53 protein-coding genes (1 of these 53 running past the window's edge) are annotated in these 57,671 nt (G+C 39.5%); 7 read left to right on the top strand and 46 right to left on the bottom strand.

Annotated elements, in window-relative coordinates:
• The 4 genes from D3H64_RS07035 to D3H64_RS07020 all read right to left on the bottom strand — a co-directional run.
• On the bottom strand, positions 1-650 hold the 5' portion of the coding sequence (locus tag D3H64_RS07035; protein WP_121565545.1) for a folylpolyglutamate synthase/dihydrofolate synthase family protein. 631 nt of this gene lie to the left of the window's left edge; 650 of the gene's 1,281 nt are visible here — the first part of the coding sequence; it begins with the start codon at positions 648-650; the stop codon falls past the left edge of the window.
• Between the two features lies 1 nt (position 651).
• The gene (locus D3H64_RS07030) at positions 652-3,303 is read right to left on the bottom strand and encodes a valine--tRNA ligase (protein ID WP_370448460.1); all 2,652 of its coding nucleotides are present in this window, start codon (positions 3,301-3,303) and stop codon (positions 652-654) included.
• Between the two features lie 608 nt (positions 3,304-3,911).
• Positions 3,912-4,583, bottom strand: a complete 672-nt coding sequence (locus D3H64_RS07025; RefSeq protein WP_121565543.1) for an FtsK/SpoIIIE domain-containing protein — start codon at positions 4,581-4,583, stop codon at positions 3,912-3,914.
• 430 nt (positions 4,584-5,013) lie between these two features.
• On the bottom strand, positions 5,014-6,225 hold the full coding sequence (locus tag D3H64_RS07020) for a DUF819 domain-containing protein (protein WP_121565542.1): 1,212 nt from the start codon (positions 6,223-6,225) through the stop codon (positions 5,014-5,016).
• Positions 6,226-6,959: 734 nt separating this feature from the next.
• Between D3H64_RS07020 and D3H64_RS07015 the strand changes: the two genes are divergently transcribed.
• Positions 6,960-7,604 carry a L,D-transpeptidase gene (locus D3H64_RS07015; RefSeq protein ID WP_158589252.1) on the top strand — a complete coding sequence of 215 codons (645 nt, stop codon included), beginning with the start codon at positions 6,960-6,962 and terminating at the stop codon, positions 7,602-7,604.
• 154 nt (positions 7,605-7,758) lie between these two features.
• On the opposite strand, the gene D3H64_RS10250 is transcribed toward D3H64_RS07015, so the two are convergent.
• From D3H64_RS10250 to D3H64_RS06990, 5 genes are all read right to left on the bottom strand, one after another.
• Positions 7,759-11,577 carry an SHIRT domain-containing protein gene (locus tag D3H64_RS10250; RefSeq protein WP_158589251.1) on the bottom strand — a complete coding sequence of 1,273 codons (3,819 nt, stop codon included), beginning with the start codon at positions 11,575-11,577 and terminating at the stop codon, positions 7,759-7,761.
• Positions 11,531-11,755: a hypothetical protein gene (locus D3H64_RS07005; protein WP_121565540.1), complete on the bottom strand. Its 225-nt coding sequence runs from the start codon at positions 11,753-11,755 to the stop codon at positions 11,531-11,533. Before D3H64_RS07005 ends, D3H64_RS10250 begins: the two co-directional genes overlap by 47 nt.
• Before the next feature lie 274 nt (positions 11,756-12,029).
• A complete protein-coding gene (gene thiI, locus D3H64_RS07000) occupies positions 12,030-13,226 on the bottom strand; it encodes a tRNA uracil 4-sulfurtransferase ThiI (protein WP_121565539.1) in 1,197 nt (398 codons plus the stop codon).
• A 198-nt stretch (positions 13,227-13,424) separates the two neighbouring features.
• Entirely contained in the window at positions 13,425-14,552 is a 1,128-nt protein-coding gene (locus D3H64_RS06995) for a cysteine desulfurase family protein (RefSeq protein ID WP_121565538.1), read from the bottom strand.
• A 66-nt stretch (positions 14,553-14,618) separates the two neighbouring features.
• On the bottom strand, positions 14,619-16,349 hold the full coding sequence (locus D3H64_RS06990) for a septation ring formation regulator EzrA (RefSeq protein ID WP_121565537.1): 1,731 nt from the start codon (positions 16,347-16,349) through the stop codon (positions 14,619-14,621).
• A gap of 437 nt (positions 16,350-16,786) precedes the next feature.
• On the opposite strand from D3H64_RS06990, the gene rpsD reads away from it, so the two are divergent.
• Both rpsD and acpS read left to right on the top strand, forming a co-directional pair.
• Positions 16,787-17,398 (top strand): 30S ribosomal protein S4, encoded by a 612-nt coding sequence (rpsD, locus tag D3H64_RS06985; RefSeq protein ID WP_121565536.1) that lies wholly within the window; start codon positions 16,787-16,789, stop codon positions 17,396-17,398.
• 188 nt (positions 17,399-17,586) lie between these two features.
• Positions 17,587-17,934 (top strand): holo-ACP synthase, encoded by a 348-nt coding sequence (acpS, locus tag D3H64_RS06980; protein WP_121565535.1) that lies wholly within the window; start codon positions 17,587-17,589, stop codon positions 17,932-17,934.
• A gap of 298 nt (positions 17,935-18,232) precedes the next feature.
• On the opposite strand, the gene D3H64_RS06975 is transcribed toward acpS, so the two are convergent.
• From D3H64_RS06975 to D3H64_RS06965, 3 genes are all read right to left on the bottom strand, one after another.
• A complete protein-coding gene (locus tag D3H64_RS06975) occupies positions 18,233-18,832 on the bottom strand; it encodes a cysteine hydrolase family protein (RefSeq protein ID WP_121565534.1) in 600 nt (199 codons plus the stop codon).
• A gap of 164 nt (positions 18,833-18,996) precedes the next feature.
• Positions 18,997-19,365: a hypothetical protein gene (locus D3H64_RS06970; protein ID WP_121565533.1), complete on the bottom strand. Its 369-nt coding sequence runs from the start codon at positions 19,363-19,365 to the stop codon at positions 18,997-18,999.
• A gap of 66 nt (positions 19,366-19,431) precedes the next feature.
• The gene (locus D3H64_RS06965; protein ID WP_121565532.1) at positions 19,432-20,034 is read right to left on the bottom strand and encodes an NUDIX domain-containing protein; all 603 of its coding nucleotides are present in this window, start codon (positions 20,032-20,034) and stop codon (positions 19,432-19,434) included.
• Between the two features lie 186 nt (positions 20,035-20,220).
• On the opposite strand from D3H64_RS06965, the gene D3H64_RS06960 reads away from it, so the two are divergent.
• Positions 20,221-21,111 (top strand): 5-bromo-4-chloroindolyl phosphate hydrolysis family protein, encoded by an 891-nt coding sequence (locus tag D3H64_RS06960; protein ID WP_158589250.1) that lies wholly within the window; start codon positions 20,221-20,223, stop codon positions 21,109-21,111.
• A gap of 237 nt (positions 21,112-21,348) precedes the next feature.
• The gene (locus D3H64_RS06955; protein WP_121565530.1) at positions 21,349-22,617 is read left to right on the top strand and encodes a toxic anion resistance protein; all 1,269 of its coding nucleotides are present in this window, start codon (positions 21,349-21,351) and stop codon (positions 22,615-22,617) included.
• 192 nt (positions 22,618-22,809) lie between these two features.
• Here the strand turns inward: D3H64_RS06955 and argF are convergent, their stop codons facing one another.
• Positions 22,810-23,808 (bottom strand): ornithine carbamoyltransferase, encoded by a 999-nt coding sequence (gene argF / locus D3H64_RS06950; protein WP_121565529.1) that lies wholly within the window; start codon positions 23,806-23,808, stop codon positions 22,810-22,812.
• A 404-nt stretch (positions 23,809-24,212) separates the two neighbouring features.
• Here argF and D3H64_RS06945 point away from each other — a divergent pair, with 404 nt between their 5' ends.
• Positions 24,213-24,782 (top strand): NADPH-dependent FMN reductase, encoded by a 570-nt coding sequence (locus D3H64_RS06945; protein ID WP_121565528.1) that lies wholly within the window; start codon positions 24,213-24,215, stop codon positions 24,780-24,782.
• Positions 24,783-24,860: 78 nt separating this feature from the next.
• Here D3H64_RS06945 and D3H64_RS06940 read toward each other — a convergent pair whose 3' ends face one another.
• The 33 genes from D3H64_RS06940 to D3H64_RS06780 all read right to left on the bottom strand — a co-directional run bounded on the left by D3H64_RS06940 (position 24,861) and on the right by D3H64_RS06780 (position 56,650).
• Positions 24,861-26,099, bottom strand: a complete 1,239-nt coding sequence (locus tag D3H64_RS06940; RefSeq protein ID WP_121565527.1) for a DivIVA domain-containing protein — start codon at positions 26,097-26,099, stop codon at positions 24,861-24,863.
• A gap of 14 nt (positions 26,100-26,113) precedes the next feature.
• Positions 26,114-26,902 (bottom strand): RNA-binding protein, encoded by a 789-nt coding sequence (locus D3H64_RS06935; protein ID WP_121565526.1) that lies wholly within the window; start codon positions 26,900-26,902, stop codon positions 26,114-26,116.
• A 9-nt stretch (positions 26,903-26,911) separates the two neighbouring features.
• Entirely contained in the window at positions 26,912-27,172 is a 261-nt protein-coding gene (locus D3H64_RS06930; RefSeq protein ID WP_199700148.1) for a YggT family protein, read from the bottom strand.
• A gap of 23 nt (positions 27,173-27,195) precedes the next feature.
• Positions 27,196-27,762 (bottom strand): cell division protein SepF, encoded by a 567-nt coding sequence (locus tag D3H64_RS06925; RefSeq protein ID WP_121565525.1) that lies wholly within the window; start codon positions 27,760-27,762, stop codon positions 27,196-27,198.
• A 67-nt stretch (positions 27,763-27,829) separates the two neighbouring features.
• The gene (gene ftsZ, locus D3H64_RS06920) at positions 27,830-29,092 is read right to left on the bottom strand and encodes a cell division protein FtsZ (protein ID WP_121565524.1); all 1,263 of its coding nucleotides are present in this window, start codon (positions 29,090-29,092) and stop codon (positions 27,830-27,832) included.
• A 22-nt stretch (positions 29,093-29,114) separates the two neighbouring features.
• On the bottom strand, positions 29,115-30,506 hold the full coding sequence (gene ftsA, locus D3H64_RS06915) for a cell division protein FtsA (protein ID WP_121565523.1): 1,392 nt from the start codon (positions 30,504-30,506) through the stop codon (positions 29,115-29,117).
• 108 nt (positions 30,507-30,614) lie between these two features.
• Positions 30,615-31,349, bottom strand: a complete 735-nt coding sequence (locus D3H64_RS06910) for a cell division protein FtsQ/DivIB (RefSeq protein ID WP_121565522.1) — start codon at positions 31,347-31,349, stop codon at positions 30,615-30,617.
• 226 nt (positions 31,350-31,575) lie between these two features.
• Entirely contained in the window at positions 31,576-32,667 is a 1,092-nt protein-coding gene (gene murG / locus D3H64_RS06905) for an undecaprenyldiphospho-muramoylpentapeptide beta-N-acetylglucosaminyltransferase (RefSeq protein ID WP_121565521.1), read from the bottom strand.
• A 2-nt stretch (positions 32,668-32,669) separates the two neighbouring features.
• Complete coding sequence (gene murD, locus D3H64_RS06900) at positions 32,670-34,028, bottom strand: UDP-N-acetylmuramoyl-L-alanine--D-glutamate ligase (protein ID WP_158589249.1); 1,359 nt, start codon at positions 34,026-34,028, stop codon at positions 32,670-32,672.
• A 404-nt stretch (positions 34,029-34,432) separates the two neighbouring features.
• A complete protein-coding gene (gene mraY, locus D3H64_RS06895; protein WP_370448462.1) occupies positions 34,433-35,332 on the bottom strand; it encodes a phospho-N-acetylmuramoyl-pentapeptide-transferase in 900 nt (299 codons plus the stop codon).
• Positions 35,333-35,413: 81 nt separating this feature from the next.
• On the bottom strand, positions 35,414-37,564 hold the full coding sequence (locus D3H64_RS06890; protein ID WP_121565518.1) for a penicillin-binding protein: 2,151 nt from the start codon (positions 37,562-37,564) through the stop codon (positions 35,414-35,416).
• Positions 37,554-37,940: a cell division protein FtsL gene (gene ftsL, locus D3H64_RS06885; protein ID WP_121565517.1), complete on the bottom strand. Its 387-nt coding sequence runs from the start codon at positions 37,938-37,940 to the stop codon at positions 37,554-37,556. Before ftsL ends, D3H64_RS06890 begins: the two co-directional genes overlap by 11 nt.
• A gap of 57 nt (positions 37,941-37,997) precedes the next feature.
• Positions 37,998-38,954, bottom strand: coding sequence for a 16S rRNA (cytosine(1402)-N(4))-methyltransferase RsmH (gene rsmH, locus D3H64_RS06880; RefSeq protein WP_121565516.1), 957 nt, complete (start codon positions 38,952-38,954; stop codon positions 37,998-38,000).
• A 16-nt stretch (positions 38,955-38,970) separates the two neighbouring features.
• Positions 38,971-39,402 carry a division/cell wall cluster transcriptional repressor MraZ gene (gene mraZ, locus D3H64_RS06875; protein WP_121565515.1) on the bottom strand — a complete coding sequence of 144 codons (432 nt, stop codon included), beginning with the start codon at positions 39,400-39,402 and terminating at the stop codon, positions 38,971-38,973.
• A 545-nt stretch (positions 39,403-39,947) separates the two neighbouring features.
• On the bottom strand, positions 39,948-40,970 hold the full coding sequence (locus D3H64_RS06870) for a glycosyltransferase family 4 protein (RefSeq protein WP_121565514.1): 1,023 nt from the start codon (positions 40,968-40,970) through the stop codon (positions 39,948-39,950).
• A 334-nt stretch (positions 40,971-41,304) separates the two neighbouring features.
• Positions 41,305-41,676 (bottom strand): hypothetical protein, encoded by a 372-nt coding sequence (locus tag D3H64_RS06865; protein WP_121565513.1) that lies wholly within the window; start codon positions 41,674-41,676, stop codon positions 41,305-41,307.
• Between the two features lie 189 nt (positions 41,677-41,865).
• Positions 41,866-42,039 carry a 50S ribosomal protein L32 gene (gene rpmF, locus D3H64_RS06860; protein ID WP_121565512.1) on the bottom strand — a complete coding sequence of 58 codons (174 nt, stop codon included), beginning with the start codon at positions 42,037-42,039 and terminating at the stop codon, positions 41,866-41,868.
• Between the two features lie 39 nt (positions 42,040-42,078).
• Positions 42,079-42,630, bottom strand: a complete 552-nt coding sequence (locus tag D3H64_RS06855) for a DUF177 domain-containing protein (RefSeq protein WP_121565511.1) — start codon at positions 42,628-42,630, stop codon at positions 42,079-42,081.
• Positions 42,631-42,690: 60 nt separating this feature from the next.
• Positions 42,691-43,404, bottom strand: coding sequence for an aspartate/glutamate racemase family protein (locus tag D3H64_RS06850; RefSeq protein ID WP_121565510.1), 714 nt, complete (start codon positions 43,402-43,404; stop codon positions 42,691-42,693).
• Between the two features lie 110 nt (positions 43,405-43,514).
• Positions 43,515-44,729, bottom strand: a complete 1,215-nt coding sequence (locus tag D3H64_RS06845) for an ATP-grasp domain-containing protein (RefSeq protein ID WP_158589248.1) — start codon at positions 44,727-44,729, stop codon at positions 43,515-43,517.
• 10 nt (positions 44,730-44,739) lie between these two features.
• A complete protein-coding gene (asnB, locus tag D3H64_RS06840; RefSeq protein ID WP_121565508.1) occupies positions 44,740-46,653 on the bottom strand; it encodes an asparagine synthase (glutamine-hydrolyzing) in 1,914 nt (637 codons plus the stop codon).
• Positions 46,654-46,667: 14 nt separating this feature from the next.
• Positions 46,668-47,846, bottom strand: coding sequence for a nucleotidyltransferase family protein (locus D3H64_RS06835; RefSeq protein WP_121565507.1), 1,179 nt, complete (start codon positions 47,844-47,846; stop codon positions 46,668-46,670).
• Positions 47,843-48,577, bottom strand: coding sequence for a class I SAM-dependent methyltransferase (locus D3H64_RS06830; RefSeq protein WP_121565506.1), 735 nt, complete (start codon positions 48,575-48,577; stop codon positions 47,843-47,845). The genes D3H64_RS06835 and D3H64_RS06830 overlap by 4 nt, the downstream gene beginning before the upstream one ends.
• 6 nt (positions 48,578-48,583) lie before the next feature.
• A complete protein-coding gene (rsfS, locus tag D3H64_RS06825; protein WP_121565505.1) occupies positions 48,584-48,946 on the bottom strand; it encodes a ribosome silencing factor in 363 nt (120 codons plus the stop codon).
• Between the two features lie 18 nt (positions 48,947-48,964).
• Positions 48,965-49,564 carry a bis(5'-nucleosyl)-tetraphosphatase (symmetrical) YqeK gene (gene yqeK / locus D3H64_RS06820; RefSeq protein ID WP_121565504.1) on the bottom strand — a complete coding sequence of 200 codons (600 nt, stop codon included), beginning with the start codon at positions 49,562-49,564 and terminating at the stop codon, positions 48,965-48,967.
• Positions 49,561-50,133 carry a nicotinate-nucleotide adenylyltransferase gene (locus D3H64_RS06815; protein ID WP_121565503.1) on the bottom strand — a complete coding sequence of 191 codons (573 nt, stop codon included), beginning with the start codon at positions 50,131-50,133 and terminating at the stop codon, positions 49,561-49,563. Before D3H64_RS06815 ends, yqeK begins: the two co-directional genes overlap by 4 nt.
• A gap of 25 nt (positions 50,134-50,158) precedes the next feature.
• Positions 50,159-51,274: a ribosome biogenesis GTPase YqeH gene (gene yqeH / locus D3H64_RS06810; protein ID WP_121565502.1), complete on the bottom strand. Its 1,116-nt coding sequence runs from the start codon at positions 51,272-51,274 to the stop codon at positions 50,159-50,161.
• Complete coding sequence (locus D3H64_RS06805; protein WP_121565501.1) at positions 51,255-51,797, bottom strand: YqeG family HAD IIIA-type phosphatase; 543 nt, start codon at positions 51,795-51,797, stop codon at positions 51,255-51,257. Before D3H64_RS06805 ends, yqeH begins: the two co-directional genes overlap by 20 nt.
• Positions 51,798-51,862: 65 nt before the next feature.
• Positions 51,863-52,087, bottom strand: a complete 225-nt coding sequence (locus D3H64_RS06800; protein ID WP_121565500.1) for a DUF1797 family protein — start codon at positions 52,085-52,087, stop codon at positions 51,863-51,865.
• A 66-nt stretch (positions 52,088-52,153) separates the two neighbouring features.
• Positions 52,154-53,032, bottom strand: a complete 879-nt coding sequence (locus D3H64_RS06795) for an NAD(P)-dependent oxidoreductase (protein ID WP_121565574.1) — start codon at positions 53,030-53,032, stop codon at positions 52,154-52,156.
• A 228-nt stretch (positions 53,033-53,260) separates the two neighbouring features.
• Positions 53,261-54,418, bottom strand: a complete 1,158-nt coding sequence (locus tag D3H64_RS06790) for a glycosyltransferase family 4 protein (RefSeq protein ID WP_121565499.1) — start codon at positions 54,416-54,418, stop codon at positions 53,261-53,263.
• 244 nt (positions 54,419-54,662) lie between these two features.
• The gene (gene ptsP / locus D3H64_RS06785) at positions 54,663-56,384 is read right to left on the bottom strand and encodes a phosphoenolpyruvate--protein phosphotransferase (RefSeq protein WP_121565498.1); all 1,722 of its coding nucleotides are present in this window, start codon (positions 56,382-56,384) and stop codon (positions 54,663-54,665) included.
• Positions 56,384-56,650 carry a phosphocarrier protein HPr gene (locus D3H64_RS06780; RefSeq protein ID WP_121565497.1) on the bottom strand — a complete coding sequence of 89 codons (267 nt, stop codon included), beginning with the start codon at positions 56,648-56,650 and terminating at the stop codon, positions 56,384-56,386. Before D3H64_RS06780 ends, ptsP begins: the two co-directional genes overlap by 1 nt.
• A 257-nt stretch (positions 56,651-56,907) precedes the next feature.
• Here D3H64_RS06780 and D3H64_RS06775 point away from each other — a divergent pair, with 257 nt between their 5' ends.
• Positions 56,908-57,222, top strand: coding sequence for a DUF1827 family protein (locus D3H64_RS06775; RefSeq protein WP_121565496.1), 315 nt, complete (start codon positions 56,908-56,910; stop codon positions 57,220-57,222).
• The last annotated feature ends 449 nt before the right edge of the window (positions 57,223-57,671 follow it).

Raw genomic sequence — 57,671 nt, 5'->3', positions numbered from 1 at the left:
TCATAAGCCTTAATGGTATAATCAATGGCAATATTCGCCTCTTTTGTGAAATCACCGGTAAAAATAGGCTCATTTTCCTCTATAATCCCTGCTTTTTGCATAGCAATTTCTTCCAGGCTATTTCCCAATAAAGCTTGATGATCTAACCCAATGGATACAATAGCCCCGGCTGTCATATTCATGATAGAAGTCACATCGTTCAAGCCACCAATCCCTACTTCAACCAGAGCAATATCCGGCTGCTCACGAGATATGAGTTCCCAATAAAGAAGAAGGAACCACTCAAAATAAGACAAGTCCTCTATTGGAAAAGCCTGAATAGCGTCAATCTTATGTTTTACTTCTTGGAATATTTCCACAAATTGTTCCTGACTGATCGGTTGACCATTTATAAGTAAGCGTTCGGTCTCTATCAAGAGATGGGGGGAAACGAAGGCACAGACCTTCTTTCCATCCCCATGAAAAAGAGCCGTTAGATAAGCAACCACCGATCCTTTCCCATTGGTTCCAGCTATTTGATAAGCAGGAAAATGAGTAAAACTATCTTTATAGAGATCATACATGGTCTGCATCCGAAACATTCTGTCTCCAGACCCAAGGGTTTGATTTAAATAACTGATGATCTGATCAAAAGTGGTCAATTCCTTCATTTTAGGCCAGTCCTTTCAGAACTTCTATCCGTTCAAAGACAGCTCCTTGTTGTTTTTCATATTCTGCCAATTTCGCCCGTTCTTTATCCACAATAGCTTGTGGCGCTTTTTCGACAAAACTTGCTTGACCAAGTTTCTTGTTCAAACGGGCTATTTCTTTATCCAAGCGTTCGATCTCTTTATCTAAACGTTTTAATTCATCCTCGATATTGATGAGACCTTGAAGAGGAATATAGATATCTGCTCCCTCTAAGACTTGTGTCATAGCTTCGTTAGGCGCCTCAATTGAAAGAGCAACTTCTAATTCACTTGTGTGGCAGAAACGTTCAATATAGCTTCTCATAGCTTCCAAAGCTGTCAGCACTTTTTCATCCTTCGCCTTGATCAAAAGAGGAATTGGACGAGACAAAGGCGCATTTACTTCTAAACGACTAGCACGAACAGCCTTAATAACAGCAATTAATCGTTCGACTTTATCGACCGCTTCAAGATCTACCCACTCTGGATGCTCAACTGGGAATTGAGCTGTCACAATGGATGGCTCGAGTGAAGCTTGTGGAAGATGTGCCCAAATTTCTTCCGTCACAAATGGCATGATTGGGTGTAAGAGGCGTAAGATAGCAGAAAGGACTGTCACCAAGATTGACCGAGTCATTTTTTGGTCTGCCTTATCTCCCTTGGTCAAACGTTCCTTAGACATTTCAATATACCAGTCGCAGAAATCATCCCAAATGAAGTGGTAAAGGATACGACCAGCTTCCCCAAATTCAAATTTATCAAATAGACGATTCACAGCTTCTACCGTTTCATTTAAACGATGAAGAATCCAACGATCCTCCCAAGTCTTTTCACCAGAAAGATCGATATTTTCAAGCTTAAAGCCTTCAAGATTCATCAAAACATAACGGCTAGCATTCCAAATTTTATTGATAAAGTTCCAAGCAGCCTTCATTTTTTCTTCATTATAACGAATATCTTGACCAGGAGTAGAACCATTCGCCAAGAACCATCTCAAAGCATCTGCCCCATAGCTATCAATCACATCCATAGGGTCTACACCATTCCCTAAAGACTTACTCATCTTACGTCCTTGGGCATCACGAATTAAACCATGAATTAAAGTGTTTTGGAATGGACGTTGACCAGTAAATTCCAAACTTTGGAAGATCATCCGGCTGACCCAGAATGGAATAATATCATAACCCGTTACCAAGGTATTGGTTGGGAAGTAGCGCTTAAAGTCCGCACTTTCTGTATCAGGCCAACCCATGGTAGAAAATGGCCACAAGGCACTAGAGAACCAAGTATCCAATACATCTGGATCTTGTTCATAATCGCCTTCATTTTCTGGAGGAGTTGTCCCTACATAAATTTCACCAGTTTCTTTGTGGTACCAAGCAGGAATGCGATGCCCCCACCATAATTGTCGACTGATTACCCAGTCATGAATATTTTCCATCCACGTTAAGAAGGTATGTTCAAATCTTTCAGGATAGAATTCTACACGTTTGTCAGGATCCTTTTGAGCTGCAATGGCTTCCTTCGCTAAATCTTCCATTTTAACGAACCATTGGGTAGATAGACGAGGTTCTACCACTACATCTGTCCGTTCAGAATGCCCAACAGAATGCACCATTTCTTCAACCTTTAACAAGTAACCTTGTGCCTTCAAATCAGCTACAACAGCTTTTCGTGCTTCTTCTCGTGTCATGCCTTGATATTTCCCAGCATTTTCATTCATCGTTGCATCAGGATTCATCACATTGACACGTGGCAAATTATGGCGGTTCCCTACCGCAAAGTCATTCGGATCATGAGCCGGTGTAATCTTCACCACACCTGTTCCAAATTCTCTATCCACATAAGCATCTGCTACAACAGGGATCTTCTTATTCACTAATGGCAAGATCACTTCTTTACCCACAATAGCCTTATAACGATCGTCAGATGGATGAACCGCTATAGCCGTATCCCCTAAAAGGGTTTCTGGACGAGTCGTTGCAATTTCCACTTGACCTGACCCATCAGCTAAAGGATAGGCAATGTGATAGAAAGCCCCTTTTACTTCTTTATGAATTACCTCGATATCAGATAAGGCTGTTTGTGCTTGAGGATCCCAATTAATGATATACTCCCCGCGATATATCCAACCTTTTTTGTATAAGCGGACAAAAACTTCATTAACAGCTTCATTTAACCCCTTATCAAGGGTAAACCGCTCTCTAGAGTAGTCGACAGAAATACCCATCTTTTCCCATTGCGCTCGAATGGTTTTAGCATATTCATCTTTCCATTCCCAGGTTTTTTCAAGAAATTTCTCCCGACCTAAATCGTATCGTGAAAGGCCTTCTGACCGCAACTTGGCTTCGACTTTGGCTTGAGTAGCAATCCCAGCATGATCCATCCCCGGCAACCACAAGGTGTCATAACCTTGCATCCGTTTATGGCGAATTAAAATATCTTGTAAGGTGACATCCCAAGCATGACCTAGGTGAAGTTTACCCGTCACATTTGGAGGTGGAATAACAATGGAATAAGGTTCAACAGATTGATCGCCTGACGGAGCAAAAACCCCTTCATCTAGCCATGCTTTATAACGGCCATCTTCTACAGAATGCGCCTCATATTTGGTCGACATTTCTTTCATACTCATCTCTCCTTTTAAACATACCCTGACAGGATAACTTATTTTTGACACAAAAAAAGCCCGCACATACATGTCGGACGTCTACGCGCGGTACCACCACATTTGCAACAAAACGTTGCCACTTTGTTTGTTAACGGAGCTTACTCCGATCTTTCTCCAAAGCAACCTTCAATCGGTTCGTCCGAAGTCTCTCAGCAAACGACTCCTCTCTTATGAACTCCCCCATCTACTCCTCTTTTTCATCAAAAGATAACTTATCCAATTGAGTGCATAATAGCATATTTCTGTGCCCTTCTCAACTATTTTAAAAAAGTTTGTCGATAAAATCCCCCTTCCTGAATTGCCAATCTAAATGAGGCAGCTCCCTCTCCACTCTCTTTCCACTCGAACTCCTCGAATCTCCATCTCGGCAAGTCCATTAAAGCTGAATTTCTCGACCTATATGGTTATGAGTCAGGGATTTTAGGATTAAAGCATCTCTTGTCAGCAAGACTTCAAAAAAAGTTTAAAGTAAAAGCTAGAGCAATCGAGTCAATTAGACACGCTCTAGCTTTTAATCAACTAAGTCAAAAACATCCCTGACCTTTTGCATCTACCAGATGCTATTTGGGACATCACGAACCTCTCCACCATTGACTACCTTCTAATCTAGATAAGGCTAGTCCTATTTTTTCATCAATTTGACTGGCTGAAAGTTCTATATGGTTTAATCTCAGCTTCCTATAACTATCCCTTAAACAAATCTCGGAGCTCTCTTCCTTAAATAAAGCCTTATTTGCGTCTTTATCTAAAGCGACCTTCAAACTCGCTTCTTCCAATAAAATTGGCGGAATGTCTAGATCTTCGCTGGCAATAACGAAATGAATCCCTGTTTTCTTGGACAGGGCAAGAAGTCTAGCAAATTGCCCCTGCACTTTTTCATACTGGCTTTTATCTTGCTCTTTTAACTCCTTCAATCGTTTGGATAAATCGTCAACTAGAGCTATGATTAAAGGCAAATTCTCTTTATCTACAGCCTTTAATCTATCCTCTCCTTCTTTCTCCAGGCGATCCAAAAATTGAGCTAAATTTACAGATTGCTGGGCATAAGATAAAACATGAGGTAACTGAACGAACTTTCCCCATGTGTCACGGCCTAGAATATGAATATTCACTTCTGATGGTGAAGTTAAAAGGACTATAGAGGTCATTAATTCCTGTAAAAAAGAACTCCTCCCTACAAGAAGACTGACGGGCTCTTTTGCTATATCAAACACATAAGAGCCAATTTGGGCTAATACCTTCATCTTAACACCTCCTCTCACTAATCTTATTGAAGCATTAGAGCAACTGTAGCTAAAAAAGTCTTCAGACTTTGATGGATTAAGCTTTTCTCTACAACTAGTCTAGCCCATACTTTATCTTGAGACAAATCTTCTGCTTTTAGAAAGTTTGTCCCTGTCCATTTCTTGCTAAGCGGTCGATAGGCATCTAGATTTTTAGAAAGTTCGTCTTAGTCTATGTCTTGCTAAGCGGTCGATAGCCAGCTAGATTGCTTATTATTTCATGTCTTGGATCGCTTCTAGAAAGCAAGTAGACTTTTCAAGGCCATTCATCTCATTTTGCCATTCATCTCATTTTATAGAAGAAAAAAAGCTATCCGTATCAAACGAATAGCTTTTTCACCTGATCCCCTAAAATGAGAATTCTTATTTTAAAATTATCGCTGCTTCCTTTTTATTGAAGGGCTGTCCCCACAATAATACCAAGATAATTCCCAATAACATAACCAAATGTCCCCACTAATAGAGCTGGAACAATCAATTCATTCCACCCCTTAGATACGGCCATCGCTGCAGCAGTTGTCGGGCCACCTACATTAGCATTTGAAGCAATAAGGATTTCTTCAATAGAGAAGTTAAAGAGCTTCCCTAGTAAGAGTGAAACGATCAGGTTAGTTCCCACAATAATCGCAGCAAATACCAACAAGAGTGGTGATTCTTTTAAAATCAGGCTAATCGAAGCTGGTGCCCCAATAACAGCGAAGAACAGATAAATTAAAAATGTCCCGATCTCTTGACTCCCTCTAATGGAAGAAAGTTTAATAGGAGAGAAAGTCGCTGCTAACCAAGTAAAGGTCGTAATCATCAAGTATTTATTACCTAAAAGGTTAGCGATCAATTGGGATAGGGGATCTTTCCCCGTAAATGTTTTCTCAAAAATTCCACTCACAAAGCTGGAAATTGCCACAATAACAAAAGCAATAGAAACCGTTAATGCAATATCTTTTAGCGATATTTCTTTGGCAGACCAATATTTTGCTGCTTGAGTTTTGTGTGCATTCTTTTCTTCCTCTGTCATCTTTTCTAAAGTATCGATATAAGGATGAGAATAGTGACGACGAATAAATCCTAATGTCGGTAAAGCGATGATAGTTGAAAAAAATACAGCTCCCAGCAAATTATCGGCTACTAAAGCAGCAGATGTCGTTTGCCCAGACACATGGAAAACAGTGGATAGAGCGACAAAGTTCACTGATCCCCCAATATAAGTCCCGACAAACATTGGCACGATAGTATTTAATTGTGGAATGAAGTTCTTCAAAGCGTAGTAGGCCAAAAATCCTCCGATTAGTGTCCCAACACTCGACATCAAAAAGATGATCAACAAACGTCCCGCATCCCGTTTTAAATTTTTAAAGTCAGCAGATAGCAATAACATAGGAACAGCTAATGGCACTACATAAGACCAAACCGTATCATAAACAGGCGATTCAGTAGGGATAATTCGCAAATTAGCTAAAACTAACATAAATAATAGCGCTAGGATACATCCTGTAATTCGACTGGCCCATTCGTATTTTTGTTCCAAGATAATTGCCGCTGAAGCAGACACCGCAAGAATAGCCCAAAGTGTCCATGTATCAGTAGCCGCAATAAATGTTGGCATAAAATTCCTCCATTCTCTTTTGAAATTTCGGCAAATTTGCCTCATTCTTTTTATAAATATCTCAGTAAATGAACTCAGTCTAAAATAGAGTCTAGTTGCTTTAGTCAATAACTTTATGAGAGTAAACTTGGCGAATAGAAAAGATCTCTTCTTCCTTTACAAACACCATCAGAAAGAAATGTTTTAACAGGTAAAAGGGGGCGCCATTTAGAAGAAGCCAGTAAAAGTATCTCCCAAATCAGGATTCATTTGCCATTTCAACCCGCCTCATTCAACAATAACTGTCGTTGACATCCCATATAGATTTTTATTTTATACTTGCTAGTTCAAGTACCATCAACTATCTTATAATTAGAATGTAATTACCATGATAGTACTTCAGAACCCTCATGTAAATATATTTTTTTAGATAAAATATGGGTCTTTATTCTCCTTCGTCGTTTACAAAACCACTTTTTTGTGATAAGAACTTTATTATTAACCCCTTCCTCCTATCAAAATAGCGCTGTTCTTTTTCTGTACTTTTGCTAGCTTTGGACGATAAAAATGATAGCATAGGCATATGTCAGATAATTAGTTTCACTGGGAACCTATACTTTTTGCCTCCCTCTTTAGCTTCACAGATAACTACTTTTTAACATCATTCTGACATGCATAAGAAACATTTTTTCTGTATAATAAATAAAGTCTTACTTATTCCCTTTTCATATACCCATAGAAAGGAGGACTCCCATATGGCTTATGTCAATAAAAATCACTTTAACAATAAAAGCTATATTTCATTTGCTCTAGTGACTCTTTTCAGTTGTGCTATGCTGCTTGCTATTTATTTTCTCTTTCACTCGTCGGGACAAGTAGATAGCCTAGTAAAGCATTCATCTAGCACTATTGCCCAACCTCTATCTAGACTAGATAATATCCATCATAATAGACAAGCAGTTCAACTATGGAATCGTCCTTCTGAAACTAGCTACCCTGATATTCCTGATTGGAGCAAAGTTAAAATTGACGTTTCTATTAAAGATCAGCGTGTTTATATCAAAGAAAATAATAAGACTGTTTATTCCATTATTTGTTCTTCAGGAGATAGTGCAAATGGTTACAAGACACCTACCGGGCAATTCAAAATAGAAGATGAGCATGGAGATTTTTTTGTTGAACCAGACACACGCTATTCAGCCTATCACTGGGTTTCCTTTAAAGATCATGGTGTTTTCCTCTTCCATAGTATGGTCATGTGGAATAAACACCAGGTGGTTCTTAAAGAAGCTTTACGTCTGGGGCAAGAAGCTTCACACGGTTGTATCAGACTTCCAGAACCCGATGCTAAATGGCTATTTGACCATATAAAACCTGGAACATCTGTGACCGTCAAATAAAAAATTACTTCACTATCTCAAGACTTAACTTGACCCGAATAAACTATCCCTAATATTTTATATCTTTTCCAATTAATCTTTACTTATATAGGCAAGCAAAAAGGTAGCAGGTTTTCCCTGCTACCTCTTTATTTGATTACATCTAATTTGTCCTTTAGTTCTCTTTTTTCTTTTTGTCGAGCGGAAGAACTAAACCTAATGACATCAATATTGGTGCTAACCATGAAGCTACTGAGTGATTATCACCTGTTTGAGGCAATTTATCTCCTGTTTGACTAGCACTTGGCTTTTCAGATTTTGGTTTTAGTTCTGGGTTTGGTTTTGGTTCTGGCTTTGGCTCTGGTTTTGGCTCTGGTTTTGGTTCAGGCTTAGGCTCTGGCTTAGGTTCTGGCTTAGGTTCTGGCTTAGGCTCTGGCTTAGGCTCTGGTTTTGGCTCTGGCTTAGGTTCTGGGTTAGGTTCTGGTTTTGGTTCTGGCTTAGGTTCTGGTTTTGGTTCTGGCTTAGGCTCTGGTTTTGGTTCTGGTTTTGGTTCTGGCTTAGGTTCTGGCTTAGGCTCTGGTTTTGGCTCTGGTTTTGGTTCTGGCTTAGGTTCTGGTTTTGGTTCTGGCTTAGGTTCTGGCTTAGGTTCTGGCTTAGGTTCTGGCTTAGGTTCTGGTTTTGGTTCCGGCTTAGGTTCTGGTTTTGGTTCTGGCTTAGGTTCTGGCTTAGGTTCTGGCTTAGGTTCTGGTTTTGGTTCTGGTTTTGGTTTTGCTGTCGCTACAAAGACCCATTGACCAGTGAAAGTGAGATCCGTTTCGCCTACTGTTTGCTCGCCCGTTGGGTTCCAACCTTTAAATTGCCACTTGCCACCTTTATCAGCAACAGCGTCAAAGTTGTCTTTAGATGGGCTTACTTTATCGCCTTCTTTAGCTGTCCCATCAGTTGGTTTTTGATTGGTTACTTCTTTTGGCAATTCTTTGCCTGATGTGGCGGATTCAAAAACATATTTCACTTGGCGTTCATTTGCTACAAATTCCCATTTACCTGTGAAAGTCAGATCAGTTTCGCCTACTGTTTGCTCGCTAGATGGTGTCCAACCTTTAAATTGCCACTTGCCACCTTTATCAGCAACAGCGTCAAAGTTGTCTTTAGATGGTCTAACTTTATCGCCTTCTTTAACTTTACCATCTGCTGGTTTTTGATTGGTTACCCCTTCTGGCAATTCTTTACCTGATGTGGCGGATTCAAAGGCATATTTCACTTGGCGTTCATTCGCTACAAATTCCCATTTGCCGGTAAAAGTCAGATCAGTTTCGCCTACTGTTTGTTGGCCTTCTGGGTTCCAACCTTTAAATTGCCACTTGCCACCTTTATCAGCAACAGCGTCAAAGTTGTCTTTAGATGGTCTAACTTTATCGCCTTCTTTAACTTTACCATCTGCTGGTTTTTGATTGGTTACTTCTTTTGGCAATTCTTTACCTGATGTGGCGGATTCAAAGGCATATTTCACTTGGCGTTCATTCGCTACAAATTCCCATTTGCCGGTAAAAGTCAGATCAGTTTCGCCTACTGTTTGTTGGCCTTCTGGGTTCCAACCTTTAAATTGCCACTTACCGCCTTGAACAGTAACATCGTCAAAAGTAGCTGGTGATGGGCTAACTGTATCGCCTTCTTTAGCTGTCCCATCAGTTGGTTTTTGATTGGTCACTTCTTTTGGCAAGTTTTTACCTTCTGTAGCGGATTCAAAGACATATTTCACTTGGCGTTCATTCGCTACAAATTCCCATTTACCAGTGAAAGTGAGATCCTTATCAGCTACTGTTTGCTCGCTGGATGGTGTCCAACCCTTAAATTGCCACTTACCGCCTGTAACCTCAACATCGTTAAAACTTGCTGGAGATGGGCTTACTTTATCGCCTTCTTTGGCTTTGCCATCAGTTGGTTTTTGATTGGTTACTTCTTTTGGCAGTTCTTTGCCTGATGTGGCGGATTCAAAAACATATTTCACTTGGCGTTCATTCGCTACAAATTCCCATTGGCCAACAAAAGTCAATCCATTAGCGGTAACTTCTTGTTCTCCATCTGTTGTCCAGCCTTTGAAGTTCCAGCTACCGCCCTTCACTTGAACTGAATCGAATGATGAGCTTGATGGAATAACTTTTGAACCTGGTTTAGCAACACTTTCTGCTGGCTTTTGCTTGGTCACTTCTTCCGGCAAGTCTGGCTTATCAGTCGTTATAGACTTGAATTCGTATGTGACTTTAGGATAGGCTTCAAAGACCCAAGTCCCAACTAGTTCAACATCACCGTTAACATTCGTTAGACTGCCTGTTACCGTTTGTCCATCCTTTTGCCAGCCTTTTTCTTTATCGAACTTCCAAACGCCATCACTTGTTACGATATCTTGGTGATTGTCAGTAGATGCTACTTGGTAATCTTCTCCTGGCATGACCGTTCCTTCTTGTGGTAAAAGAAGCAAATCTGGTAAGTTCTTACCTTCTGTACCACTCACATACTTATAAGTAACCTTATAAGGCACTCCTACTGTGAGCTGAATAACACTTGCATCCTCTGACTTTTCGTCTACCCCTTCTGGATCTTGATTGGACATAAAGTCAAATTTAAAGGGTTGTTCCGTCCCCATCAATTCTGCTGTTGCAGAGAAAGTTCCTCCAACCGTTCCGACCATAGTGTAAAATTGCCCATGTTTAGCTGCACTATTTAATTTAAGAGATGACAAGCTTAAGGAAATGACATCATTTGTTCCTAAAACAGCTTGACGAACTTCCAGATAATTCGCATAGGCATCAGCTTGATCTTGGTCTTTCAATTGCATGACAACCGTCACTGTTTTGCCTTCAACTGTGACAGATTTCACTTCAAACTTGTCATTGCTATCCAATTTAGCTGTAACTTTATCCGTAAAATCCATTTCTTGTGGCAGAGTGAGTTTAGCGGTCATTTGGAAATTCAAGTTTTTCACAGTGATCAATTGTAATTGGTCATCGCTCATTCCATTTTCTACTTTTTGAAGAGCTTCTTTTATCGGGGTAACATTTAAAGTCGCTGTGACAGTAGTTTCTTCCCCTTCTTTTAGAGGCGTAACTTTCTTACTTTCCCCTCGAATAGACAAGTCGCCTTTTAGAGGAGCAATAGGGAAAGTAGGGTTGCCATTAGGGTCACCTTGTCCTGGATTGGCTATACTTGGATTAGCACTTCTCAGCCCAGCGGTCACTTCTAAATTCAGCTTATCGGTTTTATTCTTATTCAGTCCAATCCCCCACGATGCCATATAGCCAGCAGGATAGAAACTAAAGTCCCCGTTTCCTTCGATCTTCTTCCCCTTTAATTTCTCTAAATCCTCTTTTTTAAAGGCATAGGTCGCTGTGACCTTAACATTGGCGTTTCCCTTCTTCTTATCTGTTTGTAAGGCATCATAGACTCCTTGCCAGTTTTGGTCAGTTAACTTCATTTTCAAGTTCAGCTTTCTAGCCTCAACTGTTTTCTGGATGGAATTTTCTGGGATAACTGTCGCTCCACTTTTGACTTCAGCTTTTGTCCAGGAGAGCCCCTCTGGCAAATTTAAGCTATAGTCGATATAGGCAATTTTATTCTTCCCATCTTTCCCATGAGGGTAGCCATTGCTAAGTTGTTTCATCTTCCCTTCAAAAGGTTCCATCAACTTAGGGATTGGCACATCTAGAGTAAGCGTCCCTTGGTAAGATTCCGCATCCTGGCTATTCTTGTCGACCGCTTCCCCATTTTTATTTTTTGCTGTGATCTCTACTTTAGCATAGTCCGCAATTTTTAAAGGGGCATCGTCTTTCGCTTCCCTAACTGCTCCAAGAGAACGCAAGCTTGCTCTTTCCATGATCGGTTGAGGCAAACTAGCTTCCTCTTTTTTCTCCGGATCTTTAACTTTTTCGCCTAATTCACCTGAATTACCGTCAGAATTGTTGGTTAAGTTGTCGCATTTTTTTTTCAATTTCTTCATTGGCGTTCTTATTTTCTTCACTATTCCTTGCCTTATTTACCTTGTCGCTTTCGCTTGTTTGAACATTTGCCAAGCTTTGGCTTCCTTCTTCTGAAGCTTCTACCTTTTGGCTACAAGCAAAGGATACTACAAGTGCAGAAGACACTAATAGTATGCCTATTTTCTTTTTCTCCCTCATTATTCCCATCTCCAAACAAATTTTATTCAGTTTTTTTGTGTTTAACCGCTTACGTTTTACATATTATACATAGAGATTTTCCTTGTCAATTCACTTTCTTAACATTTTTCACTGTAAGATCGTATTTATTTTATATTTAATGGGTAGATTAGTATTTTTTTATTTATCAGCCTTCCATCCTACTTTTTATTTAGCCATCTCAAAATTACTTTAGGCCAAAGAAAAAAGGCAGTCAGATTTTCTCCAACTGCCGTTTTTATTGACTCTTATTTTTTTATAAAAGGTCATTAAATTCATTGATTTCATGAGCAGAAATATTTTCTACTTCCGTATGCTTCACAGCGTCCTCCACTAATCTTTTCACGTCAATCTTTGTTTCATAATGTTGGCAGGCTTCCAACTTAGGTTTCGTTTTAGGGCTTGGTGGGGCAAAAACGGTGCAGCAATCCTCGTATGGTTGAATAGATAATTCAAAGCTCCCAATTTCTTCCGCTAGAGCAATGATTTCCAACTTATCAAATCCGGCAAGTGGGCGTAATACCGGATACCCTGCCGCATCAGTGATGGCTAACATACTTTCTAAGGTCTGAGAAGCCACTTGGCCAATAGATTCCCCTGTAACAATCGCCAAAGCTTTCCTTTCCTCAGCCAATCGACTAGCAACACGCATCATCATCCGCCGAGTAATGGTCATCAAATAAGGACTAGGTAGATTTTGTTTAATGGCTTCTTGACTAGCAGTAAATGGCACGGTTAGAAATTGGATTTGTCGCCCATAACGCGCCAATATTTTAGCTAAATCTTTGGCCTTCTGTAAAGCTTGAGGACTGGTATAAGGTGGACTAGCGAAATGAACAGCCTCCACTTCAATCCCTCTTTTAAGAGCCATATAACCCGCCACTACGGAATCAATCCCACCAGACAGCAATAAAAGTGCTCGCCCTGATGTCCCAACAGGCAAGCCTCCAGCTCCCTTATAGACTTCCGTCGTCAGCAAGGCATATTTTTCACGGATTTCGACCTTTATCACCAAATCAGGACGCTTTAATTGCACCCTAAGCTCTTTATAACGCTCAGCTACCGCCTCGCCTAAATAGCGATTAATAGCATTAGTATCTAGGTAAAAATCATGGTCTGCTCTTTTCGTTGCAATGCGAAAACTCTTTCCCTTTAAATCTTTACCGTCTAATATAGCAAAAATTTGGTCACGAATGACTTCCATGTCCTTCTCTAACTCTATAACTGGAGAATAAGATTGTATCCCAAAGACATGAGATAAACGCTCTAAGGCAATATCCACAGATTCTGCTGGCGGATAGACGGTCAGATAATCATGGCCAGCAACTACTTTATTTGGTGTTAAGTCTGCCAATACTCCTTTGATATTTTGGGCTAATTGTTGGGTGAAACGTTTTTTGTTTCTCCCTTTTGTCGATAGTTCACCATAACGTACGAGAATATAACGTTTCATAGGTCCTCCTTTATCTTCTAACAGCATACTTTAGGGAAAAATTTTATCGGTTATTCTAGGCAAAGACTTGCGTCAACTATTCCTAGCTAAAGACTTTTACAAAATGCTCCGACAATTATTTCTAGACAAAGACTTTTACAAAATGCTCCGACAACTACCTCTAGCTAAAAACTTTCGCAAAATGATCCGCCAATTATTCTAGGCAAAAACTTTCGCAAAATGTTCTGCTAATTGAGTCAATACTTGGCAAAAGGCTTCAACTTCTTCAAGAGTTGTTTGATCCCCAAAAGAAGCTCGAACAGCTCCCCTTGTTATCTGATCTGGGTAAGCCATTTCTTTTAAAGTATGGGATCCTGAAAGTGCCTTACTGGAACAAGCGCTAGTGGTGGAAATATAAATTCCTTTTTCTTCCAAAGCGTGTAATAAGACTTCTCCCTTAACATTTTCTAGGGCAAAGCAATTAATATAAGGTACTCCATCTTCTGGGGATAACCAGTAGGCGTTATCTAAAGAGGCCACTGTCTTCTTCAATAAAGTTTGAAGTGGTTGACAGTCCCCGTGATTAGGGTGACGTCTTAAAGCCTTAGCCATGGCACAAATACCAGCTAAATTTTCTGTCGTGGATCGTAGACCATTTTCCTGACCACCACCAGTTAATTGAGGACTAATGACCCGACCATGTTTTTTATAGAGGAAGCCCACTCCACGAGGTCCATGAAATTTATGTGCTGAAAATGACATCAGATCTATTCTCTCATGCGGTATAATCTCGGAAAAAGCGCCAAGAGATTGCACCCCATCTACATGCCAATGAATGGTTGGATAGGCTTTTAAAAGTTCAGCAATATCATTTAAGGGTTGGATGGCTCCAACTTCATTATTCACTGCCATAGTGGTCACAAGAATCGTGTCTTCTCGTATAGCTGCTGATAAATCCTTTATAGAAATTTTTCCTTCTGAACTAACCGGTAAAACAGTGAGATCTATTATCCCTTCTTCTTTAAGTTGACCCAAACTTTCTAAAACAGAAGGATGCTCAATTGAAGAAGTAATCACGTGTCGGCCAAATTCCCTTTTTGCCTCTACGGTTCCTCGAATGGCAAGATTATTGCTTTCCGTTCCTCCAGATGTGAATATAATTTCATCTTTCTTTCTGTTCAACAAATCAGCAATTTGCAAACGAGCTGCTTCTAAGAGATGGTAGCTCTTTTCCCCTAAAGCATGTAAACTAGACGGATTTCCCACATATTCTCTAGCTACCTTAGTATAGGTCACGAGAGCTTCTTCATCAGGAAAAGTAGTGGCTGAATTATCCAAATAAATCATCATATCCTCCTAAACATGAAGGAACCGATGCCCCCTTAGACGCACCGGTTCTCTTGTCTTCTCATTCTAAATCAAGCGCTTGTCCTTTTCAGAGAAATAAGTTTGTTGAACCTTTCTAGAAGAACCTGGTTCCACTCTCTCCAACTCTGCTTGAATAATATGAAGAGCTTTTTCATAGTCATAAGTGCTGTCAAAGACTTGTAAACTAGACTGAATAGCTCGAGCGACTTGTTCATCTTCTAAACGATAACGGTTAGCATATTGGATGCTGGCTTCCGTTAAACGCGCTTGATCCACAATAGCTTCCGTTTGCTCATCAAGCTTTTCCATATTGTTATTGATCGCATTATCCAGATCTTTCAACTCGTTCAAGTCAATCTTCACACGATCCAATTCGTTCACTAACTTTTCAATTAAATCAGTGTTCTTAAAAAAGAGTTGCAAATAAGACTTAGGCAGACCAGGAAGATGGTATTTCTCAACGAAACGCTTCATATTTCGCATCTCAAGCTCATAGCCATCCAAGTTGGCTTTCAATTCATCTTCACTCGTCTTCAAAGAGGATAACAAGGCCATTAAGGCTTGTTGTTCATCAAAAATGGATTGCAATTTCCCCTCTAAAACTTCATAGTGAGTGGCAACAACTGAATAAGCTACACTATGACCTTCTAATTCCTTATCATAATGTTGTAGGAGGCGTTGTTCCTTATCTAGTTGCTCCTCAACCTTATCTAAATTCGCCTGATGACTATCTTCTAAGACGTAATTTTGAGACAGACGATCTATTTCTAGGCCAAGGAAATGATTGTTATGCTGTAATTTGACGATTTGCTCATGAATAGCTTTCGTATTATGCAGTACATAAGTCTTAGCTTCCACTTCAGCTTCTAACTTATCATAAAGTTGATCAACATCTCGTTCTAGTCGATCCAAAACTTGCTTAGCTTCAACTACCTCAATCTGATTGAGGGCTTGCGTTGCTTTTTTCACTTCTTGCTCTAATTCGCTAATTTCACTTAAAACATCCAATTTATGGAAGACGAATTGTTGATCGACCATTTGTTGATAGCCAGAGCGAATATCGGCAATTTGTGCCACTAGATCGTGATCTAAGCGTTCCGTTAAATCAGGAATTTGTTGACTGATATCTGTCAATTCATTGATTTCTTTTTCGATCTCATCTAAACAAGCTCTAGCTCCCACGTGATCCCCAGCAGTAGAGAGGTTTTGGAATTTATCAAAATCATTATCCACATAGGCCAAGCGCTTTTCAACTGCAGGCAAAGCTCCTTTAAAGAGCACACTTTGCGAGAGAACTTGTTTCCTTAACTCCTTGAATTTATCATTCACCCATTCAAATTTTTGACGATTCTCAGCTTCGCTTTCCAATAAAAGTTGTAACTGTTTATAAACATTTTCAATACTGGTCTTGGTCTTTTCAGCTTGTTCCTTCCCTTGATTCAAATGTTTATTCGCTTGAACGAGGTTAAAACGTTCATTAGCTTCTTTAGCTTTTGCAATTTCTGTTTCAATTTCAGGAAATGAAAAACGAGTTATCGTCTGCCAAGTGGCTTGGTGGCTGTCAAAATCCCGTAAAGATTGCCCAGTCAAAGGCATTTTCTTCAGTTTATAGATATGATCCGCCACTGGAATTTTTAATAAATCCTCTCTGGTCTTCTCTAATGCCTCGATGTCCTTCCTTTGCTGGTGTTGAAAATAATAAAAAATGGCGTACCCGACTAGTACACAGATAATCAAGCCTAATAAAATATTTAAAAAGCCATTGCCGGAGTTCATAGCTATTCCTCCAATTAAATTCTCTTCCGATCTTGTGGTGGTGACCCTATTCTATGCCTTCCCCTCCACCATTCGTATCATTTTACAGTATAGCAAATATCGGCGTCAAGTTCATCCACTTAAGCCTCACTCATCAGAATTTTATAAAAGAAAGTCCCATCAATCGTTTAAAAATAATTTCCTGCTTTTTAAGACTTGTCTAACCACAAGAAAGTTTCCACTTTTCCCTTGACAGCAAAATAAGTGTTTGTTAAAATGAATTTTGTGTAAAATTTGCAGCAGTAAACTAGACTGACGTCAACAGAGGGTTGTCCATACTATGGTGGGAATAGTAACCAACGGCTGCTTATAGGTGAAATTCTAAAATCCTCTGAACGTGGTACGAAGTTTATGTGGCGTAATTTTACTCCAAACTATTTTTGAATGGAGGACATTCTATGTCACGTTATACAGGACCAAGCTGGAAAAAATCTCGCCGTCTTGGCATTTCTTTAACCGGCACTGGTAAAGAACTCAACCGTCGTCCTTACGCTCCAGGGCAACAAGGGCCAAACCGTCGTCGCAAACTTACTGAATATGGTTTGCAATTACAAGAAAAACAAAAATTACGCTTCATGTATGGGTTGAACGAACGTCAATTCGTTAACACCTTCAAGAAGGCTGGCAAGATCAAAGAAGGTAAACACGGTGAAAACTTCATGATCATGTTGGAACAACGTTTAGATAACGTCGTTTACCGTCTAGGCTTTGCAACAACTCGCCGTCAAGCTCGTCAATTAGTTAACCACGGCCACATCACTGTCGATGGTAAACGTGTTGATATTCCTAGCTACCAAGTTGAAGTTGGCCAAGTAATTGGTTTACGTGAACGTTCTCAAAAATTGAAGATCGTTCAAGAATCTCTAGAAGGCTTATACGGTCGTCCAGAATTCATTCAATTTGACGAAAACAAATTAGAAGGTTCCTTAACTCGTCTTCCTCTTCGTGAAGAATTGACTCAAGACGTTGATGAATCCTTCATCGTTGAATACTACAACAAATTAGGTTAATTTAGACTAAAAATCAGTTCTGCAGTGAAACTCATATACAAACTTTTCAGGCAAATGAACTGTGAGAGGGCGAGTCATCGCTCTCTTTTTTTTTTACCTTCTTTTACAAGTCTTCCCCTAGCCTCTCCCCTCTTTCTAGATTATAATAAACAGGCATCCTCTAGTTATTTTTGAAAGGAGTCCCCCATATGAAAGGCATTGGGATTGATCTAGTTGATCAAGATCGTATTCGACAAATTATTCAGAAGCACCCTAATTTTATCAAGCGCATTCTTACCCCAGCTGAAATAAATCTCTTTAATAAACTTAAAGGCGATCGTCAGGTGACTTTCTTATCAGGTCGCTTCGCTGCTAAAGAAGCCTTCAGTAAGGCCTATGGAACTGGCATCGGCCCTCAATTAAGTTTTCAAGATATAGAAGTGCTGAATGAAGCTTCTGGTAGACCTTATATCGCAAGGTCTCCTTATCCATCACAAGCTTTGATCTCCATCTCCCACGACAAAGATTTAGCAACCGCTATTGTTTATTTAGATTAATAGTCTAAAGTCTTGTAGAGGCTAGAGCTATACTATTAAACGCTTAAGGCACGGATCATCTATCAAATATAAGACCCCCTAAAGTTAGATTTTTCAATCTCTCTTTAGGGGGTCAATCAATTCTATAGGCTTCTTGTATTTTAGAAAGAAGTTAGATTCAGCTTTGAATCAATAGATCAGCCATAGCTCATTTAGAAATTGATCCTACCTAAATTTTCAACCTCTCTCTATAAGCTAACTTTATAAGCTAAATTTATAAGCTAACTCTATAAACTCACTTTTTCAAATTGCTGACCGTCTATTCCTTTTGATGAGCTAATGCGACTAGATCGCTCTCCTTCAATTCCTCTAAACTGCAGACCCTTTGCCCTAGAGTTGATGGGAAATGATTAAGAGCAAATTCATGACCTGACTGAGAAAAGCTAGCTACCCCATCACTTAAGACTGTCACATCATAGCCTCTATAATAGGCATCGATTGCGGCATGTAAGACACAAATATCCGTGCAAACTCCCATGAGAATCAATTCTTTTATCCCATGTTCATGTAAACGATGGTCAAGATCTGTTGCTTCAAATGAGGAATAATAGCGTTTGTCCATCCAATAAACATTTTCTTGCTTCTTATGTTCTTCATACCAGCGTCCTACCCCCTTGTAAAGGAAGCGCCCGCTTGTTCCCATAACATTGTGAGCTGGGAAAAGTCTATTTTCAGGATGATATTTATCTTTGGGATCGTGCCCATCTGTAGGAAAGACAATATAATCCCCACATGCATCAGCATATTTAATGGCTTCTACAATAGTCCCTTCAATCACTTGACCCGCTTTCCCAGTGGTCAATTTCCCATCATCTGCAACAAAATCATTTGTATAGTCAATGACTAACCATGCTCGCATTTCATTTCCCCTCCTAAATAAACCCATACCCTTGGGCTCGTATCAAACTATATTCTTTAGCGAATCATCTTTCCATTAACTTAGATGAAATCCATAGTATTGAGTGTAGATCAAGTTTAGGCCAAAAAACTTAGTTTAACTCATCTACTTATTTAAGCTAGTTTTTATATAATAAAGGCTAATACAATAACTACAATAATCGCCACAAGCGTTAAAGCAATCGCTCTATTTAAGAAGCGGTCATAGGCCTTCATTTTTTTCTGCTTTTTTAAACGTCCTACTTGACCCAGTGAACTTTTCTCTTCTCCAAATTCTTCTTCGATGCTTCTTCCTCTAAGACTATCTGAGGAAGAACTATACTGAAAATCAGCATAGCCTTCTTCCCCTTCATTTCTTCCCTCATAATAATTCGCCTGATCTTCAATCATTTCTTCTCTTTGGTCTCGATCATTCTCTTTATTAAATGGCCACAAAGCCTGGAAGTAATTCTTTTTTTCTATAGCTCTTTTGTGATGACGGTCTGATCTTCCCATCCACTCTCTCCTTTTTATTCGCCTCTTTATTCTAGATCCTAATTGAAAACTTCATCCCTACTGCCATCATGAGCTCAATGGATCAGCTGTAAGACGCTTAATTCGCCATAAATCGTAAGCCATTAAGGTTTTAGCATCCAGAATTTTCCCTTTTTCTATCATTTCAGTCATTTGGTCAAATGTCACAGCTTCTAAATCTAGAAATTCATCATCGTCTTCATCTTTTGGATCTTTTATCGCATAAAGGTCGTTAGCCTCATACAAATAGAGAACCTCACTTGAATAACCAATACTTGTCGCAAACTTGCGTAAATAAGTCCAAGATTTAGCGCCCATTTTCGTTTCTTCTTCTAATTCTCTCTGGATGGTTTCAAAAGGATCCCTATCATTCCCTTCAATTTTACCAGCTGGGATTTCAAATTGAACAGATTCGACAGCCTTACGATACTGACGAACTAGAATCAAGCTTCCATCCGAAGTAAAAGCCATCACTGCAACAGCACCTTGATGACGGACAATCTCCCTTGTAGCTATTTGCCCATTTGGTAAAGATACCGTAACTCGATAGAGATGAACAACTTTTCCATCAAATATTTCCTCTTCTGATAGAGTAGATTCAGTAAAGGCCTCATCTTTTGCAGATTTTAAATTCAATTTGCTCTTTTTCACACTATCCCTCCTCGTGATAAAAATCTCAATTATCAATCCAGATAAAGATTATTTAAGATAAACTTAACTTATTTTACCACACTTAGCTTACCATAAATTGACCCCATCTAAAAATCATCCCTAAGTCTTATAAGGAAGCATTGTTTTTTTTGCTATACTAGAAGTGACCATGAAAGGATGATGACGATGGAGAAAAATGACTATCTAACATTTCGAGCTTACAATATCCTCTTTTTCTTAGTCTTCTCAGCAGGATTAGTATTGAGTATGCTCAATCCCTCTTTGACTGAAACTTGGGTAATTATTTCATTCTTAGGCTATATTCCAGGTTTTATCATTTATCGTTATATCGCTCCAGCTCTTATAGAGAGTAACTTTCTACGCCTAAAACGGTCAAATGGCAGCAGCCGATCGCATCGTTTTAGAAAAAATAAAAATGCTATACCCGCTATACAAAAGGAACGTCTCGAATTTTACTATAGCGAAGGCATGGATGATGAGGATATCCTTTTCTTCCGTAAGCAAATGGCCAAAAGTAAGCAACAAATTCTATCGATTGAAAAACTTTTAAAACAATCTACAAAATTAAATGTGATTGCCAAGCGATATGATTTACTGCCCATCCTAAAAGATTATTTTAAAGCCATCTGTGATCACCCAAAACGCATGAATGAAGCAGAGGCTTTCCTTTATTCCTACCTGCCTACTTTCTTGGAGATAACTGAAAAGTTCATTGAAATTCAAAGCCATGTCTCTAAATCGAAGATGACCTATCAAACCCTCAACCGTTCACTGGAAACTTTAGAAGCTCTTTGCCAAAATATCCAGCGATCTTATGAGATTTTTATGGAAAACGACATCGAGGACATCGGCATTAACCTACAATTGATAGAAGAACGGATGCAAAAAGAACAGGATCTTTTGACAGGCTTTCAAAAAGATGCTGACCTTAATGTGCCAGATATGAAAAAATGGTTGAACGATCCAGATAAAGAATTAGAGCAAATTTTAATCAATGCACATCAACAAGATAAATCGCTCTCTCATAAAAACCTTGATAACTTTGATGAATTTTAAACTTTATGTTCTTTAACTTTAAATCCTTGGCTAGGTCTTTATACCTTGCCTCCAAGACACTACACCAGAAGCTAATGAAGATGATCCCCCCAAAAAAGATGCTCTATCTCAGTCGTCGCACGAGGAAACACTAGTCTATCAATAGGGCTTTTCACCTCTTCCTTTCAAGCTATCACATACAAAGATCATTAATAATAACACTGACCACATACCCATGTAAAAATAGGAGGCTAGCTTATGTCAGCAATTGATCCCCAAAATAACTCAATAGACGATACAGCTTTAGAAAGTGATAACTTATTTCAACATTCTCCAGGAGACGCAAAATCCACTAGCCTAGATGATCTTTTAGCCAATCCTTTTGAAAATCCAGCTGAATCATCATTGGATGGGACTAGCGATTTAGGCATCACGAAAGTATCTAGCACTACAACTACAACCCGTTTATTGGATTCCTTGACAGATGAACGGAAGCAACAGGCGCAACAATTAGCGAAACAAATTGACGAAAACAACGCCCAAGCCCTTATCACTTATGGTGCTGCTGCGCAAAAAAAATTAGGTGAATTTAGTCATTCCATCCTTTCTCATGTTCGGGTAAAAGATACTGGAGCTATTGGCGAAAGTTTAACAGAACTGATGTTTAAATTGAATGAAACAGATCCAAAAGAACTCAAACAAGCTGAGAAAAATATTTTTGCTCGTTGGTTTGGCAAAGCACGTCAGTCTGTTTACGAAATAACGGCTAAATACCAACAAATAGGTAATCAGGTCGATAAAATTGCTATGCGTTTAAGTCACGAAAGGAACGGCCTAATCAACGATAATATCACCTTAGAAAAAATTTACCAGCAGAACAAAAATTTCTATGAAGCCCTCAACGTCTATATTGCAGCAGGTGAATTAAAGATAGATGATTTACAAAAGCGCATCATTCCACAAGCTATAGAAAAAGCGAAAGCTTCACGTGACCAAATGGACGTCCAAAAGGTTCATGACCTCAATGCCTTCGTCGAACGCCTAGACAAGAGAAATTACGACCTAAAACTCACCCGACAAATGACCATTCAACAAGCTCCTCAAATTCGCTTAATTCAAAATACCAATCAAGCTCTAGCAGAAAAAATCCAATCATCAGTCACGACTGCTGTTCCTCTGTGGAAAAATCAAATTGCCATTGCCTTAACGCTTGTTCGTCAACGCGATGCCTTAGAAGCACAAAAAGCTGTCACTAAAACGACCAATGATTTATTGATCAAAAACTCCGAAATGCTCAAGCAATCTTCTATCGAAACCGCTAAAGAAAATGAACGGGGCATTATAGATATTGAAACTCTACAAAAAACTCAGTCCAACCTAGTTCAATCTTTAGAAGAAACTATAAGAATCCAACAAGAAGGTCGTCATAAACGTAGACTGGCTGAACGTGAACTTTCTCAAATGGAAGAACATTTAAAGAATCAACTTTTAGAACTAACCAGCAAAGAAAGATCATGGGCAGATTAGAGCTCGAGCGCTGACGAATCCATTCTCACTAACTGATCAAGGAACTTATTTGCTGTTCCACTTAATAGCCTCGCTACTCCTCTTAAACTGTATCGGGGCTATTTTCTAGTCGTTTTTTAGATAAGTAGTAAAAAGGCCAGTTGCTATGCAACTGACCTTTTTTTATTTTATGCTTAATTAAAGTGGAACTGGTTAGTCCCCTAAAGTAGCAACCATTACAGCCTTAATCGTATGCATACGGTTTTCAGCTTCTTGGAAGACTACAGAGTGTTCGCTTTCGAAGACTTCATCGGTAACTTCCATTTCAGAGATGCCATATTTTTCAAAGATTTGTTTCCCAATCTTCGTATCAGTATTGTGGAAGCTTGGTAGGCAGTGTTCGAAAATAACGTTCTTGTTGCCTGTTAATTCAAGCATTTCTTTCGTTACACGATAAGGTTCTAACAATTCAAGACGTTCTTTCCATACTTCATCAGGTTCACCCATAGATACCCACACGTCAGTGTAAAGGACATCAGAGCCTTTAACCCCTTCTTCAATGTCAGAAGTGATTAAGATAGAACCGCCTGATTTTTCAGCGTAAGATTGGCATTTAGCTAGAAGTTCATCTTCTGGACGCAAAGCATCTGGACATACCAAATGGAAAGTCATCCCCATAATAGAAGCCCCGATCATCAAAGCATTAGCCACATTGTTACGGCCATCCCCTACATAAGTAAAGTTAATTTCTTCGTAAGGTTTCTTCAAAACTTCTTTAGCTGTTAAGAAGTCAGCTAAAACTTGTGTTGGGTGGTCAGCATCAGTCAAGCCATTCCATACTGGAACACCAGAAAATTCGGCTAATTCTTCTACTGTCTTTTGAGAGAAGCCACGATATTCAATCCCATCGTACATCCCACCAAGTACACGAGCTGTGTCTTTAGCTGTTTCCTTAGTACCCATTTGGCTACCTGTTGGGCCTAAATAAGTCACATGAGCGCCTTGGTCAAAAGCAGCGACTTCAAAAGAGCAACGAGTACGTGTAGAGGCTTTTTCGAAAATTAAAGCAATGTTTTTACCCTTCAAACGTGGTTGTTCAGTTCCTAGATATTTGGCCTTCTTTAAATCTGCTGCCAAGTCCAATAAGAATAAAATTTCTTTCTTAGTGAAATCTTGCAAGGTCAAAAAGTTCCGGTTACGTAAGTTTTGCATCAATATTTCCTCCTTAAATGGTTGCTTTTAGATGCGACTCAAGAAGAGGAAGGGTTTACATTTCTGTACCTCTACTATATGTCAACGCTTTAAGTATAGCCAAAATTACGGTTTTTTACAAGGGATATCCGGCAAAGGATGGGCAATTATCTTTAAATTTACCACTTTTTAATAAAAAAATTACCTTCCAATAATTTTTTAAACAGTCAAAATTTTTTTGAGTTTGATTATACTTTTTTATCTATAGTCCTTATCTAAGCTAGACTTGCCTTCCCTCTTAATTAGCCTTTCATTCAGCCAGACTTGCATATCGGTTGACCCCATGTAATTGCCAAGATACAATAAAATTAATCCATCAGTGAATTCATTTTACTGAAGACTATAAAAAGAAGGAGACTAGCCTTATGTCTAAAAAAGTTGTTATTCTTGTTGGATCATTACGCAAGGAATCTATCGCTAGAAAAATTGCTAAAATTTGCCAATCTTTCTTTTCTGAAGACTTCGATCCTGAAATCTTAGAAATTAGAGATTTGCCACTCTATAACGCTGACTATGATAATCCTGATGAAACTGATTTCCCATTACCAGAAGTTTACAAGAGTTTTCGTCAAAGCATTAAGGATGCTAGCGGTGTCTTATTTGTAACACCTGAAAACAATCGGACTATCCCAGCATGCTTGAAAAATGCTGTAGATGTTGGCTCTAAACCAAATGGGGACGTTGCTTGGACTAATACACCTGTCGCTATTATTAGCCATTCTGTTGGCGCTATGGGAGGTTACTCTTCTCAAAAGAACCTTCGCCTTGCTCTTTCTTACTTTACTATGCCAACTATTCAACAACCGGAAGTATTCCTAGGTCATTCCAACCAATTAGTGGGCGATGGTCAGTTCACAAAAGAATCTACTACAGAATTTGTTTCTAACTACATCAAGAAATTCGAAGCTTTAATCGAAAAAAATCCTAAAGCTTAATGACACATAGGAAAAGCTCCCATCCATCTGGATGGAAGCTTTTTTTATTTATTTCTGACCGAACATTCTGTGATAACTTTATTCATCATCCGGTAATTCAAAAGTAAATTCTTGATTAGAGTGAATGACACGTGGACGTTTAGCCCCTGCTAGTGGCTTACCAGCTTCTGCTTTCCCTTGGCGTTCAGCTAGACGTTGTTTCAAAGCTTCCCCTTCAGAGCGGACTCTTATCCGTTGAGTGGAATCTTTCCAATCATCTGCTTTTTCTTCTACTGAGGGAGCTACTTGAGGAGTTTCATTTTTCTCTTCTTTAGGCTGACTTGCCTCTTCTTCCTTAGCTAGAATTGGAGCATCTTTCTTTTGACCTATTTGAATAGTAGCATCATCGGTAATAATTGTTTTTTCTTTCATCTCAACTGGTGCAGAGGCAGTAGCTGCTTTAGCTTCAGGAGCTTTTTCTTCAACAGCTTTCCCTTTCAAAGGAGTTGTTGCTTCAAAGTTATCTTTTTCATGCTTTTGCTCTTTAACTGGAGTAATTTTTTGCGTTTCCCCCAATTTTGGGCTAGGACTTTTAGCCTTTTTATCTTCAACAGCTTCACCTAAGACTTTCTTTTCAGGATGAAAGGTTTCAAAAGTGGTCGTTTGATGCACATGAGCTCGTTTGATTTGCTCATCAGATAATGGCTTAAAGGCTTTAGTTTGTGTCAAGTCTTCAACTGCCGGATTCATACCATGAGACTTACGCATCATTTGCACTTCTTCACGCCGTTGTTCTTTAGACATTTCCTTAACCCGTCGTTTACGATCATCCATAACCTCTTTTACGGTAGGCGCAATAACTTCAGGGCCTTGACTGTTATTTAATAATTTGTCCCATTCTTCACTCTTGATCATCTCTAATTGAGTTTCAATCATTAACTGTACTTTTTGACGGAAGACACGACTATCACGTTGAAGAGCGTCAGTTTCGCGATTAATCTTTGTCGCTTGACGAGCAGCGTCTTTCAAAATTTTATCGGCTACACGTTCTGCTTCAAAAATAATCATTTCTGCTTCTTTGTTCGCATTTTGTTTGAGACGATCTGCAGCATCTTGTGCCACAATAATCGATTTGTTTAAGGTTTCTTGAATGCCATGGAAATGGGCAATCTTTTCTTCGTTAAATTGAATTTTCTTCTCCATTTCCTCTTGCTTCATGAGAAGATTTTCAAATTCACGAATAATTTCATCTAGGTAATCATTCACCTGTTGTTGGTCGTAACCCCGTAAACGAACAGAGAACTCTTTATTATGGATGTCTAATGGTGTCAAACTCATCACTGTCTCCCCTTCTACTTATTTCTCTCTAATAAACCCAATGTGATATGGATACGATCTTTTTTGCTTCGACCTCTTATTTGGCGAAGTTGTAAGCGACCTAAGCCCCTAATTGACACGATATCCATTAAAGCAAGCATTGCATCTACTCGTTCTGTTTCCATCCAATTAACTCGCACTTTTCCTTGCTGTACAAGGTTTTTAGCTCTTTGACGAGACACATGAAAGCCAGCGCTGATAACAGAATCTAATCGCAAGCTAGTCACAGTCACCTCTATAAGCTCCCAAAAATCTTTTGGTAAGATCACTTCTGTTAATGGACGAATAGCATACTTAACCTTCATTTTACCAATTTTTGTTGCTTCTTGCATTACAAAAGGGCAAATTGTTTGATCAATTACTATTTGCCAGTTCTCTCCATCAGATAAAATATCTCCAATATACTTTCGATCAATTCCTGTATTTAAGAGAGCCCCCAGAATTTGCGGATGTGAAAGTTCCCCAAACTTTTTAGCATAGGAAATATCCAATAAGTTCAATTGGTAATCTTCTGTTTCTGGTCTAAAGTAAGAGGGAAAGAGAATCGCTCTCTTCCTTTCACTATCATTATAGCCCCCCTCAAAGGCCAATCGAACTTCCCCATCATAGCCAATAATTGAGCGGGCAATAAACTGTTGACGTGGATCTAAAAAACCAGTTAACACTGGGGCATAACGATCCAAAACTTGCCCCCTCAATTCATCGATACGGTCAAGAAAGATTTCTTCTTCTGGTTTAAAGTGCTGTAAAATATCTGGATCCATAAAACGCCTCTACATTTTTGCTAATAAAACGAGTATACCCTTCTGAGCTAACTGAATGAATAAAACTGCTGCTAGTACAGAAAAACTCACCCCACCGAATGACGGGATCATTCGATCAAATACCTCCATTACTGGTTCACACAGTTTATCTATCCAAATACCCAGCTTAGAATCTCTAGCATTTGGGAACCACGATAAAAGAGCATAGGCGACCAAGACTATACTATATAGATCTAATATTTTATACAGGGCTAATAGCACATGCATCATTTGACTTCACCTCACTTTAGTGATTAGTGACTTGAAAAGAAATGATTCAAGCTTTCTTGTTCTTTAAGTATGCCTTCTATAGTTAAACTAGCTGGGGTGGCAATAAAAATTCCTTCACGAATTTTTTGCATATCCCCACGAATGGCATAGGTCACACCTGATATAAAATCAACGATTTGAAGCGCATCTTTACTATCTACTTTATTAAAATTAATAATGACCGCTTTGCCAGAAATTAATTCCTCTGCGATTTCCTTGATTTCATCATCATAAACTCTTGGTTCTACCACATGGATAACTGAAACCGGCTTATTCGTAATTGCCCTATTGGCTCGATCACTAAGATATTTTTCATCATGTGCACTGCGCACAGCTTGCCGATTCTCTCTTCTAGTGTATGTTTCTTCAGCCATTATGGGTTCTTGTGATAAGGAGGCTTGATAAGTCTTTTGACTCCGACTACCTTCTTCTTGAGCTTTGGCTTCATTACTAGATACAACTTCGTCCCCATCCTCATAATTATCATAATCAGCATAGCCATCTTCTTCAGGCTGTAACATAAAGTTTTTTAGTGAATCTAAAAGACCCATAATCCCATCCTTTCTTTATCTGAGTAATAGTGAAGGTCTGGCCGAGACCAGACCTCCTTCACTAAGCTTACCGATTCCGTTTTCTAAAGAAAGGCGGTGTGTCTAACCCATCATCTTCATTGCTACGGTGTTCTTCTACTCGTGGCATGTCGGTGTCAAAACCAGCTCTCTTGACTTCAACGTCTTGGTTTTCTCTATGGGTAGATTCACGTTTGATATCCCAATCACCGAACAATTTGCTTTCTTTCTTTTCTTCTTTAACTGGTTTAACAGCTTTCTTTTCTTTGTAAGCTTCTGGTTGATTGCCAATAGTGTTACGACTGGCAAAAGGTGTTTGCCGTTTTTCAGGAGATTTACGTTTTTCAGCACGTTTATCTTCATCAATACCTGTCGCAATAACTGTAACAATAACTTCATCGTTAAGGTTTTCGTTAATAGAGGTACCAAAGATAATATTCGCTTCAGTAGAGGATGCTTGAGCAACAATCTCACTGGCGTCTTGTGCTTCGAACAAGGTCAAATCTGGTCCCCCAGCGATATTCAAGAGGATTTGTTCAGCTCCTTCAATAGAAACCTCTAATAATGGGCTAGAAATTGCCTTCTTAGTGGCCTCAATTGTCCGGTTTTCACCGCTAGCCATACCAATACCCATCAAGGCTGACCCTTGATCTTTCATCACAGTCTTCACATCAGCAAAGTCTAAGTTCACATAACCAGGAGCAGTAATCAAATCAGATATCCCTTGAACACCTTGGCGAAGGACATTATCGGCTTCACGGAAAGCTTCCAACATTGGTGTTTTCTTATCGACAATTTCCAACAAACGATTGTTAGAAATGATAACCAAAGTATCCACATTTTCCTTCATCGCTTGGACACCTTCAGCTGCGAAGCGACCACGTTTAGGGCCTTCAAAGCTAAAAGGACGTGTCACAACCCCAACTGTTAAAGCGCCAGCTTCTTTAGCTAACTTGGCAACAATCGGTGCAGCACCTGTCCCTGTACCGCCACCCATACCAGCAGTCACAAAAATAAGGTCAGCCCCTTTTAGGACTTCCTTCAATTGTTCTTCACTTTCTTCAGCGGCTTTACGACCAACTTCAGGAACAGAGCCAGCCCCTAAACCTTTTGTCAACTTAGGTCCTAATTGAATTTTAGTTTCAGCTTTTGCCCCTTTTAAGGCTTGGGTATCTGTATTCACTACGATAAATTCGACGCCTTGTACACCTTCATCGATCATTCGGTTAACAGCGTTGTTCCCTGCTCCCCCGACACCGATGACTTTAATTACTGCGCCATTTTCCATAGCATTATCGAAAGTATATTCCATTTTTATCCTCCTAGATGTCCTACTACTCTTCCATTAGCGATTTAAAGAAAGCTGATAGACGTTTCCAAAAATCGTGTAATTTTTTGGAAAAAGCACTGACTTGTTCTTCATGCGCTTTTGTTTTCTTCATTTGACGCGCACTACTTTTATTAGCAATCGGACTTGGCTTTCTAAGATTCTTAGCTGACTCCTCTTGTCCTTTTTCTGGAAGCTTTAGACTAACTGGGTCACTTCCTTGAACAGTGATGGATTTAGGAGCATTAGACTTTTGCGCAATCCGATCAATTTCTCCTAATTGGCAACTATAGGCAATTAAGCCTAGAGAGCTAGAATAGGATGGGTGCCGTAGCCCCATTTGATCTGGCATATATGGTTTCACAGTAAGTCCGAACACTTCCTCGGCTAAAGGAAGTACTCCAGGCAAACTAGCTGCTCCCCCGGTAATTATCATTCCCCCAGGCAAATCTAAGGCATTGACTTCTTCTAAAGCCCGCTTGATAGTTTGGAAAGTTTGCAATAAGCGTGCTTCAATAATCTCGGAAAGATAATGTTCATCCACCCGTATGGGTTCTTTCTTTCCAATTGTTTCAACTGGGAAAAATTCTTCTGAAGAGCTATCGGCTGATACAGCATAGCCATATTCACGTTTAATTTGTTCTGCATTGTCCAGACTAGTGTTCAAAATAATAGAGATATCCTTGGTGACAAAATCGCCACCTTCTTGGTCTACAAACGAGAACTTCATGAGTTGTTCATGGAAAACGGAAACACTCGTTTGTCCACCACCCATGTCTAAAAGCAATGTGCCAAACTCTCTTTCTCCTTCAGTTAAGGCAACTTGTGCAGTTGCAATGGGTTGAACCACTAAATCCACTAAAGTTAAGCCGGCTTTTTCAACGCAGCGTTTAATGTTGTGAATAATCGTCCGAGGCCCTGTAACCAATTTGGCATGAAGTTCCAAACGAACGCCTATCATGCCACGTGGATCCTTGATACCATCGAAACCATCGACAATAAATTCATCTGGTAAAACAGAAATAATATCCCGTTCAGGCGCCACTGAACGAACTTTTGCAGCCGCAATAACGTTAAAGACATCTTTGTCCGTAATCTCACGATTATCATTAGCTACTGCGATCATTCCGTGGCAGGCTTCAATTTGAATTTGGTTCGATGGAATGCCTACAACTGCCTGACGAATTTTCATCCCAGATTTTTGTTCAGCTTGGCGAACTGCACTCTTAATGGAGGCAACAGTTTCGTCAATATCAACGATGACCCCTCTTGACAAGCCTTGGCTTTCTTCGGTACCTACTCCAACAATATTAATTTGTCCTTTGACGTACTCCGCAACGACGACTTTAATAGAAGTGGTTCCGATGTCTAAACTAACATAAATATGTTGCTGATTCATTTCAATCGAACCCTCCTAATGTTCCAATTTTTCCTTTATATTTTTTCAATCCATACACGTCCATTTTATCATAAAATCAGAGGGAAATTATAGCATTTGCCTTAAGATTTACCTATCCTCACCATTTTTTGCCCAATCATTCTCCACAACTTCCCAATTATTAGATCCACGAGCTTTAAAATAGGCCCCTTCTTCTAAATTGAGCCAGCCTTTTTTTGAGCCGATGATGGCTTTCATCTCTTTATAGTAGGCCATTTTCTTAAAAATATCTTGTCGTTTACCCAGTACTTGTTGGCCATCGTTCATTAACAAGTCAACCTTATCACCATTTTTTTTAGAAAAACGGATCACAGCAATTTCTTGTCGGATCTCATCATCCAAACGATCCAAATCCTTCAACATATCCTTGACCTGATCCGGTAGATAATCACTTCTAATCAGTGGCAATAACTTGTTATTATTCCGAGATGGACCAGGTAGAAATTCACCATTTTTCATCACATAAAAAGATCTCTTGCCCCTCTTCCATCTCGCAAGTGGCTTAGCTTCATCCACTTTTAGATAAACTTTCCCATCAACAAAAATTTTAACTTGCGCATCTAAAAGTTGAGGAGAAGTCTGGAGCGCCATATTTTCCAAGTGCTTTCTTTGCAGAAAAGCATCGATTAGGCTTGTTCCCTTTCTGATGTCCATATGCTCCACTATAGCTTGACTTGAAATCAAATGATTTCCTGAAACCTTAACACTCTGAATTTGACCCAAAGGCGATAAGAGATATAAGCCAGTGAGCCCCATCAGGAAAAACAAGAGGCGATATAAGAAAAAATCAATTCGTCCTTTCATGGAAACTCCCTTCTCTTTCCCACTATATCAGTCAAGGGGCAAAATAGCTATAACAGGCCCCTATAGCTTTAGTCGTCTATAGGGACCTATTCTACTAAGTCCAAAGTTATGTCTAGCCTTGCTCATCCCATGGCCTTTCAATTACTCAGCTAGCTCTTGTAACAAACAACTATCTTATATCCCTTACATTCGAACTTTATCGTCAACTCTCTATAAGCTAGTGATCTTAAAGTAATCCTTCAATCAGCTCCAAAATTCGTTCAGAAGCATTTCTTACACCCATGTCATAGGCAGCCTGAGCCATCATTTTTTCACACACAGGATCATTTAATATACTGTCCATTTCCTTTAAGAGTAACTCTCCAGTCAAATCACTCTCACGTATCAAAACAGCAGCTCCTTTTTCCGCTAAACTTAGTGCATTGTGCTCTTGATGATTCCCTGTTACATAAGGACTAGGGATAAGAATACTTGGTAAACCTAGTGCCGTAATTTCTGTCAAAGTTGTCGCTCCTGCCCGGCAGACGATCAAATTACATCTCGCAAGCTTTTCCGGCATATCGTCTATATAAGGGAGTAATTCTATATTGTCTCTCAGATCTTCCGTCAAATTTACCTTCACTTGATCGTAAAGTTTTTTACCAGTTACTAAAGTGACTCGATAGTTTCTTTTAGCCAGTTCCTTATAAGCTTCCAAGAAAGCAGTATTGATGGCTTCAGCGCCTTGGCTCCCCCCAAATATCAAGACTTCTTTTTTATCCCCTTGATGATCTAGGGAGTCTTTTATTTGTTCAATCACTTCTTGCCCTCTAGGATTTCCCGTATAGACCAACTTATCTTTACATGACCCAAAATCCTTGGCTACATCTTCAAAGCAAATAGCAATACGACTAACAAAGCGAGATAAGAACTTGTTGGTAATCCCTGCTACGCTATTTTGTTCATGGATAATGCTTGGATAGTGTAATTGACTAGCCGCCAAAAGAACTGGTCCACAAACATATCCTCCCGTACCAATCACCACATCCGGTTTAAATTCCTTTAGGAGTTTTTTTGCCTTGGCAGTGCTCTTTATCATATACCAAAGGGTTTTAAAATTTTCCAAGGACAAGGAACGTTTGAGGCCTTGAATCTTGACCATTTCAAAGGCCATGCCAGTTTTAGGGACAATGTTTTTTTCTAAGCCACGTTCAGAACCGATATAAAGGAATTGTGTCCCTGGCCTTTTCTTTTCAATATATCGTGCTAGGGCTAAGGCAGGATAAATATGCCCTCCTGTACCGCCTCCTGATAAAACAATTCGTAATGGTCGTGACACATTTATTCTCCTTTCAGTTGATCCATGTAGTGAATAAAACAATCCCCACGTTGTTCAAATGTTTTAAATTGATCCCATGAAGCACATGCTGGAGAGAAGAGAAGAATTTCTCCTTCTTGAACACTTGCTGCCGTAAGCTTTACCGCTTCTTCCAAATTATCCACGACAGTAACTGGAATAGCCATTTCTCGGCAAAAATCGGCTAATTTTTGTCTTGTTTGCCCATACACAACAGCAGAAGCCACATGACTCACATAAGGAGACAAGTCTTCAAAACCATTGCCCCTATCCAATCCTCCTGCAATCCATCGAATCGGTTGATTAAAGCTTTTCAAAGCAATAGTCGTTGCAGCAATATTTGTGGCCTTTGAATCATTATAGACATGTGCTCCATGATAGTCATCAATTCGTTGCAAGCGATGTTTAACCCCATAAAAACTTTTCAAACTATGAAGGATAGTCTCGTTGTCAACACCTAGAATTTTGGCTACAGATAAAGCAACTAAGGCATTTTCAATGTTTTGAACACCCGGCAAAACAAGATCTGTGGTCTTCATCACTTCTTTTCCATCATAATAGATCCTATCATCTTTTACACAAGCACCTTTGTCAAAGAATTGGTAGGCATCAAATGGCAACAATTTTGCTTTAGAGTGTTCATGAACCAATTGACTTAATTCTTTATCATGAGCATTGTAAATCAGATAATCGTCAGGCCCTTGATTGGCTGTAATCTTCATTTTAGCGGCTAAATAAGCTTGACGAGACCCATGATAATCATAGTGAGCCCCATAAATATTTGTAATAGCCGCAATATATGGGCGGAGCTTCTTTGTCCCTTCTAATTGAAAGCTAGACAATTCTAACAAAAAGAAATCTTCTGGGCTGAGTTCTGGCAATCGATCCGCGATCGGGATACCTATATTCCCACCTAACTTGACCCGTTTACCAAAAGCTTGACTTAAAATATGATCTGTCATTTTAGTGGTCGTCGTTTTCCCATTACTCCCAGTAATACCAATAATAGGCGCCTCGCTGAGTAACCCAGCTAATTCTGCATCAGTAATGACTGGGATCCCCCTTCTGATAGCTTCTGCCACTAAAGGATTCTTATAAGGAATACCTGGGTTCTTAATCAAAACATCGACATCCCCATCTAAGAGGGATAAAGGGTGTCCACCTAAAACAGTCTGAATCCCTAATCGATCAAACTCTTCTTTCACATCATCCGGAAGCGTTTGGTTTTGGTCATTCACAAGAACTTTCTTTCCCATCTTCTTCATTAAACGGGCAACTGCACGACCAGTTAATCCTACGCCCAAAACCACTACCGATTTTGCTTCAAATGCTGATTCTTTCACGATATTTCCTCTTTCCTTTAATAACTATTGCCTATGATCTAACTGCTTTCAACAAAGGTTTCTAAGAAGCCCAAAACCTCTGTTGAAAGCAGAGATACTCTTGATTCATCTCTGCAAAAACATATTTTAACACAAGCTAAACTTCTTGTAAGCATAAGGCTAATAAAGCTAGCAAATAAGTCTTTCATAATTGACAAGAAAATAGCTTAAAGCAGGCACATTGTCGACTTATCTTTTAATAAAAATCCTTCATCAAGTTGCTCTTTATAACATTTGCTTGATGAACTAATTAAACCCCCTTATGCCTTAGATCGTCTACTTGTATGAGAATTTAATGACTAGCCCCTTCTTAGCAAGTAGAGTCTCTACTATTGACCAAAGCCTTTTAATATAGCCGAAGCTTTTTAATATAAATGGATCGCTAACAAACTAAATACGGCGGTTATAAGCGCAAAAACAGCTACGATTGACGTTTCCTTCCATCCACACATTTCGAAATGATGGTGAATAGGACTCATTTTGAAAATACGTTTCCCTGTCGTCTTAAAACTGATCACTTGCAAGATAACTGAAGCCGTTTCTATCACATAAATAATCCCTAAAGAAAGTAATAGCAAAGGACGACCTAGCATCAAGCTCATTAGCGCCAATAAACCACCAAGAGCTAAAGAACCTGTGTCCCCCATAAAAATCCTAGCTGGCTTTTTATTGTAGATAAGAAAGCCAAGTAACCCTCCAATGAGTAAAGCAGAGAAAGCCTCTATACTAGAAAATCCTTCTTGATAAGCTAGGTAAAAGTAAGCTAGAAAAGATATGGCTGTTGTCGTCCCCGCTAAACCATCCAAACCATCCGTTAAATTGACTGCATTGGAGAAACCTACTAACCAAAACACTGTAAACAAAAGCGTCAAAAGGGGAGAAGATAGTTTGAAGAAAGCAAGATGAAGTTGCCAGTCGTTTACCGAAAAATAGAGGCTCGCCCAGACAAGAATAGCTAGGCCAACTTGGCAGAAAAATTTTTGCTTAGAGGTAAAGCCTTCATTATGATGACGGAAAACTTTAATGGCATCATCTACAAAGCCTATAGCTCCAAATCCAAGCAAAGTGATCAGTAAAGGCAACCATTCACTTGTCATTGAAAAGGACATTGCCCACATGACTAGGAGGAAAAAGAGGCTAGTCACAATAAAAATTAGGCCACCCATTGTTGGGGTTCCACTTTTTTTCTGGTGCCAACTTGGACCTTCTTCACGGATTTCCTGTCCAAATTGATGCTGTTTTAAAAATTGAATGTAAAAAGGCATAATAGTGGCAACTAAAATAAGATTTAGACCGCCAATAAATAGCCATGTGATAAGATCTTTCATGAGTTCCTCCTACTAGTTTTAATCTTGGATTGAGTCATCTTGCATACCGTATTCAATTTCCCAAGTATTTTTACGGTTTAATGGCGTTTTGGGGCGAATATTTTGGTCAATCACCTGTCCATTTCCTTGATGCTCCACCTTAATTTGTAACAGTTTAGCCAAATGATCCACATCTCTTATGCTCCAGCCTGTCATATCGGGCATAAATAAATTACCTTCTGTGATAAGAAAAATACGACTAGAAGGAAATGGACTTTGACCCATTTCAGGATACTGAGCAACAACCCTTTGTCCTTGGCCAATGACTTCTACTGGAGCCATTTTATTGTCTTTCAACGTTTGACGAGCTTTTGAGATTTCTTTCCCGACAAGTTTTGGCATCATCAAATGACTACTTGTTTCTGAGGCATCAACAATGTCACGACTAGCCTTTTTCACCAGAGGATTAAAAATCTCACTCACCATACTCGCACCCGTTACTTGTAGAACATTTTGTTGGGGTTGACGGATCATGACATAAGCAATATATTCAGGATTTTTGCTAGGGAAAAAACCTACGACAGAATAAATGTAATTATTGCCTTGCCTATAATATTTACCTGTCTTTTTATCTGTTTCTTCCGAAGTACCTGTTTTAGCTGATAAATCGATGCCTTCTTGCTTATATATTCTCCCTGTACCTTCTGGTGATTCTACCACAGTACGTAAATATTTCAACGTTTTGCGAGCACTTTCTCTGGAAATGACAGGGTCTGATGGATCCGCCTGATAACGTTCCATTAACTTTCCTGATGATGAAATCGTTCGATCATAGACATGTAAAGGCATCATACGCCCTTGATTCGCAATCGCTGTAAAAGCTTGGACTAATTGAGCTGTCGTCACAGATACCCCTTGCCCAAAACTTGTGGTCAAGCGAGTAAAAGGGTTGTCAAATGGATTATTCCCACTAATTTCTTGGGGCAAATCAATACCGGTCTTTCTTCCTACGCCAAAAGCATCCATGTATTTTTTCCATTTCTTTACCCCCATCTTTTGCACCAAGTTAACAAAGGCAACATTAGATGAACGAGCCAGGCCCTCTAAATAGGTTATTTCACCCCAGCCTTCTGGTTGCCAGTCCGCTATTGTTTCTTTTTGAAACTTAATCTGACCAGACTGAAAACGTTCATTTGGATCAAATACCCCTTCATTAATAGCAGCAGCTAAGGTTAAGACCTTCATCGTCGATCCCGGCTCAAATGTCTCTTGAATGAGCGCATTGTTCCAAGATTTATCGATTCCTATTAAAGTATTAGGATCAAAACTCGGCCTTTGGGCACTAGCAACAACAGCCCCTGTTTTGGCCTTAATCAAAATAGCCTGCATGGATTTAGCTTGATATTTTTCTTGAGCTTGATCCATCAAATTTTCCAGAAAATGTTGCATACCTGTGTCTAAAGTGAGCTGAATATCCGCTCCCACATGTGCTTCACGGATCAATTTTTCACTTTGGGGTATCATTCGTAGACTTCCATCAACTTGTCCAATACTTTTACCATCTATTCCAGTCAAGCTATCATTATATTGCTTTTCAATCCCTATCTGGCCTATCAGGTTATTCGTTTTTTCTTTTAACTTGGTAAAACCCACTATATGCGAGGCATAAACACCATTTGGATAAATTCGAGCTGGATTAGGCGTGAAAGCCATTCCTGTTAAGCCTGACAACTCCAATTCTTTCTTTTGCGACTTACTTAAATTACTCCCAGCATTACCAAACTCTAATTGATCCTTATTGGAAGAAAGTCGGCGAAGTGTCTGATCGTAATCAACGCCTAATACTCTGTTTAAGGTCAGCGCCATATCCTTTTTTTGACTGTCCAAGACATAGTTAGGGTGTTTCTTATCTTTCGTCCATTTATGAGTCAAAATAACCGTCAAATGATAACTTTCTCCTTCGAAGGCGATTGGCTGCCCTTGATTGTCAAGGATTTTCCCTCTTTTACCATGTACATTTCTTACAGCGGTAGAAAGTTGCTGTGACCTTTCCTTAACGTCTACCCCTTGATAGCGGCCGGTGATCATTAGTCTCCCCATGCGAATGCTAACCATCAAAAAAAAGACAATCGCTATGAGACATAAGCTGACTATAACCACTTGCTGTTGGCTTCGTTTCTTATTTTTCATTCGCGATCGTCCTTACCTGTTCATCTTTTAATGTCATACCATGTTCTTTTGCTATTTGAGAAATCCGATCATAGCGCGTTAATAACTCTTTTTCTTCTTTTAAGTTGTTTTGCTCAATCTCTAATTTCTCTAATTTTTCTTGTTGCTCCCCTAAAGATCTATTGACTCCAGCTAAACGTTGGTGACTCACTATAGTAATAGTGAGAAGGAAAGTTAAGAGCAAAACAATGACAGCCATACCCGATTTAGAAAAACCAACTGTTATTCGTCGACTCTTACTCTGGCCTTTAATAACAAGTGATTGATCTAATCCTTTCCCAAGAAGTTGCTGATTTAACAAGCCTTCTTTTTTAGAAAGCAGTAGGCGTTCTGCCATTTTCTTTCCTCCTCTCTACGCACTAAAAGTCTTCTTTATCCGTTCATTTTTTGGCTTTTACCCATCCCATTTTACCCGCTCAATCACGCGTAATTTGGCACTTTCCGAGCGAGAATTTCCTGCCATCTCCTCTTGTGAAGGCAAAATAGGCTTTTTGGTTACCAATCGATAACTAGCTGTACGTTGTTCAGTTGGTAAAATAGGTAAATTTTTAGGCATGTCATCTTTAATACTTGATGCCTCTTTAAAAATAGACTTCACTAATCCATCTTCTAAAGAGTGGAAAGTAATCACACTCATCCTTCCGCCAACTTTCAAGCGTTTTAACCCTTCTGTCACAGCCTCTTCGACGGCAGATAATTCATCATTAACCGCAATACGAATAGCCTGAAAAATTCGCTTGGCTGGGTGCCCACCCTTCCGTCTTGCGGGAGCTGGAATTGCTGTCTTAATAATGTCTACCAATTCTAAAGTGGACTCTATAGGTTTCTTCCCTCTCCTTTTTTCAATTTCTCTGGCAATTTGTTTCGAGAAACGCTCTTCGCCATAACGGTAGAAAATACGAACCAATTCTTCATAAGGCCATTCATTCACAATTTCTCGAGCCGTCAATGATTGCCGTTGATCCATCCGCATGTCAAGAGGAGCATCAAAGCGATAAGAAAACCCTCTTTCTGGTATATCTAACTGAGGGGATGAGACCCCTAAGTCAAAAACAATGCCATCTACTGTTGAAATATTCAATTCATCCAAGCAAGGCCCTAATTCACGAAAATTTCGATGAATCAAACGTAAACGTTCAGCATCTATTTCTTCGGAAAAACGATCAAATCCATTCATCAAGGCTAATAAGTCTTGGTCAAAGGCTATGACCCGCCCTTCTTTATCTAAGGCATTTAGCAAATAGCTCGTATGCCCTCCTCCACCAAATGTACAATCGATGTAGCTTCCTTGAGGATTGACGTTGAGAAGATCAATCGCTTCATTTTTTAACACTGTTATATGTTCGAACATCTTCTTAACCCTCTTTCTAGAAATCTATTCCCATCAAATGTTCAGCAATATCATCAAATTGCTCTTCTGTTTCAGCAGTAAATTCTTCCCACAAGTGACTAGCCCATATTTCAATTCGGTCACTTACACCGACAATTCGGCAATCCTTTTCAATAGCCGCATAATCAATCAATTCTTTAGGAATGTTGATACGTCCTTGTTTATCAATTTCTACTTCACACGCAGAAGAGTAGAAAAAGCGAACAAAAGCTCGAGAATCACGTTTAGAAATAGGCAATTCTTTTAGTTGTTGACGAACTCTTTCCCAGGAAGAACGGGGATAGCCAAACAAACAGCCATCCAAGCCACGTGTCAGCACAAAGGATCCATCTAGCTCTTCGCGAAATTTAGCTGGAACAATAATCCGTCCTTTGCTATCGATCGTATGTTGATACTCTCCGATGAGCATAGATGCCCCCTCCTTCCTCACCATTCCCTTCCCATTCTACCACATACACCCACTTTCTACCACATCCCTCCCTATTCTTTTCTATAATCGATACATTTTCATACTCTCTTACATTTTTCTGGCTATCATAGGCTTTTTTAGCCCATCATCTGTCTATTAAAACTTGCCCAAAGAAGCCCTTTTGCCTGACATTTGTCATGATTTTGTTTTGGAAGCCTTGTCAAAAGACTATTTACCTGTATTTTTTTAAAGATGTGGGGGGAAGTGGGGGGAGAGAAAGCAGAGAAAAGTCCATACAGGTCAATTCGCCCCCACTCATTAGCTTAGATAAATTTTTTTGGGGGGAGGAAGTGGCAAGAAAGATACGATTAACCCCTTTCTCATGGTAAGCGGTCAATAGGTTGAATTTTTTAAATTTGCCCAAGTAAAAAAGCATGTCGATGGTATCTTTATAGATACTTTCGACATGCTTCTATTAAATTGATTGAGTGATTTAAATCCTATAACTAGTCTTCTTATTTCTACATATGTCTTGTTAAGTTAGGCTATAAGGCTTGATGTGTGTCCATGACTTTTTGGTAAACAGCCATTAACTCTTGCCCTATAATCTGCAAATTATTTTCACATACTTTTTGGTAAGCTCGCTCTACCATTTCTTTTCGTTCTTTAGGATGTTCATGTAACCAATGTATCTTTTGGGCAAATTCTTGATTGGATCTTCCCTTTAATACCTCTACTCCATCTCTTACCCAATCTGCATAAATAGGAATATCTCGAACAATAACAGGCGCTTTCAAGGCCATAGCTTCCAATAAGACGATCCCCTCTGTTTCTTCATAAGTAGGGAAGAGAAAAGCATCTGCCCCTACATAGGCTTGCCTCAAGAACTTAGGATCTACATAGCCTGCAAAGAGCAGATTATCCGGTGCCTCATCAATTGCCCTACTGACCCTTGTAGGAATTTGCCAACGTTTTGTTTCTCCATACCAAACAAATTGAACACCTGGTTCTTGTTTAGCCAATTCAATAACGTCCATGATCCCTTTACGTTCAATCCACAAACCCACACAAATCACTACTAGTTGATCAGGCGCAAAATTTCGACGAATTCGAAAGGCTGTTGGATCGACTAAATCACGATTAAATTTATCTAAATCAATCCCATTAGATATCACATGTATCGGTGGAAAGTCTACTGGGTAAGAAGTTAAAATAGATTTTGCATATTCGGTCGGTGTAATAATAGCATCCCCTTGACGGTAGGCATAACACAACCAACGCTTGAAAGCAGGTGCCAAAAAGTTGGATCCAGTAAAAGAATGTTTAAAGTCCTCCATAGTAGAATGAGCATGCATCACTACTGGAATCCCCCGTTTTTTGATCTGATGCGCCAATCGACAGGATTGAGGATAGTAGGTATTAATATGCGCAATGTCGAAATCAGCATGAGGATCTTTGACGATTTCCACTCCAAGAGCTTTTAAGGCTTTCTCTTGATGTTTTATCGCACGGCCTAAACCCGACTTTCGCACCAAATGTTCTAACTCTGTATATAACAAAACTCTCACTCTTCTGACACTTCCTTTTTATCGGCTTATTCTCATTCCTCATAGCCACATGCTTTTTAAGCCGATCAAAGATTTCCTTGACTTTCCCATCCTATCTCGCTTAACTTTTTAAAAGAAAAAAGGTAAAAGCTTATCTTACAGCCTATCTAGCATTCTAGTCTTCTTCAATCTAAACGAATAAGCAAAAGATTAGCTAAAAAAGTATTTTCGCTCACAAAAGGAGACACTTTTTCCCCTATATATAAACCCTCTTTATTTGGCAACAAAGTTCCAGTTTATCAAAAAGTAAGGCACTACTTATTCCTAAAAATGAGACTAGAGCAAAATAAAGCGACTAATGTTGCCACAAATGAACTATTCCAAGCATGAATAAAATACAATGCAGTCCCCATAGAATGATAATAGCACTGTTAATATACATCTTGGTAAAAATTAATGACGACTTCTCTTTTTTCGTCAAACGAAAAAGGCCTAACCACATCAACCCCCATAAAGATAGCCCTAAGAACATAGCGCCCAAATAAGTACGTCGAAAGGCAATATAACTAGCTAGGACAATAGAAAGGATTAAAGTAAAAAAAAGTAGCGGGCGAATAGCTCTTGAAAGAAAACGACCTGGCTCTAGTTCTCTTCTTAACTTTTTTAACATAAACCCTAGAGCAATAGGGGACAGCATAACAAGCAGGAAATCCATCCATTGTTTCATCGGCATCCCTCTTTCTGAAAATGCTAGTCATTCTGTTTGTATTATAACAATTCTTTTTAAAATCGCCAAAATTTTCTGGGTTTTTTCTTCTTTTTGTTCCTTTTTCTACAAAAAAAGAAAAACCCTTTTTCTTAACAGCTGGTAAAGGATCCAACTGTCTTGAAAAAGGGAAGCTGCCAAGAGCTTGATTTATTTCTCAATAACTTCTTGACCTTTGTATTGACCACATTCTGCGCAGACGTGGTGGCTACGGATCAATGAACCACAGTTAGGGCAAAGGGTCATGCCTGGCACTTCAAGTTTGAAATGCGTACGGCGTTTGTTTTTACGTGCTTTAGACGTTCTTCTCTTTGGTACGGCCATGTCTTACACCTCCTATGCATTGCGTACTTGAAATGGGAGTTACTCGGCTGATTCCTTATCGAGCCATTGTTCTAAGGCCTTCAAGCGCGGATCGGTGACATCAGCCAAGTCACGTTGCCGTTTCCGGTACGTCTCTTCTGTTAGAACCTCCCAGCCCTGGCCAGATGGTAAAGGGGATTCACCCGTCTTTTCATCTTCAGCTAAGACTTGAAGGGGCAGTGCAAGTAATACAGCATCCTCTACAGCTCGTTTTAAATCCAGTACATCACTAGACAAAGGAAAGACGACTTCCGTCCCTTCTTTCATTTCTCGTGTCAGGTAACTGGCTTCAACGTATCGTTCATCTACCGTCCCTAGAACAGGAATCTCAACTGCTTTTAGAGAACGTGATGAAGGTAGAGTGACTTTGACCTCTACTTGCAAGTGAACGATGACGCCATGAACATCTGGCAACAAATGTCCAGTTACATGGGCTGTGTCAACAGCGAGTATACTTTCATCTCTATCTAAAAGAGTCGTCAAGTCTACCCTTTCATCTACAGAAATTCCCGCTTGCTGTTCTTCTTGTATGTCTCTAACGGACCAACGCATGTTTTCACCCCTAGTACAACTATTAAATTATAACGTTAGAATAAGTAACTGTCAATCAAACTAGACTTTTTTCTCTTTTTGTGATCGAATTCCTAATTTTACGGTTTCAGAAACCAACAATTTTTCAGCATCGATGATATTAAAGCGTTTCAACTCATCCTGGCTATTCACATAAGATACCTCAGTACAGCCTAAAATAGTCGTTTCTGCTCCCATATCCTTAAAGCTTTGTAATATATTTTCGTATAGCTCTAAATTAGCCGTTGCTCTCACTTTTACATCATCATAGATCAACTGGGTGATCTTCTTTTGGAGCGCTTCATCCGGAACAATTAAATCCCAACCAGCTTCTTTGGCTACTTTTTCATACAAGCCACTTTGCGCTGTCCCTGCTGTAGCAAAAAGCCCTACTTTTTTCCCTGAACCCAAAATCTTTAACTGGCGGCCTACTAAATCTAACATATTCACAATAGGAATATCTGTAGCAGCCTGCAAGTCTTCAAAGAAATAATGGGCAGTATTACAAGGAATAACCATAAAATCTGGCTTTAGCGGTTCTACTTGCCTGATATCTTCAATCAAAGATACAGCAGGATTATCTACTGATTTCTTCAAGATATATTGAGTGCGATCTGGTATAGTCGCATGATTGAACAAAAGATAGTTCAAATAGCCTTGATCACTATCTGGATGATAGCGACGATTCATTTCATTTAAAAAATTTGTGGTGGCTAAAGTGCCCATCCCACCTAAAATTGCAAAAAAGTTCTTCATTGTTCTCCTACTATTCACCTTATAACGACGCTCTAACTATTTTCTACAAACTCCACTCTTTAAAAGAAACTAGTCCTTCAGCCTTTGTGGCTAAAATAAGAATAGCCATTTTATATTTGGTGCGCCTTAAAGAGCTTTCTATAGAAATTGATTTTAGAAAGAAAGACATACCTTTTCCGTTTAGCAGAACTTTCATATTTATAATCTAATGGATGGGAAACATCCCCATTCTTGTATAGCATTTTCACTAAACGTTTTGCCCCTGAATTTCTTAAAAGATATAAGAGCAAAGCTTTTGGTAAGAGAGTAAACAGATGCGGTGTTGTTTGTGCCGATAGTTCGACTGGTCGATTATACAAGTAGTCCTCAATATAGTAGCGTGCCACATTCTGCCCACCAGCTGTGACATAGTAATTGCTCACGCCAAGACGAGGGTTCAACTCAAAGAATACAAACTCTCCTCGTTTTTTGTCATAAATCAAATCAAAGTTTGCAAAGCCAGTAAAGTCAAATGCTTCCATCAATTTTTTCACCTGTTCAAATACATCACTATGATCATTTTCAGTTAAAACGACCAAATGATTGCCTACCCCACCCTTGGAATGGTCTTCAACCAAAATCCGTCCAAAAGATAAGAGTTTAACTTGGCAATCGTGGATGGATCTATAGCAGGTCACTACAGCTTGATCTGAGTCTGACCCTTCAATCCACTCTTGAATGATAAAGGCATCTGGATAGCCCCCATTCCGCATTAGTGTTAAACAGTTTTGCGCTTCTTCTGCATTTTCGCAAAAGTATACCTTAGCTTTACCTTTGAATTTAAGATTTTGATAGCTAGGTGTGATAGCAGGTTTAACGACTAAACGTCCCTTGGCATCTTTTGGCAAAATAGGCTCTTTTACTGTCCAAGTTTTAGGATAAGCTACCCCAATCTTTTCACACATCTCATAGAAACGTGCCTTGTCTACCGCTTTCTTTAGCGTTGACATATCCACATATGGCACCGTCCACTTGTCAGGAAACACCTTCCTATACTGAATAATATGTTCTACATACCAGTCCTCAGACCCAAAGACTATTTTTTTAAGATTTGGATACTTGTCCTCTAATTCTCTCACCAAGTCATTCATACAGGTCTCAAAATTTTCACGAATATCTGGGTAAAAATGGTAATTGACAATTTGAGAGTCCATCACTGGGCCTACTTCTGCTTTTAAAGCCAATTCAGATGGAATTTGATAGGCTTCATGCATAGCACGTGCGAGGCTATAAGCTCCTCTATTTCCTCCAAGAATAACTGGTATAAATTGTCTTTCTACTTCCATATTCACCCTCCTAACAATAGGTGTGGTGCGGCATAACAGTATGACAAGCCCCTTTATCATCAACAAAGAAGCGTTTGAACCAAACTAGGAACACATAGGCCGTCCATATCCGACGCCCATAGTCCCCCTTTTGATCACGGTGGTCATCTAGCAACTGTAAAAGAACATCGGATTCAAAGAATTCAGAGCTGATATCGCTAAGGAACATATCGTGTACAGCAGTAAAGAATGGTTCCTCTCGTAGCCAGTGCCTAATAGGTACAGGGAAACCGACTTTTTTACGGTGAGCCCAAGCATCCGGCAAGACTTCTTCTGCTGCTTTCCGTAAAGCTACCTTGGTATCTGTATAATCTGCTCTATAACGTTCTGGTAATGTTTTGGCTAACTCCATGACTTCTTTATCCAAAAATGGAACGCGAAGTTCAAGCGAATGCGCCATACTCATCTTATCAGCTTTTTGCAAAATATCTCCAGGCATCCATAGATTCATATCAAGATATTGCATCTTGTTCAAATCAGATTGCCCTTTCACTCGCTTATAATAAGGCATGGTCACATCTGTAGAGGTCATCATCGTTTCATATGGTTCACGAAGAATGCTGTAGGCCTCTTGATCAGGGAAAACTAAGGCTTGTCCAATAAAGCGGTTTTCTATAGGTTGAACCCCTCTATCCACAAATTGGCTTATTCGGCTAGGTGTCTTCCCTTCTTGATGCCAAATATGTTGGGCAATCTTGCGAAGACCCAATGGTAATTTCCGGTAATAGTCTGACAAACGTGTTGGTTGATACCAAGCATAACCCCCGAAAATTTCATCCGCTCCTTCACCTGAAAGAACTACAGTGACATCTTTTCTCGCTAATTGTGCCAAAAAATACAAAGGTACTACTGAAGGATTGGAATCTGGCTCATCCAAATGATACATAATTGTTTCCAAAGCATCAAAAGCTTCTTGGCCTGAAATAAATTGACGCTTATTTTCAATACCTAATTGCTTAGACAGATCTTGAGCAAGGTCGGTTTCATTAAAGGATGATTCATATTGGTCAAATCCAACTGAGAAAGTCGTTTCTGGTTTCAAGAGCGCAGTGACTAAGCTTGAATCCACACCGCCAGAAAGGAAAGAACCTACCTTAACATCAGATAGCTTGTGATAAGCCACAGACTCCTTCATGGTGTCTTGAATATCTTTCACATAGTCATCCAAGGAACGACTTTCATCTGTTTGATCATGGAAGCGTTTGCCCCAATATTCTACAGATTTTTCCACTTTTCCTTCTTTAACCCACATGTAGTGAGCCGGAGCCAATAAGTATACTCCCTTAAAGAAAGATTCTTCTAAAGGATTATATTGGAAGGTCAAGTATGGGCGTAAGGCCAATTCGTTAAATTCTTTAATAAAGTTCGGATGATCTAGGAAACTTTTAATTTCCGACCCAAACAAGAAGCTCCCGTCTGTTGTATGGTTCGTGTAATAAAGAGGTTTAATCCCAAAACCATCACGAGCCATAAAGGCTTCTTTCTTTTCTCTATCCCAAATAACGAAGGCAAACATCCCCCGTAACTTGGCTACAACATCCTCACCGTACTCTTCAAAGCCACGAATAATGACTTCGCTATCTGTTTCTGAAATAAAGTCGTGTCCTAATTTTTTTAAATCTTCACGAAGTTCTTGATAATTATAGATTTCCCCATTAAATACCATCACATAGCGTTCGTCTTGGCTATAAAAAGGTTGATTACCACATTCTGTCAAATCAATAATCGACAAACGACGAAAACCTAAAGAAACTTGCTCGTCTTCAAAATAACCTGCACTATCTGGGCCACGATGAACAATACGTTTCATCATTGCATCTAAAATTTCGCGATGCTTTTCTAATTGCCCGTCGCTACCATGAATGCAGCCTACAAATCCACACATGAACTATCTACTCCTTATCTAATGACTGGCTTTTTCATTCGTTGCCAAACCCCATATGGGTGATACCAGTTTTCTAGAACAATTTCTACTTTTCTATCTATTGGGTTGAGTTGATCATACAGCTTGTAACTGGCTAACAATTTCCCGCTAGCTATTCCTTTTAACCAATTTCTCCCCTTTTCACTGGCTCCTAATATCCTGCGTGCTTGGGAACTGAAACGTTGATCCATAGCCATATCTTCCCTTGTCAGTTGAAATACTAAGCACATTGCTAGACGTCTCAGCCTTGCATAGGTAATCCTTCGATGGTGACTAAGCCTTAACCAATCTTCATAACTTACTGCTTCTTTAGCAGCAGTAACTAGTCTTGGACCAATTCCCTCGTCCACTCCATAAATCGATTCTATCTGTTTCATCGAACTCGTTAGTAGGATATGTTGCAACAGAGGCCAAAAATCATACGGCTCTATCTTACCAAATTTGATGAGAGATTTTAATTCTTTTTGAGGAATCCAATCAAAAATAGGAAAATTCTTAAGCTTTACTTCCACATTTTCCTCTCTAAAGATCTGACGGAGGATACTCCCTGAGACTTGTTCACAATTCTTATCCAGCTCTTTTTGATCATGTGCTGTTGCTCTTTTATATAAATAAGGCGTCATAGCTTGATCTAAGTCAGCATTTGCTAAAGCGTAAGAAAGAGCTAATTGACTATTCGGTTGTTGCATAAATCGTTCAACACAAGTTCCCGACCAAAAAGACTGTAGCCTTTCTGCATAACCTACTTCTCCTTGACCTTTCGAACGAAGAGCCTGCTTTAATTTTAGAGGATCAGCTGCTTTGACCAACTGACTTGCCTGAAGGAGTTGATCCGCACTCCCCCATTCACTACCGCATAAGAAAGCCTGACAAGACGCCATAGATAAACTATGAATCCCAGCTGAAGCAAAACGATCCGCTGCCTGCAAACTCCCCCAAACTGGTTGGCCAATGACTAAATCTACTCCAGCATCTAAAGCCCATTCTGTTCTCGTTTTAAGATCTGCAAAAGCAATCTCTCCCCGTTGAACTAAATCCCCACTCATTGCCACCACAATAACATCTGCCTGAAGACTTTCTCTAGCATAATCAATTAAGCGTTGATGGCCCAAATGAAAAGGATTAAATTCAGCTACTATGCCAATCGCTCTCACTTTTCTTCACCCTTTCGGCATGAGAAGAATAACCTTTCTGCTCCCTCACTATCGATTGGAGCTTTATTAAAATCTGAAGAAGAATAAACTTCATCAAAACCTGCTTCATGTAACCATTGAACAATTTGCTCAGGTGGATAAGTCTTTTCTTCATGATCTTCATCATATCGGCGATAGGTCAAGTCGCCCTCTTTGTGATAGAGCGTTAAATGATGAATCACATGGTAGTCTTGCCCTAGCTCACTCTCCCAAAAAAGATCCCAATCATCCGTCTCTTCACGATAGATAAATCCATCAAAATCTTCTATATGGGCTAAAGAATGGCAATCGAAATGCCACCATCCCCCTAGCTTTAATTTTTGATAAACTTGTTGAAAAACTTTTTGCCAATCGTCATCCTCTAAAAGATAACACAGGCTATCGCAAAAAGAGACAATCTGATCAGCCTTAGGGAGAATGGATAAATCCCTCATATCTCCTTTTAGATAGCTAATCGATCCCTCTGTCTCTCTTCTTGCAATAGCCAGCATGTCTTCACTTGCATCTAAAGCAATCACTCTTGCTCCCTCATCACTTAATCTTTGAGCAAGATCTCCTGTGCCACAGCCCAGATCAACAATCGTTTTCCCTTGTAGATCTGGGGTAAAAAGCTTCATGTAATCTAACCATTCATCATACAAGTTTTCAGGCATCAAAGCATGATAAACACTGGCAAAAGCCTTATAGACCATGATAATTTATTCTCCTAATCCCATTTCTTTAGGGCTTAAAATAGGAGCATCTGCCCATAGTTTTTCTACGTTATAATGAGCACGTTCGTCCGGACCAAAAATATGGACAATAACGTCCAAACAATCGACAAGTACCCACTGATTCGTAGAGCGTCCTTCGATATTCTTGATAGCATATCCTGCCTTATAAACTTCTTCAATCACAGCTTCTGTAATCGCATCAACTTGGCGATCATTTCTAGCAGAACAAATCACAAAATAATCCGCCAAAGGAGTCAATTGACTCACCTTCAAAGCTACAATATCTTGACCTAATTTATCGTCAATGGCATGCGTAATTGTTTGTAAAAGTCTTAATGAATCTTCCAAAAAAATATCCTCCCTCAATTATTGTCCCATACTCTTCTCTTGATTTAAAATCATTTGCGCATTATAGATCTCTAGTACTTCAGGGTAAAGCAATTTATGGTCATGAATCAAGTATTGCAAGGTGTGAGTGATTTTAAAATCACAAGCCGCCTTAAGCGATTTTTCTGCCAATAAACGTGCTTCTTCTACTCCTTTAAACTGCCTTGCTGGCTCAATATAGTCAGCAATAAAAAGCACACGACTTAAATTATCCATCTCTTTTCCGCCGATGGTGTGTTGATAAATCGCCTTGTAGATGGATTCATCCTTAATACCTGCTTCTCTCTTTAACCATTCTGCTGCTAAAGGGCCATGCATAATAGCAGACCCATAAGGAATCATTTCTTCATCTAAGCCATATAAACGTACGGCTTCCACCATCTTATCATGGGACCATTCTTTACACAAATCATGCGCCAATCCGCAAAGACCTGCTTTTTTTTGATCCACACCATAGCGTTTCGCTAGCTCAATGGCTGTTGCTTCTACCCGTAAAACATGTTGATATCGTTTTTCACTCAACCAATTTTTAGCAATTTTAGCCACATCATCCCGCGTCATTTCAAAAGATTCACTCATCTATATAAACCCTCCCTCATGACATACTGCCTCACTTTCTCCGGCAAGAGATAACGAATACTCTCCCCTCTCCTCACTGCTTCACGAAGGCTAGTAGAAGAAATATCCAGCAAGGGTGCCTTAAGCCATATGAGAGGATAGGCGCTACTTTTTTCATAACCTGGTCGCTCAAAAGCAGCAAAGCGAATCATCTGTATCAATTCATCTATCCGATACCAATTCGGCAAATCTTCCACCATATCCCCGCCGATTATAAAGGTAAATTCCGTGTCAGCTTCACGTTCTTTTAATAGGCTAATGGTATCGTAAGAATAGCTTTTTTCATCTCTTTCTAACTCAATTGTCTCTAGTCCTATCCCTTTTTGCCCTTCAACAGCTAAACGAGTCATAGCCAATCTATGCTCTATAGGTAAAGTCCTTTTTAAAGCTGCATGCGGTGGTATATGCGTCAACATTAAGCGAACTTCATCCAAATCCAATTGATGTAAAGCTTGATCCGCCAGAATTAAATGACCAAGATGAGGAGGATTAAATGTTCCTCCCATTAGACCAACTTTTTTTACCTTCATCACACGCTTCCCCTCAATGACCTTTTTAAATTAAAGCCGGCCTGGTCACGACATCGTGTCCTTTAGCTGTCCACAATCGCACAAGGCATGGCTCATTCACACAAATCCATCCTAATCCAGAAAAAACAATATCTGTTTTCTGATCTAGGGCAATCTCTTGGGCCTTGAGTTCAAGCGCTTCTCCACTACTTGGTGGTGTCAATAGACCGGCAAAATGTTCTTGATAGAATAAATCCGCCCCATCCGTCTTCGTCCGATGCACATACAACTGATTGGGTAAATAAGTCGTTACGCTTGATTTTTGATTCAAGTCAAAATCTACCCGTGCAAAACCACCTATAAATAGAGTTTGCCGCCCCTTCAACTGATAAGTTACCGGCTTAAGAGTTTTCTTCGGCATAATACTCTTTAAGTCTTTAGCCGACAAAAGATGAGCTAATTGGTGACCTTGAACAATACCTGGAGTATCTACCAAAGAAGCTCCATCTGTCAAAGGAATTTCGATCCGTCCCAAAGTAGTCCCTGGATAATATGAAGTAGTAATTTGGTGCTTGTCTCCTCCAACAGAAGCAATCAAGTGGTTTATCAAAGTTGATTTCCCCACATTAGTCACCCCAACGACATAGACCCAACGGCCCTTTCTGAAATATTCAATCGTTTCAGAAAGATCATCTAGACCCTTATCTTTTTTAGCTGAAATTAAGACAATTTCTTCAGGGTGTATACCTTGATCCGTCAAAGCTTTTTGAATCGTTTGTTTCAATCGTTTTTGGTTAGTTTGTTTAGGGAGAAGATCCACTTTATTGACAACAGCCAAGACAGGATTATTCCCTACATAACGGTGCAGACCTTGTAAACTAGACCCATACAAGTCCATTACGTCCATGACATAGACAATCAAAGCATCTTTTTCAGCAATTTCCGATAGCAATTGCCTGAAATCATCGTTCGATAACGACACTGGAGAAATTTCATTATAATGCCTTAAGCGAAAGCAGCGTTGACAATACATTTGATTTTCGCCCTTTTCCATCGCATTAACAACAGAAGATAAGGGTAAATAGCCTGGTTCTTCTTTATCTTTCGTTTGTAAAGATGCGCCACAACCGATGCAACGTTTGTTATTTAGAAGTATCGTCATTTATCGTGTCCCTCCATTCTAATTTCATTTTCCTTTTCAGCAAAGGAACAACTAATTGACGTTCAATCATTCGATTAGCCCAAGTCTTCCACTCATCTGACTCACTCATTTGTTTAACCCATATGGTTCGAACTCCAGAACGGTTCCCTGACAAAACATCTGTCAACAATTGGTCTCCTACCATGACAACTTGCTCTTTTTTTAAATCTAATAGGTCTAAAGCTCTTAAAATTCCACGCCGACTTGGCTTTTTAGCTCGTGAGATAAATGGAACTTGCATTTCATCAGTAATTTTTTTAACTCGTCCGCCACTATTATTGGACACAACAACCACTTTTATGCCGGACTCTTTCATTAGTCGTACCCAATTTAACAATTGCTCGCTAGCTTCCTTCGTATGCCACTCGACCAAGGTATTATCCAAGTCGGTTAAAATGGCTTGAATGCCTTCTCTTTTCAATTGGTCGGGGGTAATCCGATAGATGGACGTCACCATCCAGGTAGGCGTCAAATACTCTAGCATAAATCCTCCTCTATTTAAAAAAAACCATAGTACACGACTAGCGATACTATGGAATAACAAGACTATTATAAGATGTCAAACACTTCTATAGCTGCTAAATCGATATTATCGAATTCATAGCTTTCATTCCGTTTCAAATCCTCAAAGGTGAAGCTGCCAGTTGTTGGATCATAGGTCACCGCACACACATCTTCTCCATCTCTAGCGAAACGACGAGTTCGATTTGTCTCCTCTGCTTCTGTTGTCTTAGCTAAGCGATTAATAATTTCCTTTAATTTTGAATCGACCATAAGGACATCCTTCTCCTTTGACTAACTTTTTACTTTCAACATTATAACAAACCTAACCGCTGATTTCTATGCTTGTCCCTTTTCTCTCCACCAGAGTTTAATCAAGGCTTGCGTCCCTTCATCAGCATGGCCTTCATTAGCTAATCGTTCATAAAGTTCCTTAGCAACACGAGTAGCTGGTAGGTCTAATTCCATCTTTTCCGCTTCATCCAAAGCAATCTTTAAATCCTTCAAAAAATGTTTCACAAAGAAGCCCGGACTATAGTTATCTTGCATAATTCTTGGCGCATAATTGGTGAGAGACCAGTTCGCTGCTGACCCTGCCCCAACAGTATCCAAGACTTTCTTCAAATTAAGACCTGCTTTTTGCGCATAAACCAACAATTCTGTCATCCCAGTCATTGTTCCAGCTATCATGATTTGATTGGCCATTTTGGTATGTTGTCCTGCTCCATTGTTTCCTTGACGAATCACTGTAGTAGAAAAAACTTCCAATATGGGAAGAATCTGCTCAAACCCTTCCTCTGGGCCACCTACCATACAGGTCAACTGCCCCCTCTGAGCTCCTAAATCACCACCTGACACTGGAGCATCGAAAGCAAAGGCTTGACGAGCTTTGGCTTCTTTAGCAATAATTTTTGCCAAAGTTGGTGTACTAGTCGTCAAATCAATTAAATATTTCCCTTTAACATCGGCTTCAAATATTCCGCCTTCACCAAAATAAATCTCTTCAACATCTGACGGATAGCCAACTATGGATAAAATAAAGTCAGAAGCTTCAACGACTTCTTTGGGACTATCCGCCCACAAGGCACCTGATTTCACTAATTCATCTGCTTTTGATTTTGTCCTGGTATAAACAGTCAAGCTATGTCCAGCATCTAACAAATGACTTGCCATAGCACTTCCCATGACACCAGTTCCTATGAACCCTATAGTGGCCATCTTATCGTCCCCTCTATTATTTGTCCTTATCTCTCTAATCAAATCCAAAGCAAAACTTTCCTTGGATCCTTTCAGCAATTCTTGTCTCTTTTAGCTAGGCTGATTCTTCTTAAGCTTTCTTTCTCTTAGACCTGTAGAGATAGTATTTTCTTCTACATGACATATCCTAGCTAATTAACCAGCAACTTCACTAATCAATCACACTTATTACTTCTGACTCGGTAGCTTTTACGCCCTCTTCTTCCACTCTTTATTTAGCAGAGCGTAGCGATAAATCTCGACAATCTTTTGCCCAAAAAGCTCGCTAGAAATGGATTGCCTTAGCGCCATGCGTGAGTCTTTTGTCGCTTTTGCTGCCTCTAAATCCTCTGTAATAAATTGTGAAGCAATACGAGCTAGATCATTTGTCCCATTAAACAGAACTCCCATGGTTCTATCTTGAACAATATGCTCTAAATACTCATTACGCTTAGCAATAACTGGCAGGTTATTTGCTAAAGCTTCTATATAGGTTAAACCCTGAGTTTCTGAATCCGAAGCATTAATATAGACATCTGCCATTTGGTAGTAGTCAGAAGCCTGATCATGGCTAACTTCTCCAGTAAATTGAACAAAGGGCTCCAAATGCCGTTCAGCAACTAATTTTTCTAAATTTGGGCGATCTGGTCCATCCCCAACAATACACAAACGAGCCTTCTTTTCTGTGGCTAATATAGCAGGGAATTGCTCGATAATGGCTTGGGTATTTTTTTCTTGTGACAGGCGACTCAAAGCAAGCAGAACAAGTGTATCTGACCCATAACCTAGCCTTTGACGAACTTTCTCTCTCTTCACTTCATCTAAATCTGGAATGGGTACGCCAGTTGGAACAACAAAAATTTGTTGCTTCACCCCATAATCAAGAAGAGTTTCTTTAGTTAATTCACTTGGAACGACAACTGCATTCGTATGATCACAATAAAAACGAGTGAGCTCTTTAACATGTTTAGGCTTAATCAACTTCCCATCAAAAATATAATGTAGATAGCGTTCATACATGGTGTGATAAGTATGAATCATAGGGATACGTAAACGTCTAGCAACCAACCGTCCCATTAAACCCAAACTAAATTCTGTCTGTGTATGGACTATATCTAAGCGAAATTTTTTAGCTAAGCGAATGGCTTTCACCGCTCCAGAAAAAGCGATCCGCCTTTCTTTAAAACCTACAAATGGCACACTGTGAAAGCGAATCACAAAAGGATCAGGCTGAGCTTTCGGATCACTGGTTGTAAAAATATAAACCAAATGTCCTTGTTTAACCAATTCCGCTCGCAAAACATCGATGGACGTCGCCACCCCGCTTACTTGTGGCAAATAGGTGTCTGTAAAAATACCAATACGCATGAAAACCTCCAATGATTCCTAGCACTATGCTTTGAGTTTACTACATTATATTTCAAAAGGCTAGGTTATCCCTCCTGAAATCTACTCAGCTTAAAATTTCTTCATCAGTAATTATTCACTCCCGCTTTATAAAACAGATGAAAACAGGCCTTCTCATCCAGCCTTTTCTCCATTAAAAAACTGATCGCCCGAGACAGACGATCAGCTATTTTCTGAACAAAATAAACGATTAAAATGCTAGCGATTAGTGAACAGCCTTTTCAACTAAGGCAACCACTTCTTCAACAGTTGTGCATTCTTCAATAGCTTTATGAGCTAATTCTTTCATTTCTGCTTGACTCAATTTGGCCATGAGGCTACGTGTCTTTAAGATCGAAGAAGCAGACATAGAGAATTCATCTAAGCCAAGACCTACTAGTAGTGGAACAGCGATTTGATCCCCAGCCATTTCACCACACATACCAGCCCATTTGCCTTCTTTATGAGCAGATTCGATGACATGACGAACCAAGCTCAAGATAGATGGGTTATATGGTTGGTAGAGGTAAGATACACCTTGGTTCATACGGTCAGCAGCCATGGTGTATTGGATCAAGTCATTTGTACCAATACTGAAGAAGTCAACTTCCTTAGCAAATTGATGGGCTAAAACAGCTGCAGCAGGAATTTCAATCATGATCCCTACTTCAATCCCTTCAGCTACTGGAACACCTTCACTAACTAACTTAGCTTTTTCTTCTTCCAACATCTTCTTAGCCGAACGGAATTCGCTTAATGTCGCAATCATTGGGAACATGATCCGTAGGCGACCATAAACAGAAGCCCGCAATAAAGCCCGTAATTGAGTACGGAACATTTCTGGTTCATGTAAGCAGATACGAATAGCTCGGTAGCCTAAGAATGGGTTCATTTCTTCTGGCAGTTGCAAATAAGGCAATTCCTTATCCCCACCAATATCCATCGTACGAACCACAACTGGTTTACCTTCCATACCTTCTAAGACAGCTTTATAAGCCTTGAACTGTTCTTCTTCAGTTGGGAACTCAGCAGAATCCATATATAAGAATTCTGTCCGATATAAACCAATAGCCTCTGCCCCATTTTCTAAGGCACCTGATAAATCTTTTGGTGTCCCAATGTTAGCTGCTAATTCAAAATGTTTACCATCTTTAGTAATGGTTTCAGCGTTCACCAATTTAGCCCATTCTTGACGTAAACGTTCGAATTCTTCAGCTTTGGCTTTGTAGCTATCTAAGGTTGCTTGGTCTGGGTTAACGATAACATCGCCTTCTAGACCATCAACAATCACAAGATCGCCATCCTTAACAGCAGCAACAACAGATTGAGTCCCTACTACTGCAGGAATTTCCAAAGAACGTGCCATGATAGCAGAGTGACTTGTCCGCCCACCAATGTTGGTCACGAAACCTTTAACATAACGACGATCCAATTGCGCTGTATCACTTGGCGTTAAATCGTGAGCGATCACTACTACTTCATCTTTGATCGAAGCAGGACTTGGAATACGAACCCCTAATAAGTTCGCTAAAATCCGTTTGCTCACATCACGAATATCAGCAGCCCGTTCTTGCATGTATGGATTATCTTCCATCCCCTCAAAAAGAGTGATAAACATGCTAGATACATCTTGAAGAGCAGCTTCAGCGTTGATAGCTTGGCTTTGAATAGTAGACTTCATTTGACCAATCCACTCAGGGTCTTGAGCAACCATCAAATGGGCATCAAACACTTTCGCTTCATCAGCCCCTAGACGTTCTTTAGCTGTGTCACGAATTTCAGAAATTTGTGATACAGTTTGTTCTACAGCATCATCTAAGCGCTTTTCTTCAACAGCAACATCTACTTGATCAAGCCGATCATAACTGAGATCTGGTTCGGTTAGTAGGTAAGCCTTTGCGATAGCAATCCCATCACTAGCCGCAATACCCTTTAGTTGATCGACCATTACTCTGCCAAACCTTCTTTTTTCATTGTTTCAGCGATGCCTTCAAGAGCTTCTTTTTCGTCTTCGCCGTTTACAGAAATAGTCACATCAGATCCTTGGCCAACACCTAAAGACATCACACCCATGATAGATTTCAAGTTTACGGATTTGCCTTTGTATTCCAATTCGATTTCTGAAGCATATTTGCTTGCAGATTGAACTAAAAGTGTAGCTGGACGTGCATGAATACCAGTTTCAGCAATAATGTGAAATTCGCGTTTTTCCATAATAAGAATCCCCTTTTAAATGTGTATATTTGTGCAAGAGCTCAGACTGCCCTTTCATTTCTTAACCTTACCATTTTTCTGTCAAATAAACAACTATTTCGCTATAAAAAACCGTTCTCATTTCTTATTTGTCACTAGGTCTTAAAACAGATTCTCATTGGCTTTTTTAGCAAAATCCCATTTTACACTGATAAATTTCGTCAAAAAGGGTATAATATTTAGTAAGAACCGTGCCATTTCTTGGGAGGGGGAGACTCATGAAATTAATTAACATTACAAATGGACATGCACAGCTCGTTAATCAACAATTATCTGCAACAGATGCCAAATTAGTAAAAGTTTATTCTTTAGGTCAGTCAACCGTTATTTACTCGGAGGCTCCGACCCATAAAAATATTGTCATTATCAACAAGAAGCGTCCTATAAAAGAAGTAGAAATAGATTTTGTCATCCAACGAACCATTCGACTACCAAAGGAAGAGTTGGAAATCCTTCGCGTCCACAATTTTGTTGAAATTAGCCATACCATTCGAACAGGTCGCCCTAAATTTGTTTCTCTTTATAGTGACTAGGCTCATCTCTTTCATCTATAACTTAAAATGAGTCTACCTTTCAAATGAAGGCGCTTGATTCCACTTCGTTTCGCTTATAGATAGGCTAGGATAGAGCTTAAACAAACTATATTGTCACACTTTTCATGAGATAGCTTAACCCTATCCCTGTAGCAGAGAGTCCTTACAACTGTTGGGCTCTCTGCTTTTTCTTTACCAATCTCTATTTTCTACAGTCTCTTCCTAAAGGCTAAAACTTCCAAATAGATGTTCATCTCTTTTCGATTCTCAAAACTCAGCCTATCTTAGACATTTCATTTTACAATCGACGTCAATTTTGGCACTTTGTCAAATTTTGTTGTTGGTAAATTTTTTAGAGAAAATCACTCTTCTTCGGTTGATATTTGTCGGTGGATTTTAGAATGAACTTAGCCACTCAATTGTGAAAAAAAAAGACGCCATGTAAATTT

It is taken from the genome of Atopobacter sp. AH10 (genome assembly GCF_003664595.1).
Taxonomy (GTDB): Bacteria; Bacillota; Bacilli; order Lactobacillales; family Aerococcaceae; genus Atopobacter.
This window is presented reverse-complemented; position numbering and strand designations above follow the sequence as displayed.

What these genes read in the sequence shown, in the direction of transcription:
- D3H64_RS07030 (WP_370448460.1), bottom strand. Translation starts at nt 3,303, where the DNA reads ATGAGTATGAAAGAAATGTCGACCAAATATGAGGCGCATTCTGTAGAA.
- D3H64_RS07025 (WP_121565543.1), bottom strand. Translation starts at nt 4,583, where the DNA reads ATGAAGGTATTAGCCCAAATTGGCTCTTATGTGTTTGATATAGCAAAA.
- D3H64_RS07020 (WP_121565542.1), bottom strand. Translation starts at nt 6,225, where the DNA reads ATGCCAACATTTATTGCGGCTACTGATACATGGACACTTTGGGCTATT.
- D3H64_RS07015 (WP_158589252.1), top strand. Translation starts at nt 6,960, where the DNA reads ATGGCTTATGTCAATAAAAATCACTTTAACAATAAAAGCTATATTTCA.
- D3H64_RS10250 (WP_158589251.1), bottom strand. Translation starts at nt 11,577, where the DNA reads ATGAAGAAATTGAAAAAAAAATGCGACAACTTAACCAACAATTCTGAC.
- D3H64_RS07005 (WP_121565540.1), bottom strand. Translation starts at nt 11,755, where the DNA reads ATGAGGGAGAAAAAGAAAATAGGCATACTATTAGTGTCTTCTGCACTT.
- thiI (WP_121565539.1), bottom strand. Translation starts at nt 13,226, where the DNA reads ATGAAACGTTATATTCTCGTACGTTATGGTGAACTATCGACAAAAGGG.
- D3H64_RS06995 (WP_121565538.1), bottom strand. Translation starts at nt 14,552, where the DNA reads ATGATTTATTTGGATAATTCAGCCACTACTTTTCCTGATGAAGAAGCT.
- D3H64_RS06990 (WP_121565537.1), bottom strand. Translation starts at nt 16,349, where the DNA reads ATGAACTCCGGCAATGGCTTTTTAAATATTTTATTAGGCTTGATTATC.
- rpsD (WP_121565536.1), top strand. Translation starts at nt 16,787, where the DNA reads ATGTCACGTTATACAGGACCAAGCTGGAAAAAATCTCGCCGTCTTGGC.
- acpS (WP_121565535.1), top strand. Translation starts at nt 17,587, where the DNA reads ATGAAAGGCATTGGGATTGATCTAGTTGATCAAGATCGTATTCGACAA.
- D3H64_RS06975 (WP_121565534.1), bottom strand. Translation starts at nt 18,832, where the DNA reads ATGCGAGCATGGTTAGTCATTGACTATACAAATGATTTTGTTGCAGAT.
- D3H64_RS06970 (WP_121565533.1), bottom strand. Translation starts at nt 19,365, where the DNA reads ATGGGAAGATCAGACCGTCATCACAAAAGAGCTATAGAAAAAAAGAAT.
- D3H64_RS06960 (WP_158589250.1), top strand. Translation starts at nt 20,221, where the DNA reads ATGGAGAAAAATGACTATCTAACATTTCGAGCTTACAATATCCTCTTT.
- D3H64_RS06955 (WP_121565530.1), top strand. Translation starts at nt 21,349, where the DNA reads ATGTCAGCAATTGATCCCCAAAATAACTCAATAGACGATACAGCTTTA.
- argF (WP_121565529.1), bottom strand. Translation starts at nt 23,808, where the DNA reads ATGCAAAACTTACGTAACCGGAACTTTTTGACCTTGCAAGATTTCACT.
- D3H64_RS06945 (WP_121565528.1), top strand. Translation starts at nt 24,213, where the DNA reads ATGTCTAAAAAAGTTGTTATTCTTGTTGGATCATTACGCAAGGAATCT.
- D3H64_RS06940 (WP_121565527.1), bottom strand. Translation starts at nt 26,099, where the DNA reads ATGAGTTTGACACCATTAGACATCCATAATAAAGAGTTCTCTGTTCGT.
- D3H64_RS06935 (WP_121565526.1), bottom strand. Translation starts at nt 26,902, where the DNA reads ATGGATCCAGATATTTTACAGCACTTTAAACCAGAAGAAGAAATCTTT.
- D3H64_RS06930 (WP_199700148.1), bottom strand. Translation starts at nt 27,172, where the DNA reads ATGATGCATGTGCTATTAGCCCTGTATAAAATATTAGATCTATATAGT.
- D3H64_RS06925 (WP_121565525.1), bottom strand. Translation starts at nt 27,762, where the DNA reads ATGGGTCTTTTAGATTCACTAAAAAACTTTATGTTACAGCCTGAAGAA.
- ftsZ (WP_121565524.1), bottom strand. Translation starts at nt 29,092, where the DNA reads ATGGAATATACTTTCGATAATGCTATGGAAAATGGCGCAGTAATTAAA.
- ftsA (WP_121565523.1), bottom strand. Translation starts at nt 30,506, where the DNA reads ATGAATCAGCAACATATTTATGTTAGTTTAGACATCGGAACCACTTCT.
- D3H64_RS06910 (WP_121565522.1), bottom strand. Translation starts at nt 31,349, where the DNA reads ATGAAAGGACGAATTGATTTTTTCTTATATCGCCTCTTGTTTTTCCTG.
- mraY (WP_370448462.1), bottom strand. Translation starts at nt 35,332, where the DNA reads ATGCCTTTTTACATTCAATTTTTAAAACAGCATCAATTTGGACAGGAA.
- D3H64_RS06890 (WP_121565518.1), bottom strand. Translation starts at nt 37,564, where the DNA reads ATGAAAAATAAGAAACGAAGCCAACAGCAAGTGGTTATAGTCAGCTTA.
- ftsL (WP_121565517.1), bottom strand. Translation starts at nt 37,940, where the DNA reads ATGGCAGAACGCCTACTGCTTTCTAAAAAAGAAGGCTTGTTAAATCAG.
- rsmH (WP_121565516.1), bottom strand. Translation starts at nt 38,954, where the DNA reads ATGTTCGAACATATAACAGTGTTAAAAAATGAAGCGATTGATCTTCTC.
- mraZ (WP_121565515.1), bottom strand. Translation starts at nt 39,402, where the DNA reads ATGCTCATCGGAGAGTATCAACATACGATCGATAGCAAAGGACGGATT.
- D3H64_RS06865 (WP_121565513.1), bottom strand. Translation starts at nt 41,676, where the DNA reads ATGAAACAATGGATGGATTTCCTGCTTGTTATGCTGTCCCCTATTGCT.
- rpmF (WP_121565512.1), bottom strand. Translation starts at nt 42,039, where the DNA reads ATGGCCGTACCAAAGAGAAGAACGTCTAAAGCACGTAAAAACAAACGC.
- D3H64_RS06855 (WP_121565511.1), bottom strand. Translation starts at nt 42,630, where the DNA reads ATGCGTTGGTCCGTTAGAGACATACAAGAAGAACAGCAAGCGGGAATT.
- D3H64_RS06850 (WP_121565510.1), bottom strand. Translation starts at nt 43,404, where the DNA reads ATGAAGAACTTTTTTGCAATTTTAGGTGGGATGGGCACTTTAGCCACC.
- D3H64_RS06845 (WP_158589248.1), bottom strand. Translation starts at nt 44,729, where the DNA reads ATGGAAGTAGAAAGACAATTTATACCAGTTATTCTTGGAGGAAATAGA.
- asnB (WP_121565508.1), bottom strand. Translation starts at nt 46,653, where the DNA reads ATGTGTGGATTTGTAGGCTGCATTCATGGTAGCGACGGGCAATTAGAA.
- D3H64_RS06830 (WP_121565506.1), bottom strand. Translation starts at nt 48,577, where the DNA reads ATGGTCTATAAGGCTTTTGCCAGTGTTTATCATGCTTTGATGCCTGAA.
- yqeK (WP_121565504.1), bottom strand. Translation starts at nt 49,564, where the DNA reads ATGAGTGAATCTTTTGAAATGACGCGGGATGATGTGGCTAAAATTGCT.
- D3H64_RS06815 (WP_121565503.1), bottom strand. Translation starts at nt 50,133, where the DNA reads ATGAAGGTAAAAAAAGTTGGTCTAATGGGAGGAACATTTAATCCTCCT.
- yqeH (WP_121565502.1), bottom strand. Translation starts at nt 51,274, where the DNA reads ATGACGATACTTCTAAATAACAAACGTTGCATCGGTTGTGGCGCATCT.
- D3H64_RS06805 (WP_121565501.1), bottom strand. Translation starts at nt 51,797, where the DNA reads ATGCTAGAGTATTTGACGCCTACCTGGATGGTGACGTCCATCTATCGG.
- D3H64_RS06800 (WP_121565500.1), bottom strand. Translation starts at nt 52,087, where the DNA reads ATGGTCGATTCAAAATTAAAGGAAATTATTAATCGCTTAGCTAAGACA.
- D3H64_RS06795 (WP_121565574.1), bottom strand. Translation starts at nt 53,032, where the DNA reads ATGGCCACTATAGGGTTCATAGGAACTGGTGTCATGGGAAGTGCTATG.
- D3H64_RS06790 (WP_121565499.1), bottom strand. Translation starts at nt 54,418, where the DNA reads ATGCGTATTGGTATTTTTACAGACACCTATTTGCCACAAGTAAGCGGG.
- ptsP (WP_121565498.1), bottom strand. Translation starts at nt 56,384, where the DNA reads ATGGTCGATCAACTAAAGGGTATTGCGGCTAGTGATGGGATTGCTATC.
- D3H64_RS06780 (WP_121565497.1), bottom strand. Translation starts at nt 56,650, where the DNA reads ATGGAAAAACGCGAATTTCACATTATTGCTGAAACTGGTATTCATGCA.
- D3H64_RS06775 (WP_121565496.1), top strand. Translation starts at nt 56,908, where the DNA reads ATGAAATTAATTAACATTACAAATGGACATGCACAGCTCGTTAATCAA.